The following is a 55,692-nucleotide window of genomic DNA, read 5'->3' on the forward strand; positions in this document are numbered from 1 at the left end:
CAAGTCCGCCGACGAAATCCTCGCCTCCGTCAAAAGGTTCTGCCAGAAAACACTGGCAGGAACTTCAGATTCAGGTGACTAGGATATCGTTGACATTGTCATCCTTGAGCAGCGTTTCCAGCGGGCCAAGGCCGCGCACCTCGTCATACAGCTCCTGGTTCAGGGTGGTGCGATCCTCGCGGTTCAGCACGATGCCCTTTTCCGACAGCACCTCGGCGGCGATGGCGGAAATCTCGGCCTTGAGGTCGGTTTCGGTGGCCGCCTCGATCGCGCTGAGGTTGAGGTTGTCCAGAAGCGAGCGGTGCAGGTCCAGCTTGATCTCGCCCAACCGCTCCTTGCGCTTGCGCTCCTTGTCCATCGGTGCGGTCTGGGCCGGGGCCGTCTGCGCGGCCTTGCGCATCGAGGCCGGGGCGGGCGTGGGCGCCGGAGCGGCGGGTTTCGCCGCAGCCGCAGCTTTGGGCTGCGGAGCCTGCGCGGTTTCCGGACGGGCGGAGGCCGGGCCGGGGGCGTTCGGTTTCTTGTAGCGCGAAAACATCGGTTACGTCCTTACATCCATCATGCCACGTCCCTGGCTTCGCTCTGGCCCAGTTCATGCAGGGTCTGAGCCAGTTTCGCGATTTCCTTGCGCAGCGGGTTTTTCGGCGCGCTCTGGCCCAAAGGCTGGCCATGGTCGGCCCCCTGTGTCACCTGTCGGCCGCCATCGGGCATCAGCAGTTCGATCGAAATGCCAAGACTTTCGGCCATGCGCTTGACGCGGGACTTGCCGTTCAGATCGGTGAACTTGGGTGAACGGTTCAACGCAAAGCGGATCTTGTCGAATGGCATGTCCTCGGATTGCAGCAGCCGCTTGAACCGCAGCGTGTTCTGCGCCGAACGCATGTCCAGCTCGATCATCGCAAAATAGACATGCGCCATGCTCAGCGCGGTTTCGGTCCACTGCACCAGGGTGTGCGGCATGTCGATCACGACATAGTCGAAGTGATGGCGCGCCAGGTTTACGATGCGGCGGATATCTTCCGAGGTGACCAGATCCAGCGGGATCATGTCCGCCGGCGAAGTCAGAACCTGCACCGCCTCCTCGAACGCCACCATAGCGGCCTGAAAGCTTTCGCCGTCCATGGATTCGGTATCGCTCAGCAGTTCGAACACCGCCTCGCGGCGCGGCAGGTCAAGATAGGTGGCTGCCGAGCCATATTGCAGGTCGAGGTCCAGCAGGCAGACCTTGGGCGCGGTTTCACCCTTTTTCGCGACCTGCGACAGCTCCCATGCAAGGTTGACGGCCATGGTGGTGGCCCCGCAGCCGCCCGCCAGGCCATGAATGGCCAGCACGACGCCCTCGCGCGAGGTTCCGTTGGACTTGCGCGGGCGTGGCGTGGTCTCGGCCTCGGCAGCGGGATAGGGGGCTGGGGCAGGGGCGCGCAGCCGGTCGATGGCGGCCTGAAGTTCGTTCTCGGGCAGAGGGTAGGGGACGAACTCGTCGGCACCGTTGCGCAAAAGCTGATGCAATGCGGCGGGGCTGACATCTTCGGCGATCAGGATCACCTTGATGTTGTTGACTTTTGCATGGGTGATGATCTCACCCAGCATCACGAGGTGTTCCTCGTCGTCCGCATCAACGGCAAGCGCCACGAATTCAAGGCTTTCGGCCTCGGGCTGGCCAAAGAAGGCAAGCGCTTCGGAAAAACCAAGGTCGCCCCAGGTCTCGCCCATCGCGTTTTCCATATCCTCGATCAGCAAGTCGAAGTTCTGCACATCCCGGCTGATCGTACACGCCAGGATCGGACTAGACTCTGGCAGAAGTTGTGCATTGCTCGTCATTCGCCTCAGGTCCTTTTCCGTCGGTTCCGCCCGGCCTGATCTGGTGTCAGGCCTTGTTCGCAACCCAAGCCCGAGTCGTCGGGCGTCTTGATCGGTGTTGCGAAGATGCTTGAGAAAATGGGCGATATTGCGGCTAAAAAACCGAATTTGTGCGTTATCGTGCAACGATGGAAAAGGGCGGACTGAATGGATCAGCCCGCCCGGGAAGTTTGGTCTTGGGTGTTTGTCGTCTTGTTATTCGGTGCCGAAACCCGAGCCTTCAAGACCTGACAAACCGGTCTCTGCCGTCGCACTTGCGACATACTCGCGATAGATCACTTCGGCATATTTGCCATCCATCACGGTCGGGTGACGGCCGACGAAGCCAGATACCTCGGTTACGGTGCGGCGGTTGCGGCGTTCGCGCCCTTGCGTGACGACGAGCGGCTGCGTTTCGCCAAAGCTGACCACCGCCTCAAGCCGCGCGCGGCCGATGCCCTGGGTCGTCAGGTAACTGACCACCGACTGCGCCCGGCGCAGGCCCAGTTGCTTGTTGTACGCGGCAGACCCGACGGCATCGGTGTGACCATAGACGCGGAACCGCACCTCGGGGAACTGACGTATCCAGTCTGCCTGGCGGCGTAGTGTGGCCCGTGCGTCTTCATCCAGTTGCGCCGAATTGAACGCGAATGTCACCATCGATGGCACCTCGCGCGAAAAACGGTTCGACAGATCAACGACATAGTTGCGTTCGCCGTTGTGCATCTGGATGTTGTTCATGGTCGAGTTGCCGAAGTCGGCCTGATTGTCCATGATCCCCGCTTCGCGCCAGAAACTGGATTGCGACATCTGCTGTTCGCTACACGCGGTCAGGGCCACAAGGCCGGTAAGTGCGAGGTATCTGTACATCTGCCTTGTCCCCGATCAGTCCATCACATAGCCGTAAGAGCCATTGAAATCCTGCCTGGCGACTTCGCCGGCAGCCCCGTTCAACTGCCGCCTCGGCGCGCCTTCGGGGTTCTGCACGCGACCGTAAAGGAACAGATCCCTTTCGGAGGGCGGCTTGACCCGATCGGTCGGCAGGCTCAGCGCCTCGCCGCGCGTCGGCGTGACCAGATGGGCGGTGACGATGATCACCATTTCCGACTGCGAACGCTGGTATTCGGCGCTGCGGAACAGCGCACCAAGGACCGGAATATCGCCAAGCCACGGCACCTGACCGTTCAGATCGCGGAAGTCATCCGTCAACAGCCCGGCAATGGCAAAGCTTTCGCCGTCGCGCAGCTCGACCGTGGTCGAGGTCTCGCGCCGCTTGAAGGCATCGATCCTGAATGCGTTCAGTTCGATCCCGTTGGTCGGGTCGATGGACGAAACCGCCGCCTCAAGCTCGAGATTGATCAGCTTGTCATCCAGAACCCGCGGAATGAAGTTCAGCTCGATCCCGAAGGGTTTGAACTGCACCGTCACGCGACCGTCGGATTGCGACACCGGGACGGGATACTCGCCGCCTGCCAGGAACTTGGCCTCCTGCCCGGAGAGGGCTGTAAGGTTCGGTTCGGCCAGGGTCCGGATCATGCCCTTGCTTTCCAGTGCTTCCAGCAGCACGCCGACCTCGACCGAGCCGGCGTTGAAGCCGAACAGCATCGCGCCGTTCTGTTCACTGGTAGCGGGAATCGACCCTGTCAGCGAATTCTGCTGTGCGGGCCTGTTGTTGTTCGTGTTCGTGCCGCCAGAAACACCCAGGTCGCCGCCAAAGGTGCTGCCGTTCAGCGCCAGCGAGGCGCTGAGCGATTTCGACACGTTACGCTCCATCTCGGCGAACCGGACCTTGAGCATCACCTGCTGCACGCCGCCGACGCTCATCAGGTTGGAGACGCGTTCGGGGGCATACCGCTCGGCCAGGTCCAGCGCGCGCTGCATCTTCGCGGCACTCGATACAGTGCCTGACAGCACGATGCCGTCATTGGCGGTGCGCACATCGATCTTTTCGCCGGGCATGATCTGCCGGATACGCTCCTTGAACTCGGACACATCGGCGGCCACGCGGACATCGACATTCGTGATCAGCTGACCGCTGGCATCCAGAATGGTCAGCGTCGTAAGTCCCGGTGACTTGCCCAGCATGTAGATCGTGCGATCACTGAGCGACGTGATGTCCGCGATCGCGGGATTCGCGATGTTGATCTGCGAGAAGGGTACTTCGCTTTCCACCACGATGGCGCGATTCATCGGCACGCTGAGGAGCGAAGTGGTTCCGCGTTTGACCACGCGGACCGACTCGGCGGTTGCGGGCGTGACGTATACCATCGGCGCAGTGGCCAACGCAAAGCCTGCCACAACGGCCTTTACTAGCTTATCGATTTTCATGTGACCTGCCTCTCGATCACGCCTCGTTTACATGGCCTTTTTGACCTTATTGCGCATGACCATGCATGACTTTCGTTTTTATTGCAAGAATCAAGCCGTTCCACTCAATGGTTCATGTGGATAACTGGCAACAGGCACAAAAATCGGGGCGACGTGCATTTCCTGCACACCGCCCCGTTACATTCTGCCCTGCGGTTCAATTCGTGCAGGGAATCGGCATCTCGTCCACTTCGGCACCACGGCGGGTGCGGATGGTGCAGATCTTTTCCTTCTGCTCTTCCTCGACCACAGGCGCAGCGACCAGCCCCAGCAACTCGCGCTGATCCATCTCGATGCGGCCCACACGGTGTCATCCTCGGTGCCGACAAGCGCAAGCGTCAGGTTGCCGGTTGCCTGGGCCAGTGCAAGGCTTGCCACCTGTTCGGGGCGCACGGACACCGTGACGGTGCGGGCGATCGCAGCACCGGATACCTCGCTGTTGGCGGATTGGTCGATGGCGATGACGTTCACGCTGCTTTCAATAAGCTTGGTCACTTCACCGCGATTCTCGGTGTCGCGGCTGTTGGCGCGGTCCACCCGACCTGTCCAGTAGACGTCCACCCGATGACCCGGCATCAGAAAGCCTGATACGCCGCTGGCGACATCCACCTCGATCGTGAAGGCCCGCATGCCGCGTTCCAGCCGCGAGGTGATGCCCGCATCCTGGCCCGGTTCTGTCACCTTGAGGGACATCACCGCCTCGTCCTTTTCCATGCCGCGCAGCACGACACGAAGCTTGTCGGTGTTGTCGGGGAACAGGTCTTCCTGTTTGGTGAATGCGCCCTCGGGGATCGCATCTTCGGGCCAACGGACCTCGCGGACATCCTCGGGCTTGAGCATTTCACCGTACTTGAGCTGACGCTCGGCAACATAGACCGGCACGGTGCGGACCAACTGTTCCTTCATCGCATTCGCCTCGGCCAGTTTGACCTGATAGCTGGCGATGTAATTGTTGGCCATGTAGACGGCAAAACCGGCCAGGGCGAGGCCGGCGACCAACACCAATCCAAAAACCACTCGCATGCTGCTACCTCATTTGGTTGGGCCAGACGCCGGGGCGTCGTGACAGGGTTTCGCGGACATCTGTGACGCTCGGGCGAACCGGAGCCTTTCAGGGGTGCCGCCAACGGCAACACGACATCCACACGTCTTTAATTGTCTGCCTCGGCGGCGATCTTGTCCCCGACACTGGCGGAAAACAGGATTGTCTGTTCCTTTGCGCCGACATAGGCGAGGACAGCCAGGGCGACGACACCGCTGGTCAGCACCAACCAATCCACGGTGACCGCGCCGCGGTCGTCCTGCCAGAACCGTTTAACAAGGCCAATCATACTACCCTCCATGGGATCCCGTTCACTGTTGCAAACCTGACTGCGTGGGTGCTCGCAGTTGGACCTTCCACTCAGGTTTTCTGACCATTGCCATAGGATTGGGGCAAGAATTTGGTCATCTTGCAGCATAGTCGAGAAACGGTCTGGCGCACCGGGTGCAAGGGAAAGCCTGCTTTGCCTGCGCGCGCTCAAGTCATCTCCGGGTTCGCGGCGCAATGGGCAGATCGGAACACCGGTGAACACTCTTTTGGGTATCAAGGTTAAAAATACCGGTGGATGCGAAAGGGACGCTTGCGTCTGCAAGCGGCCCNTCGACAGCTTCGATGTCTGCGGCGAGCGAAGTGGACAGGTTGGTGACGCCGGTGTCGATCAGGGCGAAGGCAGCGATGGCCAGGCCCACGACGGCTGCGGTCAGCACAACCCAGTCAACAGTCACGGCGCCGTTTTCGTCGTTGCGGAAGTTCTTGATAAAGTTCATCATTGTCGTCTCTCCAAAGGATGATAAATCTCAGGTTCGTAACCGAAGCTTTGACCTGTGTGGACCGTTCTCTCTGTTTGGTCCGTCGCCGCCTTGGTATGACGCTAATTAGCCAGTGAAATCAGGCACGACTTGGGCGCAAATCTGGCGAAACTGCAAAATCTGAAGTTTTCGTTAGTAAAAAGTGTAACCTTCTGTAATTTATAATAAAAATATTCCAAAAAATTCGGTGCTGGCTGCCAAACCCATCATCGCGTCGGCCCTTGATCTCGCAAACCGCGCAAGAAACTGGCTATTTTGACCGCGATTCGTTAAGAATCGTTGCAACGAGCAGAGAAAAAAACAGGTCCGAACCCATGCGGCGCATCTTGTCATACGCCCTGATCCTGCTGATGGCAGGAACATTGCCCGCGTTGGCCCAAGAGCCGCCGCCATTTCAGGATTTCACCTTCAAGAAGGTGACGCCGCCCAAAAAAGGCGAACGCCCCAAATTCCCGCAGATCGAACCGCAGCCCCGGCGCGCCGCCAGCCCGGCCCCCGAGGCGACCCCAACCACTCCACCGCAAAGCCGCTATGGCTGGTTCTGGGACAGCGTTTCACCAGGGATGGACGACATGGGGCCCGCGCGACTGGAAACCGTGCTGAACAAGCTGGCCAACCCGCCGCAAGGGCAGGGTGTGGCCGCGCCGCGATTGTCCGATATGCTGACCATTGCGCGCGATCAAAAGACCCCGCTGCTGCTGAACACGGTCGGCACCGGCGTGTCGCCCGCGCTGGTGCTGGCGGTGATCTCGATCGAATCGGGCGGACGCATCGCCGCCACCAGCAGCGCAGGGGCGCAGGGGCTGATGCAGTTGATCCCCGCCACCGCCGCAAGGTTCGGCGTTACCGACAGCATGGACCCGCATCAGAACATCAAGGGCGGCGTCGCATATCTGGACTGGCTGTTGAAAGAGTTCGAAGGCGACGCGATCCTGGCGCTGGCGGCCTATAACGCGGGCGAGAACGCGGTAAGGCGGCACAACGGCGTGCCCCCCTATGCCGAAACACGCGACTATGTGCCCAAGGTGCTGGCCGCCTTTGCCGTGGCGCGCGCGCTGTGCAAGACGCCGCCGGAATTGGTTTCAGACGGGTGCGTGTTCGAATTCGGTAGCTGATACAACTGAAAAGGCCCGCACAGAAATGGCGGGCCTTTCTCGTTTCCTTGCAAAGCGCAGATCAGGCGACAATCGCCGCCTGTGTTGCGGCCTTGAGCTCATCCTCGGTCACGCCGGGGGCGGTTTCAACGATGCGCAGCCCGCCGTCCACCACGTCCAGCACGCCCAGGTTCGTGATGATGCGGTCGACCACTGCCTTGCCGGTCAGCGGCAGGGTGCACTCCTCGAGCACCTTGGACTCACCCGCCTTGTTGGTGTGATCCATCACCACGATCACGCGCCCGACGCCCGCGACCAGGTCCATGGCCCCCCCCATGCCCTTGACCAGCTTGCCGGGAATCATCCAGTTGGCCAGATCGCCGTTTTCCGACACTTCCATCGCACCCAGGATGGCCATCGCGATCTTGCCACCCCGGATCATGCCAAAACTCGTGGCGCTATCGAAATAGACCGAGTGGGGCAGTTCGGTGATCGTCTGCTTGCCGGCGTTGATCAGGTCGGGGTCTTCATCGCCCTCATACGGAAACGGCCCCATGCCCAGCATGCCGTTTTCCGATTGCAGCGTCACCTCGACGCCGTCGGGGATGTAGTTGGACACCAGCGTCGGAATCCCGATGCCGAGGTTCACATACATCCCGTCTTCCAGTTCCTGCGCGGCGCGTGCCGCCATGTCGTTGCGATCCCAAGGCATATGCGTGTCCCTTTTGTTACCTGTGATCCGTGAAACCCACCGGCACATCGATCAGAACGACCGTCCCGGCAGCCCCGCGGGCCACGTTTATCGTCGCGTCCAGCCCGTTCAGAAGCTGGGTTATCAATTGCCCGCCCATCGTGGACTGGTTGGGCCAGTTGGCCGAGGCGGGAATGCCCACGCCATCGTCGGATACCATGATCCGCAGGCCGCCCGCGGCCAGTTTCGTCACCCGAAGCTCGACAAAGCCTTGCTGCATGCCGTCAAAGGCGTGGCGAAAGGCGTTCGACAGCACCTCGCAAGTCACCAACCCGATGCGGGTTGCGGATTCGAGGTTGACCTCGATCGGCTCGACCGACTGGTTGAACCGGATCCCGACGCGGCCCTCGTGAAACGAGATCGCGTTGGCGATGCGGCTCAGCAAGCTGCCCAGATCTATGAACCCGTCGTTCACGCGCCGGTCTGACAGGCGCATTTCCTCGTAGACCAGTTGCAGGCATTCCAGCCGCCGGGGCAGGGCCTCGACCTCGTGGGCCAGCCCCCGGGCATCCTTGCCTTGCAGTCGCTGCAGGCTGGACAGGATGATCGAAAGATCCTGTTCGACCCGCCCGCGCACCACGTCAAGATGCGCATCCTCGATCTGGTTGTCGGCGACACGATCGCCCGGCACCAGTTCCTTCTGGATGCCCAGGAAATAGATCGGCTTGCCGTCATCATTCAGGATCGGCGTTATCGTCAACTGGTTGCGGAACGAGGTACCATCGGCGCGGTAGTTCAGGATATCGACCGTGACGTCGCGCGCGTTCTCCATGGCGCTGCGCAGCCGGTCGACATCGCGCTTGTCGGTCCGCTCGCCCTGCAGGAACCGGCAGTTGCGCCCGATCACCGACGAGCGGTTATAGCCGGTCGTCCGTTCGAACGCGTCGTTGACATAGATGATGGGATTGTCGTCCATCGCCGGATTCGTGATCAGCATCGCGATGCTCAATCGGGAGAATCCGATCAGCACCTCGCTGTCGCCCAGAATCATGCTCATTTGTTCGTCATGCACGGCGGCACCCCCCGTCACGCTGCCGGGCGGGGGCGGGTCGTGCGCTGTTCGATGCGTTTCTCGTGCGTGCCCTGAATGATCCGGTGCACGTAGATGCCGGGCAGGTGGATCGAATCCGCGTCCAACTGGCCCGGCTCGACGATCTCTTCGACCTCGAGCACACAGATGCGGCCGCACATCGCGGCAGGCGGGTTGAAGTTGCGCGCGGTCTTGCGAAACACCGCGTTGCCGGTGGTGTCGGCCTTCCACGCCTTGACGATGGCCAGATCGGCAAAGATCGCACGTTCCAGGATGTAATCCTGACCGTCGAACTCTTTGACCTCCTTGCTCTCGGCGATCTGGGTGCCGACGCCGGTCTTGGTGTAGAAGCCGGGAATACCCGCACCGCCGGCGCGCATCCGCTCGGCCAGAGTGCCCTGCGGGTTGAACTCCAGCTCCAGCTCGCCCGACAGATACTGGCGCATGAACTCGGCGTTTTCACCGACATACGACGCCATCATCTTCTTGACCTGACGGCTTTCCAGCAGTTTGCCCAGCCCGAACCCGTCGACGCCGGCATTGTTCGATGCCACGGTCAGGTTCTGCACGCTGCTGTCCACGATCGCATCGATCAGCAGTTCGGGGATGCCGCACAGGCCGAATCCACCTGCCGCGATCAACATGCCGTCGCTCAGCACGCCATCCAGCGCTTCCGATGCAGAGTTGTAGACTTTTTTCATGGGTGTCCCCCTCAAACCGGTTTTCCTTGGTCTTGCCGGGTGAGGGGGGCAGAGTCAACGCATCCCAACGTAAGGGGTGCAAAAATGCGGAGTCGAAAACTCCGCTGAAATCAGAGTATCCGCACCTGCGTGCCGACCGGCGCGCGGCCGAACAGGTCTTCGATCAGGTGGTTGTACAGCCCGATGCAGCCATCCGACGAGCGCCGCCCGATCTTGCGCGTGTCATGGGTGCCGTGGATCAGATAGGCGGGCCAGGACAGGTACATTGCATGGGTGCCCAGCGGATTGTCGGGGCCGGGCGGCATGTATTGCACATCCATCCCGCGGTCGATCATGCTTTGGGTCGGGGTCCAGTCGGGGCCGACCTTCTTGCGCACGATCTCGGTATAGCCACGCTTGGTCAGCTCGTCGCTCATCGGGACCGAGGTGGGATAGACGCGGTAGTCGCTGCCGTCCTCGTTCCAGAAATGCAGCGCCCGCGAAGTCGTATCGGCCACGATCGCGCCCTTGCCAAGGGTGTCGAAATGGTCGCGCCAGTCCTGCGCCACAAAGCTGGAGGTGTTGCGCCGAACACCGGGCTGGCCCTGCCGCTCTTCGTCCAGTGTCTGCGCGCGCAGCAGCGCCGGGGTAAAGAGAGCGGCACCGCCTGCCAACAGCAGCGCGCGCCGATTGAAGAATGGTTTTGTCATGATCTCTGCCTGTTATGCGTGTTTACGCATGTGTCTGCTACAGGCCCTGAAAAGGCCAATCAAGCCTGCTCACACACGCGTGTACGTGTCAGGCCTTTTTGGCGGTCTTTGTCTCGGCGGGCTTTTTCGCGGGCGTTTTCCTGGCCGCCGGCTTTTTCTCTGCCGGTTTCTTGGTCGCGGCCTTCTTGGCGGGGGCTTTCTTGGCCGGAGCCTTCTTGGCTGTCTTTTCGGCGATCAGCGACAGAGCCACGTCCATCGTCACATCCTGTGCCTCGGTCTCCTTTGGCAGGGTCGCGTTTACCTTGCCCCATTTGACATAGGCGCCATACCGCCCGTCCATCACGTTGACCGGCCCGCCCTCGGTCGGGTGTTCGCCCAGTTCCTTGAGCGGCTTGGCACCCGCGCCACGCCCGCGCCCGCCCGGGTTGGCGCGCTTTTCGGCCAGCAGTTCGACCGCGCGGTTCATGCCCATTTCGAACACGTCTGCGGGGTCTTTCAGATTGGCATAGACCGGTTTCGCATCCTCCGGTCCCTGATGCATGACATAGGGGCCAAAGCGGCCAAAATTGGTCTTGATCGCGCCGCCCTCGGGATGATCGCCCACGATGCGCGGCAACGACAGCAGGGTCAGCGCCTTTTCCAGCGTCATCTCATCCGCCTGCCAGCCTTTGGGCAGGCTGGCGCGGTCGGGTTTCTTGTTCTCTTCGGTCACCTCGCCGCGCTGCACGTAAGGCCCGAACCGGCCCGAACGCAGCGAGATTTCGTTGCCCTGCTCATCCTCGCCCAGCACTCGGTCGCCCGCCTCGGCGGCATCGCCGCCGATGGGGCGGGTGTAGCGGCATTCGGGATAGCGCGAACAGCCGACGAATCCGCCCGAGCGCGAGGTTTTCAGATGCAGGCTGCCATCGCCGCACAGCGGACAGGCGCGCGGATCGGTGCCATCCTCGCGCGGCGGATAGAGCTGCGGCGCAAGCGCGGCATCCAGCACATCCAGCACCTCGGAAATCCGCAGATCCGAGGTTTCGGAAATCGCGGCGGAAAAGTCGCGCCAGAAGCGGCTCAGCAATTCCTTGTAATCCGCCTCGCCCGCGCTCACCTCGTCCAGTTCGTTCTCCAGCGCGGCGGTAAAGTCATACTCCACGTAGCGGCGGAAGAAGTTGGTCAGGAACACGGTCACGATCCGGCCCTTGTCCTCGGGGATCAGGCGGTTCTGTTCCTTGCGGACATATTCGCGGTCCTGGATCGTGGTGACGATGCTGGCATAGGTCGAAGGGCGACCGATGCCCAGTTCTTCCATCTTCTTGACCAGCGTCGCCTCGGTATAGCGCGGCGGCGGCTGGGTGAAATGCTGCTCGGGCGTGACGCTGCGCTTGGCCGTGGCGTCGCCCTCGGCGATCTGGGGCAGGCGCTTGTCGTCGTCATCCACGACCTCGTCGCGGCCTTCCTCGTAGACGCGCAGGAACCCGTCGAACAACACAACCTGACCGGTGGCGCGCAGGCCAACCTGGCCATCGGCGCTGGCGATCTCGACCGTGGTGCGCTCCATCCGGGCGGCCTCCATCTGGCAGGCGATGGTGCGCTTCCAGATCAGGTCATACATCCGGCGCTGATCGGTATCGGTCAGTTTCAGGGCGGGTGCATCCTTGGTCATGTCCGTGGGACGGATGCATTCATGCGCTTCCTGCGCGTTTTTCGCCTTGTTCTTGTACATGCGCGGGCTGTCGGGCACGTACTCGGGACCGTAGCGGTCCTTGATCGCGTCCCGGGTCGCGTGCACCGCCTCGGGCGACATGTCGATGCCGTCGGTCCGCATGTAGGTGATATGCCCGGCCTCATACAGGCGCTGCGCCGCGTTCATGCACTGCTTGGCACCCATGCCGAACTTGCGGCTGGCCTCTTGCTGCAGGGTCGATGTCATGAAGGGCGCGCTGGGGTTGCGGCTGGCCGGTTTCGCCTCGACCGAGGCCACGCGCAAATCGCGGCTGTTGATCGCCTGCACCGCCATTTCGGCCTGTGTTTCGTTGGCCAGGTCGTACTTGTCCACCTTCTTGCCGGCCAGCGTGGTCAGCCGCGCCTCGAATTCCTGACCGCGCGGCGTGGCCAGCAGCGCCTTGACCGACCAGTATTCGCGCGCCTTGAAGGCCTCGATCTCGATCTCGCGCTCGACGATCAGCCGCAGGCAGACAGATTGCACCCGCCCGGCCGATTTGGCGCCGGGCAGCTTGCGCCACAGCACCGGCGACAGGTTGAAGCCCACAAGGTAGTCCAGCGCGCGGCGGGCCAGATAGGCCTCGACCAGCGGCGCGTCGATGTCGCGCGGATTGGCCATCGCCTCGGTCACGGCGGCCTGAGTGATGGCGTTGAAGGTGACGCGGCTGACCGCGGTGTCCTTCTTGATGGCGCGACGCTTGGTCAATGCCTCTTTCAGGTGCCAGCTGATCGCCTCGCCCTCGCGGTCGGGGTCAGTGGCGAGGATCAGCGAATTGTCGGATTTCAGGGCTTCGGCGATCGCGCGGACGTGTTTGGCGCTGTCGGTGCCGACCTCCCATTTCATGTCGAAATCATGCTCGGTATCGACCGAACCATCCTTGGGCGGAAGGTCACGCACATGGCCATACGAGGCCAGAACCGTGTATCCCGTGCCCAGATATTTGTTGATTGTCTTGGCCTTGGCAGGGGATTCGACAACAACGACGGGCATCAGGATTCCTTTCGACTCGGCACAGGGCGTGTGGCGGCGGACCATGTGGCGTGTCGGTGTTGTTTGTCAATGCGCCGAATTTGGATGCCAGGCCCGGCGCGGGTTCCGGCCGGTGCGATTGCGGCCAACCGGGTCGCGCCAAATGATGCGCCGTCGGTGCGGTGTGGCAGGGCAGAGCAGTCCGGCAGGCGGGGTGGATCAGGTGGGCCGCCTAGTTGATCCGCGCCAGCAGCCCGCCGGGTTGGCGCACGATGCGGCCATCCAGTTCCAGATCGGTCAGCACCGGAGCCACGGCCTGTGCGGGGGCGCGCAGATCGCGGATCAGTTGATCCTCGGCCAGTGGCGACGGGCCCAGCCGTTCCAGGATCAGGCTGTGCAGGGCGGCGGTTTCGCGCAGGTCGCGCCTTTCGGGCGGGGGGGGCGGTATGTCGGCCAGCGCCAGTTCGGGCTGCGCGGGAGGCGACGCAGGCGCGGCTGCACGCGGCAGCGCCTCGGTCACATCCTCGGCGTTGCGGATCAGGGTGGCCCCGTCGCGGATCAGCATGTTGCAGCCAGCGGCGCGGGCGTCAAAGGGATGGCCGGGCACTGCCATCACCTCGCGCCCCTGATCCAGCGCATCGCGGGCGGTGATCAGGCTGCCGGATTTCGCCGCCGCCTCGACCACCACGACAGCGCGCGCAAGGCCCGAGATCAGGCGGTTGCGGCGCGGGAAATGGCGCGCCTGCGGCACCGTGCCGATGGGTTGTTCGGACAGGCGCAGACCCTTTTTGGCGATGTTTTCGGCCAGTTGCGTGTTTTCTGCCGGATAGACCACATCGACACCGCCCGCCATGATGGCGATGGTGCCAGTGTCCAGCGTGGCCAGATGGGCGGCGGTGTCGATGCCGCGCGCCAGACCCGAGACGATGACAAACCCCTGTTTGGCAAGGTCTATCGCCAGCGCGCGGGCCATCCGCGTGCCCAGGGACGATGCGTTGCGCGCGCCCACCATTGCGATGCGGTCGCGGGCCAGCAGGGTAGTGTCACCCGTCGCCCACAGGATCGGGGGTGCGTCGGGCAGATCAAGCAGGTCTGCGGGATACGCGGCCTCGCCCACGCAGATCATCTGCGCGCCCATGCTGCGTCCTCGGCGCAGTTCGGCCAATGCCACCTCGGGCGGGCAGGGCGTGTAATCGTCGATCCCCGCATCGCGGGCGATACCGGGCAGGGCGTCAAGCGCGCCCTGCACCGATCCGTGGGTCTGCATCAGCCGGTAGAAGGTCGTTGGACCGACCCGGCGTGAGCGCAAGAGGCGAAGCCACGACACCCGCTCATCTTCCGTGGTGGGTGGGAGTGGGGGGTGAGTGGAAGGATGAAACTCGTCTGGCATCGCGACCTCGCCGTCTTACAGAATCATGTCTAGCGCAGGGGTGGTTAATGGCGGGTAAACCGAACTCGGGCGCGTCCTTTGACATGCAGGGGCGGCATGGTAGCCATAAGGCATTGACACAGAAAAGGAGCCGTCATGACAGCAGCCAGACACCCCACCCGAATCCTGAGCGCGATCGCGGTCGCCGTCTGCGTTGCCTTGCCCGCGCAGCTGGCCGCGCAAGAGGTGATCGGCGAAATCCGCGTCACCCTGGATGGGGAGGACCGCGTGTGGCAGACCCTGCGCAGCACCGACCCTTCGGTCAGTTTCAACACGGGCGTCACCGAATACGGGCCGATGCGCGACATCACCATTCAGGGGTACCGCGAAGGCGGGTCCTACACGCGCGACGTTTTCGTGATCTCGCTGGCGCTGATGGGGGATGGCGGGATGGTGGACCAGACGGTGATGCACGTGCCCGAGCGCATGTCGCAAAGCTGGATGAACGCCGACGATGAAACGCTGGTCACGATCGAGCATATCGACGACGGTTCCATCCGCGGCACGCTGTCGGGGCGGATCTGCTTCAAGGACGGGATGATGACGCCGGTGGATACCGACGATTGCCTCCCGGTCGAAGGCACGTTCGAAACCAGCCTGCCTCAGGAAGAGTAGGGGCCAGGGCCTAGCCGCCCGAGCCGCCCACGGTCAGCCCGCCGATCATGACAGTGGGCTGGCCCACGCCAACCGGCACCCATTGCCCGGCCTTGCCGCAATTGCCCATGCCGGGGTCCAGCGCCATGTCGTTGCCAAGCGCGCGGATCTGTTGCAGCGCGGTCGCCCCGTCGCCGATCAGGGTCGCTCCCTTGACCGGGGCTCCGATCTTGCCGTTCTTCACGCGATACGCCTCGGTGCAGGAAAACACGAACTTGCCGTTGGTGATATCGACCTGCCCGCCGCCAAAGCCCACGGCATAGATCCCGTCCTTGAGGTCGGCCACGATGTCGCCGGGGCTGGCATCGCCGCCCAGCATGTAGGTGTTGGTCATGCGCGGCATCGGGATATGCGCATAGCTTTCGCGCCGCCCGTTTCCGGTGGGCTCGACCCCCATCAGTCGCGCGTTCTGACGATCCTGCATGAAGCCCACGAGGATGCCGTCCTCGATCAGCACGTTCCTGCGGCTGGGAGTGCCTTCGTCGTCAAAGGTGATGCTGCCGCGCCGGTCGGGGATGGTGCCATCGTCCAGAACGGTGACGCCGGGGGCGGCCACCCGCTGACCCAGCAGCCCGGCAAAGGCCGATGTGCCCTTGCGGTTGAAATCCCCCTCCAGCCCGTGGCCCACCGCCTCGTGCAGCAGGATGCCGGGCCAGCCGGGGCCAAGAACCACATCCATCACCCCGGCGGGTGCGGGGTCGGCGCGCAGGTTGACCAGCGCGATGCGCAGCGCCTCGGTCGCCTTGGCCTGCCAGTCGGCGGGGTCCAGCAGGCCGTCCAGCCCGACGCGCCCGCCACCCCCGGCGGTGCCGGATTCGCGGCGGTCCTGATCCTCGACGATGACGCTGACATTGACGCGGGTCATCGGGCGCACATCGCGCATGTGCTGGCCGTCGGGGCGCAGGATCTCGACCTCTTGAAGGGACGCGGCGATGGTGGCCGTCACCTGCACCACGCGGCTGTCCAACTCGCGGGCAAAGGCGTCGATGGCCCGCAGAGTGTCCAGTTTCACCGGAAACTCGACGCCCCCGATCGGGTCGGCATCGGTGTACAGGTGTCGATTGGTGGCTTGCGGCCCGGCGGCCAGCGTGCCGCCGCCATCGCCCACCGCCAGCCGGGCGGTGGCCACGGCACGGGTCAGCGCGGCCTCGGAGATTTCGGACGAATGGGCGTATCCTGCCACCTCGCCGCGCACGGCGCGCAGCCCGAACCCTTCGGAGGCGTCATAGCTGGCGGTCTTCACCCGGCCATCGTCGAACACCAACGCCTCGGAGCGGCGACGCTCCAGGAAAATCTCGCCATCATCGGCCCCGGCGGTGGCCTGCTGCAACTGATGCAGGGCGCGGTCGCGGTCCAGCAGGGTGTCAAAGGGGCGAAAATCGGACTGGGTGGGACTTTGGGCCATGGGCTGATGCCTTTCTCGTTCGTCGGGGCCGACCGACAAGGCCACCCCACTGCCGACATATATAATGTGTCGTACCCGGCTGCCACCACCGACGCCAGCGAGCAGCCAAGGCAGATCATATGCAATTTTGCTGTTTTGAGTGCTTGTGGGGCCTGCCCCAATTGATCTATGTCAAAAAAGCGTCTGTTTGCCGCAACTGAATATGTTGTCCGACGTGGCATATTGTGGTTTGTGGCGGCGAACCAGAAAAGGAATTCCGCAGTATACAATCGCCATGCGGGGGGCCACCGGGACCGAATTTTTGACGACGATCAACCGATCAGGGTGACACATGCGACTAATCTCTAGCCTTATGGCCGCGACAGCAGCCTTTTCCGCCGCACCGGCATTTGCGCAGGACGCACTTGAAGTAATCGGCAAGCCGACTCCGGGTGGCATGGGGTTTCAACCCGCCGCAACGGAACTGGCGCGCGACCTGCAGGGGCTGGATGGCCTGATTCTCGTGATCATCACAATGATCACCCTGCTGGTGACCGGTTTGCTGCTGTTCGTGATCTTCCGGTTCAACAAGCGGAGCAACCCAACCCCGGCCAGCTTTACCCACAACTCGCCGATCGAGGTGGCCTGGACCATCGGGCCGATCGTGATCCTGGTGTTCATCGGTGCGTTTTCGCTGCCGGTTCTGTTCAAGCAACAAGAGATCCCCGAGGGCGATATCTATATCAAGGTGACGGGCTACCAGTGGTACTGGGGCTACGAATACACCGATCACGAGTTCGGCTTCGAGAGCTTCATGTTGGCCAAGGATGACCTTGAAGAATACGGCTACAACCCGGATGAGTACCTGCTGGCGACCGACACCGCCGTGGTGGTGCCCGTTGGCAAGACCGTCGTGATGGACGTGACCGGCGCTGACGTGATCCACAGCTGGACGATCCCTGCCTTTGGCGTCAAGCAGGATGCCGTTCCGGGCCGCATCGCGCAGCTTTGGTTCAATGCCGACCGTGAAGGCGTCTATTTCGGTCAGTGTTCGGAACTGTGCGGCAAGGACCATGCCTATATGCCGATCACGGTCAAGGTCGTCAGCCAGGAGGCATATGACAACTGGCTGCAGGGGGCCATCGACGAATATGCAGGCAACCCTGCCTCGATCCAGGTGGCTTCGGCCGAGTAACGCAAGCCTTGCCCGGGGGCGTCCGCCAACGCGCCCGGGTCAGCCAGCCAACAGGACACACTGATGAGCGACGCGAGCATCACCACCACGCAAGAGCCCGAAGCGAGTTTCGGCGATTATGTTGCCCTGCTGAAACCGAGGGTGATGTCGCTGGTGGTGTTCACCGCCGTCGTTGGCCTGTTGGCAGCGCCTGTTGCCGTGCATCCGTTCATCGCCTTTTGCGCCATTCTGTTCATAGCGATTGGGGCGGGCGCGTCGGGCGCGCTGAACATGTGGTGGGATGCCGATATCGACCTTTTGATGAAGCGCACCGCGCGTCGTCCCGTGCCCGCAGGCAAGGTCACCGCCGACGAGGCGCTGGCCGTGGGGGTGGCCCTGTCCGGGCTGTCGGTGATGATGCTGCTGCTCGCGACCAATTGGGTGGCGGCGGCGATCCTGGCCTTCACCATCTTTTTCTATGCCGTGGTCTACACCATGTGGCTGAAACGGTGGACGCCGCAGAACATCGTGATCGGTGGTGCCGCCGGGGCGTTCCCGCCGATGATCGGCTGGGCCGTGGCCACTGGCGGTGTCAGCGTTGAATCGCTGCTGATGTTCGCGCTGATCTTCATCTGGACGCCGCCGCATTTCTGGGCGCTGGCCCTGTTCATGAACGCCGATTATGAAAATGCGGGCGTGCCGATGCTGACCGTCACACATGGCCGCCGCGTGACGCGCAACCATGTGTTCGGTTATACGCTGCTGCTGGCCGTGCTGGCGGTGGGCACGGCGTTCACCGCAATCGGCGGGCCGGTCTATCTGGCCGTGGCTCTGGTGCTGAACGCGCAGTTCGTGCTGGGGGCATGGCGCATCTGGCGCCGCGACGAAACGGTGGCCGAGGCCGACAAGTACAAGGTCGAGAAGAAATTCTTCCGCCTGTCGCTGCTGTATCTGTTCGCCCATTTCGGTGCGATCCTGGCCGAAGCGGCGCTGCGGCCCTGGGGCCTGGGAGGCTGGTAAGACCATGAGTTTTCGCGTCGAACATGAACTGCACGGCCGCCGCAAGGGGCGCAACATCGGGCTTGGACTGACACTGGCCGCGTTGATTGCCATCGTTTTCGGCATGACCATCGTCAAGGTCAGCACCAGCGAATTCGATCTGCCGCGCGCCCAGGTAGAGGAGAACTGACAATGGCAATGGATCCGAAAACCAAGACCCTTGCGCAGACCGTGGGCGTGGTGGTGCTGATGGGCGGGCTGGCCTGGGCCTCGGTGCCGTTTTATGACTGGTTCTGCCGGGTGACCGGCTTTGGCGGCGTTACCGATGTGGCCGAGGGCGGCTCGGACGTGATCCTGGACCAGACCATAACGGTGCGCTTTGACGCCTCGAAGCAGCGTGGCATGCCATGGGAGTTCAAGCCGATGCAGCGTCAGATGGAGCTGCGCATCGGCGAAACCGGGCTCGCCTTTTATGAGGCCTATAACCCCACGGATCGTCCCGTGGCAGGCAGCGCCAGCTATAACGTCGCCCCCTACGAGGCGGGTGGATTTTTCTACAAGATCGATTGCTTCTGCTTTGAACAGCAGGTTCTGCAACCCGGCGAGCGGGTCGAGATGCCGGTGACATTCTATGTCGATCCCGAGATCGTCACCGACCGCGATGCAAAGTTTGTCCACCGTATCACGCTGGGCTACACGTTTCATGAAATCGACCTGCCCGAAGAGCAAGCCGCTCTTGCAACGGGTCAGGACAGCACCGTCAACTAAGAAAAGCCGACGAGGGACCCAAGATGGCGCACGAAAAGAACCACGATTATCACATTCTGGCCCCGTCGCTGTGGCCTTTGCTGGCCTCGGTCGCGGCCTTTGCCATGCTGTACGGCGCGGTGCTGTGGATGCATGACAGCGGCCCGTGGCTGTTTCTGATCGGCTTTGTCGGGGTGCTTTATGTCATGTTCGGCTGGTGGGCCGATGTGGTGGCGGAAAGCCAGGTAGGCGATCACACCCCGGTGGTGCAGATCGGCCTGCGCTATGGCTTCATCCTGTTCATAATGTCCGAGGTGATGTTCTTTGCCGCCTGGTTCTGGAGCTTTTTCAAGCATGCGCTGTATCCCATGGGCCCGCAAAGTCCCGCGGTGGACGGCGTCTGGCCGCCCGCCGGGATCGAGACATTCGACCCCTGGCACCTGCCGCTAATCAACACGCTGATCCTGCTGTGCTCGGGCGCTGCGGCCACATGGGCCCACCATGCGCTGGTGCATGAAAACAACCGCAAGGACATGCGGTCCGGGCTGATCCTGGCGATTGCGCTGGGGGCGATCTTTACCGCGTTCCAGATCTACGAATACACCCATGCGTCCTTTGGCTTTGCGGGCAATATCTATGGCGCGAACTTCTTCATGGCCACGGGCTTTCACGGCTTTCACGTGGTGATCGGCACGATCTTCCTGCTGGTGTGCCTGATCCGCCTGCAGCGCGGGCATTTCACCCAGGAAAAGCACGTCGGGTTCGAAGCCGCCGCCTGGTACTGGCACTTTGTCGATGTGGTGTGGCTCTTCCTGTTCGCGGCGATCTATATCTGGGGCGCCTGAGCCACCGGCTTTGCGGTTGAAATCCCGCGCGTAAACCGACAGTAAAGCAGGGCGCGCCGATGTGGCGCGCCTTGTGCGTTTCGTCAAACCAGCCCGAAAGACCCGCGATGCTGCGATACATCGTTCCGCTGATTTTCGGACTGGCCGGCATCGCCGTGCTGGTCAGCCTCGGTACATGGCAGATGCAGCGGCTGGAATGGAAACGCGGCTTGCTGTCCGATATCGAGGCGCGGATTTCCGCGCCGGCCATTTCGCTGCCCGACGACCCCGACCCCCGGGCCGACCGCTACCTGCCGGTGCAGGCAACGGGGCAGGTGGATGATACTGCACCGCTGCGCGTGCTGGTCAGCCAGAAACAGATCGGCGCGGGCTATCGCCTGATTTCCGCGCTCGAGACGGATCAGGGCCGCGTGCTGCTGGATCGCGGGTTCATCCGCGTGGCCGATGCCATCCCGCCCACGCCGCAGGGCGCGGTGACGGTGACCGGCAACCTGCACTGGCCGGATGACCGCAACGACTCGACGCCCGACAATGACGTGGCGGGCAACACGTGGTTTGCCCGTGATCTGGACCAGATGGCGCAGGTCCTGGATACGCAGCCGCTGCTGGTGGTCGCGCGGCAGATCACCCCTCCCGAAACCGGGGTGACGCCCTTGCCCGTGGATACCGCCGGTATCCCGAACGACCATCTTGAATACGCGATGACGTGGTTTTCGCTGGCCGTGATCTGGGCCGTGATGACCGGATATTTCCTGTGGCGGACCCGCCGCCCCAACACACAGGCCAAGGCGCAATGAAATATGTATCCACCCGGGGGCAGGCCCCCGAACTGACGTTCGAGCAGGCGATGCTGACCGGTCTGGCCCGCGACGGGGGCCTGTATGTGCCGGCCGAGATCCCGGTGATGGGCCATGCCGACATCGCCGCGCTGGCCGGTCTGCCCTATGAAGAGGTGGCGTTCCGCATCATGCGGCCCTTCATCGGAGACACCTTCACCGATGAGGAGTTCCAAGGGATCATCGAACGCGCCTATGCGGGCTTTGGCCATGCCGCCCGAGCGCCCCTGGTGCAACTGGATCAGGGGCATTTCCTGCTCGAGCTGTTTCACGGGCCCACGCTGGCGTTCAAGGATTTCGCCATGCAGATGATCGGCCAGATGTTTCAGGCCGCCCTTGCCCGGTCGGGCAATCGCGTGACCATCGTGGGGGCCACCAGCGGCGATACCGGCTCGGCGGCGATCGAGGCCTTCAAGGGGCTGGAGGCGGTGGATGTGTTCATCCTCTACCCCCATGGCCGTGTCTCCGAGGTGCAGCGCCGGCAGATGACCACCCCGCCCGAGGCCAACGTGCATGCCCTGGCGATCGAGGGGCATTTCGATGACGCGCAGGCGCGGGTCAAGGACATGTTCAACGATTTCGAGTTTCGCGACGGCGTGCGGCTGGCCGGGGTCAATTCGATCAACTGGGCGCGGGTGCTGGCGCAAGTGGTCTATTATTTCACCTCGGCCGTGGCGCTTGGTTCACCGCATCGCAAGGTCAGCTTCACCGTGCCCACGGGCAATTTCGGGGATATCTTTGCGGGCTACATCGCCAAGCGCATGGGGCTGCCCATCGACCGGCTGGTGGTGGCGACAAACCTAAATGACATCCTGCACCGCTGCCTGACCAGTGCCGACTATACCCCCGATGGTGTGATCCCGTCGATCAGCCCGTCGATGGATATTCAGGTCAGCAGCAATTTCGAGCGTGCGCTGTTCGACGCCTATGGCCGCGACGGCGCGGCAGTGGCGCAGCTGATGGACGAGCTGAAAGCGGGTGGCTTTCGCGTCAGCCAGGGCGCGCAGCAGGCCCTGCGCGAACATTTCGACAGTGGCCGCTGCGACGAGGATCAGACCCGCGCCACCATCCGGCGTCTCCGCGCCACCACCGGCGAGCTGTTGTGCCCGCATTCGGCGGTGGGCGTGCATGTGGCCGAACAGCATCTGCACCGCGACGTGCCGATGGTCACGCTGGCCACCGCGCACCCGGCGAAATTCCCGGATGCCGTGGAAGCGGCCAGCGGCATTCATCCCCCCTTGCCCCCGCGCATGGCTGATCTGTATGACCGGCCTGAGCGGCTGACCCCCGTTCCCAACGACCTGCAAGCCATCGAAACCCTGATCCGCGAGCGTATTGCCCCTTGAGCGTCCAACTTCATACCCTGTCCAACGGATTTCGCATCGTCACCGAGCGGATGCCCGGCCTGCAATCGGCGACCATCGGCATCTGGGCCCTGACCGGCGCGCGCAACGAACGCCCCGAGCAGAACGGCATCGCGCATTTTCTGGAGCACATGGCCTTCAAGGGCACGTCGCGGCGCAGCGCGCTGGACATCGCCGAGGCGATCGAGGACGTGGGCGGCTATATCAACGCCTATACCAGCCGCGAAACCACCGCCTATTACGCGCGGGTGCTGGGCGCGGATGTGCCGCTGGCGATGGATGTGATCGGCGACATCGTGCGCCATTCTGTGTTCGAAGCGCGCGAGATCGAGGTCGAGCGCGGCGTGATCCTGCAGGAAATCGGGCAGGCGCTGGACACGCCCGATGACATCATCTTCGACTGGTTGCAGGAACGCGCCTATCCCGACCAGCCGCTGGGCCGCTCGATCCTTGGCCCGGCCGAGCGTGTGCGCGGCTTTGGCCGCGACGACCTGCACACCTTCGTGGCCGAGCATTATGGCCCGGGCAACATGGTGCTTTCGGCGGCGGGCGATGTGGATCACGCACAGATCGTGGCCATGGCCGAGGACATGTTCGGCGATCTGCCTGCCCGCGCCACGCCCGACGTGGTGCCCGCGCGGTTCGACGGCGGCGATCTGCGCGTCGACAAGGTGCTGGAACAGGCCCATGTCGCGCTGGCGTTCGAGGCGCCGGCGGTGACCGATCCGGGCATCTACACCGCGCAGATCCTGGGCAGCGCCCTGGGCGGCGGCATGTCGAGCCGGCTGTTTCAGGAAATCCGCGAAAAGCGCGGCCTGTGCTATACGATCTTCGCGCAGGCCGGGGCCTATTCCGACAGCGGGATGCTGACGATCTATGCCGGCACCTCGGCGGACGAGGTGGCGGGGCTGACAACGCTGACGCTGGACGAGATGAAGCGCGCCGCCGACACCCTGTCGGTGGCCGAACTGGACCGCGCCCGCGCGCAGATGAAGGCCGGGCTGCTGATCGGGCTGGAAAGCCCGTCTTCGCGCGCCGAACGCATGGCGCGGATGATCCAGATCCGCGGCCGCGTGCCCGATCTGGACGAGGTGGTGGCGCGCATCGACGCGGTCACGCTGCCCGACCTGCGCGAGATGGCGGCGCAGATGGCCACCACCGCGCCGATGGCCGTGGCAATGTACGGCCCCGTCTCGCAGGCCCCCGACTGGGACGCGCTGGTGGCGCGGCGGGCGGCCTGATGCTGTTTTCGCGCCGCAAGGTGCGGATCGAGACCGAGCGCATGAGCCTGCGTGCGCCGCAGCACGGCGACTTCCGCGAATGGACGTCGCTGCGCCGCGAAAGCACAGATTTCCTGGCCCCGTGGGAACCCACCTGGGCCGAGGATCACCTGACGCGCAAGGGATTTACCAACCGCGTCTACTGGGCGCAAAGGTCCATCGCCAACGGCACGGCGGTGCCGCTGTTCCTGTTCCGGCGCGACGATCATACCCTTCTGGGCGCGATCACGCTGGACAACATCCGCCGAGGTCCGGCGCAGGCGGGCACGCTGGGCTATTGGGTGGGCGAGGCGCATGCAAGGCAGGGCTTCATGCAAGAAGCGATTGCCGCCATGACGCATCACGCGTTTCATCACATGGGCCTGAGCCGGATCGAAGCCGCCTGCCTGCCGGAAAACGTCGCGTCGCGCGGGGTGCTGGAAAAATGCGGCTTCAAGTATGAAGGCGTCGCGCAAAGCTATCTTCAGATCAACGGGCGCTGGCGGACGCATGTTTTATACGCAGCCCTGCGCGCCGACCGGCGCGGGCGCACCGACGCGGGCTGAAATCGCGGACCTCACCGGACTGTGATCCTCGACCACGGTGGGAATCGCATTACCTTTGGTCAACAAAGGAGATGCGCCGATGATCCGATTTGCCCTTGCCTTTGCGGTTGCCCTGACCGCCACCAGTGTCACCGCGCAGGACCGGAGGATGAGCCATTGCATCGCCATCGCCGATGCCGCGCCGGGGATCGAATATCTGCACAAGGCCAGTTTTCGCGAGGATGTGCCCGATTTCGCCGCCCGCATCACCTATGTCACCCATGCGTCCTTTCTGATCCAGACGCCCGGGGGGCTGAGCGCGGTGACGGATTTCACCGGCTTTATCGGCAATGTCGATTTCATCCCCGACGTGGTGACGATGAACCACGCCCATTCCACCCATTGGACGCCCAACCCCGATCCGGCGATCCCCCATGTGCTGCGCGGCTGGGGCGAGGAGTTTGGCGCGGGCATCGAGCACCGGCTGGATCTGGGCGAGATGTATGTCCGCAACGTGCCCACCGACATTCGCAGCTATGGCGGGACCGAGACCAACGGAAACTCGATCTTCGTATTCGAGGTCGAGGGCCTGTGCATCGGGCATCTGGGCCACCTGCACCACGAACCCGACGAGGCGCAATATGCCGCCCTTGGCCGTCTTGATGTGGTGATGGCGGCGGTGGATGGCGGGATGACGATTGATCTGCCCTCGATGTTGCGGGTGCTGAACCGGCTGAAATCGTCGGTCGTGATCCCGATGCACTGGTTTGCCGACCGCTCCCTTCAGGCGTTCATCGAAGGGATGCGGGGCGAGTTCGACATCGTGGATGAAGGCGCGCATTCGGTCACCGTGTCACTGCGCGATCTGCCGTCCCGCCCCACGGTGGTTGTGCTGCGTCCCGATTACCTGCGCGAAGACATGGAGTGACGGGGAAAGTGCAGTGACAGGGGGCGGTGGGTTGGCACCCACCCTACGGCTTGATGGCGCGGGCGGCGGCGATGGCCGAGGACCAGGCCCATTGAAAGTTGTAGCCGCCCAGCCAGCCGGTCACGTCCACCGCTTCGCCGATGAAATACAGCCCCGGAACGTGCCTGCTGCCCATGGTTTTGGAACTCAGTGCGTTGGTGTCGATACCGCCCAGGGTGACCTCGGCTGTGCGATAGCCTTCGGTGGCGGTGGGTCGCAGCCGCCACTCTGACAGCGCGCCGGCGATCTGCGCCAGCCGCGTGTCGGGCTGATCGGCCAGATTGCCCGCCAGCCCCAGCGACGGGGCCAGATGATCGACCAGCCGGGCGGGCAGGTGTTGCGCCAGCACGGTGGTCAGGTTGCGGCGGCCATGGCTGGCGCGGGCGGCGCGCAGGCTGTCGTAAAGCACGCCCTTGGGATCGAGGATCAGCACGATCTCGTCCCCTTCGCGCCAGTAGGAACTGATTTGCAGGATCGCCGGGCCGGACAGGCCGCGATGGGTGAACAGCGCCGCCTCGTCAAAGCTGACGCCCCCCGCCTGCGCGCGCACCGGGCAGGCGGTGCCGCTGATCGGCTGGAACGGCGTGTCGGAAAAGGTAAACGGCACCAGTGCGGGGCGGGTTTCCGTCACCTCGTGGCCGAACTGCCGCGCGATGTCATAGGCGGCGCCCGTGGCCCCCATCTTGGGGATCGACTTGCCCCCCGTGGCCACCACCAGGTTGCGCGCGGTGACATGCACGCGCTCGCCTTGCCGGTCCAGCATCGCGGTGAACTGCTGCCCGTCGTGCGACAGCGCCGCCAGCGAGGTTTGCAGCCACAGATCGGCCTGCGCCGCCTCGTCCAGCAGCATCCGGATGATCTGGCGGGCGCTGTCGTCGCAGAACAACTGTCCCAGCGTCTTTTCGTGCCAGGCGATGCCGTGGCGATCCACGAGGTCGATGAAATCCCACTGCGTGTAGCGCGCCAGCGCGGATTTGGCGAAATGCGGGTTCTGGCCCAGAAAGGCGCCCGGCTCGGTGTGCAGGTTGGTGAAATTGCACCGCCCCCCGCCCGAGATGCGGATCTTCTCGCCCGGGGCCTTGGCGTGGTCGATGACCAGCGTGCCCGGCCCGGTGTGGGCGGCACACATGAGCCCGGCCGCGCCGGCCCCGAGAATGAGCGTGTTTACCTGCATGCAGGGGCCTTGCCCGAACGGTCATGCCCCGTCAAGCGGCGGCTACCCGTCACGCGGGCAGGGGAACCAATGCACAGCGGGGTCGTTGTTCAGGCATCACACCACATCGAAAACTTCGATTTTGATAACGAAGGAGGAAGAAATGACACTCAGGTCAAAACCCCGGGAGTTTGATTTCGCGGATGCCTATCCCACGCGCCTGAAGACAGGCGAAACCTTGTCGCCGCGCCGCGATCCGGTCCTGTGGCAGGCATGGTCCGAGGATGCGCCGATCGGCCGGGACGAGGCGGAGCAGTATGATGAAAAGGGCTACCTGATCCGCAAGAACCTGTTTTCAGATGACGAGCTGAAGCAGCTGGTCGAGACGTCCGACGCCTTGCGCCGCAGCGGAAACGGGATCGACGCCGAGGATCTGGTGGCCGAGCCCGACACCGACGCGGTGCGTACGATTTTCCGGCTGGACCGGCATTCGGACGTCTTTGCCCGGCTGGCGGAGGATGCGCGCCTTGCGGGTGTCGCGCAGTTTCTGCTGGGGGATGATGTCTATCTGCACCAGTCGCGCCTGAACTACAAACCGGGTTTCACCGGCAAGGAGTTCTACTGGCATTCCGATTTCGAGACCTGGCACGCCGAAGACGGGATGCCCCGGATGCGCGCGGTATCGGCCTCGGTCCTGTTGACCGACAATTCGAAACTGAACGGTCCGCTGATGCTGGTGCCGGGGTCGCACAGGACGTGGATCGCCTGTCAGGGCGCGACGCCGCAGGACAATCACAAAACCTCGCTCAAGCAGCAGAAGGTCGGCGTGCCCAGCGACGACACCATCGCACGGCTGGTGCGCGAAAACGGGTTGGACGTAGCCAGCGGGCCGACGGGTACCGTGATCTTCTTTGACTGCAATACGCTGCACGGCTCGAACGGCAATATCACGCCTGACCCGCGCTCGAACGCGTTTTTCGTGTTCAACGCGATGTCGAATGCCCTGCGCGCGCCTTATGCGGCGTCAAACCCGCGCCCGGCCTTTCTGGCCAATCGCGAACCCCCCAGGGCGATCCGCACGCGCCAAACATCGCTGACCGACGCCTGAGGCGGCCCCGGCCCATCCGGACGGGCTGCCCGATGGTGACGATCCCGGGCAAATGTCTGGATGGGCTGTGCGACTGGACGCTTCCCACCGGGGGGTGGACCTGCTAAACTCGGGCATCAGACCCCGCAAAGGGGCGACCATGAGGCAGCGAGCGGTGCACCCATGACAGAAATGGTTTACGGCGCGGTCCCTGTGCGGGATGGCGAACCGGTTCTTCCCAAATGGTGGAGAACGGTGGACAAATGGACGATGACCTGCATCCTGATCTTGTTCGGGATCGGGATGCTGCTGGGGCTTGCGGCTTCGCCGCCGCTGGCGGCGCGCAACGGGTTCGAGGCGTTTCATTACGTCCAGCGGCAGGCGTTCTTTGGCGGGCTGGCGCTGGTGGCGATGCTGATCACCTCGATGATGACGCCCACGGTGGTGCGGCGCCTCGCGGTGCTGGGATTTGTCGCCGCTTTCGTGGCGATGGCGCTGCTGCCGTTCTTTGGCACCGATTTCGGCAAGGGCGCGGTGCGCTGGTACTCGCTGGGGTTTGCCAGCTTGCAGCCGTCCGAGTTCCTGAAACCCGGTTTCGTGGTCGTGGCGGCCTGGATGATGGCGGCCAGTCAGGACATCAACGGTCCTCCGGGGCGGATGTGGTCCTTTGGCATGACGCTGGTGATCGTGGCGATGCTGGCAATGCAGCCCGATTTCGGTCAGGCGGCGCTGGTGCTGTTCGGCTGGGGCGTCATGTGGTTCGTGGCTGGAGCACCGATGCTGTTGCTGCTGGCAATGGCGGCGGGCGTGGTGCTGGTGGGCACGGTGGCCTATAACAATTCCGAGCATTTCGCGCGCCGCATCGACGGCTTCCTGTCGCCCGACGTGGACCCGACCACGCAGCTTGGCTATGCCACCAACGCGATCCGCGAGGGCGGGTTTTTCGGCGTCGGCGTGGGCGAGGGGCAGGTGAAATGGTCATTGCCCGACGCGCATACCGACTTCATCATCGCAGTGGCGGCCGAGGAGTACGGCCTGATCCTGGTGCTGGTGATCATCGCGCTGTATTGCGGCGTCGTCATCCGCTCGTTCCTGCGGCTGATGCATGAACGTGACCCGTTCATCCGGCTGGCGGGCTGCGGGCTGGCGGTGATGTTCGGCATGCAGGCGATGATCAACATTGCCGTGGCGGTGCGGCTGCTGCCGGCCAAGGGCATGACCCTGCCGTTCGTGAGCTATGGCGGATCGTCCCTGATCGCGGGCGGGATCGCGGTGGGCATGCTTCTGGCCTTTACCCGAACCCGTCCACAGGGCGAGATCGGCGATATCCTGCGCGCCGGGCGCGCACGCTGAGGCGGGCGGCATTGCGACGTGGGCCTGCGCGCGCTATGCGGCGCGGCAGGTTCGTAGACGGAGGTGGGACATGACGGAACGCCGACCATTGCTGGTGATTGCCGCCGGGGGCACCGGCGGGCACATGTTCCCGGCCCAGGCCCTGGCCGAGGCGATGCTGCGTCGCGGCTGGCGCGTCAGGCTGAGCACGGATGCGCGCGGCGCGCGCTATACCGGCGGCTTTCCCCATACGGTCGAGATCGTGCAGATCAGCAGCGCCACCTTTGCCCGCGGCGGGGCGCTGGCGAAACTGGCGGTGCCGTTCCGCATCGCGGGCGGCGTGCTTGCGGCCTGCGTGTCGATGCTGCGCGACCGTCCCGACGTGGTGGTGGGCTTTGGCGGCTATCCCAGCATCCCGGCGCTGGTGGCGGCCTGGGCGCTGCGGCGTCCGCGCATGATCCATGAACAGAACGGCGTGCTGGGGCGGGTGAACCGCCTTTTTGCGCGCCGGGTCGATGCGGTGGCCTGCGGCACCTGGCCCACAGACCTGCCTGAGGGGGTCGAGGGGCTGCACACCGGCAACCCGGTGCGTGCCGCCGTGCTGGAGCGCGCGCATGCGGGTTACATCCCGCCGGGCGATTATCCCATGTCGCTGCTGGTGATCGGCGGCAGCCAGGGCGCGCGCATCCTGTCGGACGTGGTGCCGCCCGCGATCGCCGCCCTGCCGATGGAGATGCTGCGCCATATCCGCGTCAGCCACCAGGCCCGCGACGAAGATGCCGAGAGGGTGGCGGCCTTTTACGCCGAGAACGGCATCGACGCGGATGTTCAGCCATTCTTCAAGGACGTGCCGCGCCGGATGACCGAGGCGCAGCTGGTTGTCAGCCGCTCGGGCGCATCCAGCGTGGCGGATATCAGCGTGATCGGGCGGCCAGCGATCCTGATCCCCTATGCCGCGGCGACAGGCGATCACCAGACCGCCAATGCGCGCGGTCTGAAAGAGGCGGGCGGGGCCATCGTGATCCCCGAGGCGCGGCTGACGGTCGAGGTGCTGACCGAGCAGCTGGACCTGGTGCTGGGCCAGCCCGAGGGTGCGGCCCAGATGGCCCGCGCGGCGCAGTCGGTGGGCAAGCCCGAGGCGACAGAGGAACTGGTTGCGCTGGTCGAACGGCTGGCGGGCTATCAGGCCTGATGCGGGGGAAGGTGGGTTGGCACCCACCCTACACTGCGAACGGCACGACGGAACGGACAGGCCCCGCGCAGCCGGGGTGCAAAAACAAGGACGAAGGCAGATGAGCGCAGCAGCGGCAACCAAACTTCCCACCGATGTGGGGCCGATCCATTTCGTGGGCATCGGCGGCATCGGCATGTCGGGCATCGCCGAGGTGCTGCTGAACCACGGCTATTCGGTGCAGGGCAGCGACCTGAAATCCAGCAAGATCACCGAAAGGCTTGAGGGTTTGGGCGCGCGCATCCATGTCGGTCAGCGCGCCGAGAACCTTGAGGGCGCCGAGGTCGTGGTGATCAGCTCGGCGATCAAGCCGGGCAATCCGGAATTGGACGGCGCGCGGCTGCGCGGTCTGCCGGTGGTGCGCCGGGCCGAGATGCTGGCGGAACTGATGCGCCTGAAATCCAACATTGCGGTGGCGGGCACCCATGGCAAGACCACCACGACCACGCTGGTGGCCGAACTGCTGGTGGCGGGGGGGATCGACCCTACCGTCGTCAATGGCGGGATCATCCACGCCTATGGCTCCAACGCGCGGATGGGGCAGGGCGAATGGATGGTGGTCGAGGCAGACGAGAGCGACGGCACCTTCAACCGCCTGCCCGCGACCATCGCCATCGTCACCAACATCGACCCCGAGCATATGGAGCATTGGGGTGATTTCGATGCACTGCGGCAGGGCTTTTACGATTTCGTGTCGAACATCCCCTTCTACGGTCTGGCTGTGTGCTGCACCGATCATGCTGAGGTACAGGCGCTTGTCGGGCGTATCACCGACCGGCGGGTCATGACCTATGGCTTCAACGCGCAGGCCGATGTGCGCGCGGTGGGCCTGACCTACAAGGCGGGGGTGGCGCATTTCGACATCGCGCTTCAGGCCGAGGGCGCACGGATCGACGGCTGCACCCTGCCGATGCCGGGCGATCACAACGTCAGCAATGCGCTGGCCGCCGTCGCCGTGGCGCGGCACCTGGGCATGAAGCTGGACGAGATCCGCGCCGCGCTGGCCGCCTTTGGCGGGGTCAACCGGCGCTTCACCCGCGTGGGCGAGGTGGAGGGCGTGACCATCATCGACGATTACGGCCATCACCCGGTCGAGATCGCCGCCGTGCTGCGCGCGGCCCGGCAGGCGACCGAAGGCCGTGTGATCGCGGTTCACCAGCCGCACCGCTACAGCCGCCTGTCGAGCCTGTTCGACGATTTCTGCGCCTGCTTCAACGAGGCCGACGTGGTGGCCATCGCCGATGTTTTTGCCGCCGGTGAAGACCCCATCGCGGGGGCCAGCCGCGACGATCTGGTGGCCGGGCTGATCCGCCACGGCCACCGCCACGCCCGCGCCATCCGCGACGAGGATGACCTGGAGCGCCTCGTGCGCGAACAGGCCGGACCGGGGGATATGGTGGTCTGTCTGGGCGCGGGCACGATCAGCGCCTGGGCCAACGGCCTGCCCGCCCGCCTGATGGCCAAGGCGGGGTAGGGCCGGTGCTGCGGTCCGTGGTCATGGGGTGGTGCAGTGAAACGCCACTCTTCGGCGGTGGGTTGGCACCCACCCTACGGATGGGCGGTGCGCGATGACGTGGGGCTGGGCGATCGTAGGCATTGTCGTGCTGATGGCGCTGTTTGCCGTCACGCGCCTGTTTCGGCGGTTGGTCTGGGCCTTTGCGCTTGCGGCGGCGGCGCTGCTGGCGTTGCATTATCAGGCCGATCCGCAGGCGGCGGGCAGCGCTCTGGCAGCGCTTGGTGGCGGCGTGATCCTGGCCGGACCGGTGCGCGGGTTGATCCTGCGTGTGTTTTTGTAAGGGGGCGCCTGGTGGATCAACCTGACTGCATGAGTTCACCACCGATCGGGAGAGGGGCATGAGCCCGGTCCTGATCGCGTGCATCCTTTGGGTGCTGGCCGGTGTCGGGGTGGCGATGCTGCCGGTGCGGCGGCAGTACACGCCCGGTGCGCTGTTGCTGCTGTCGGGTCTGGGGCTGATCGTCTGGCTGGGGCTGACCCATGGCGTGCTGGCCGGTCTGGCGGCGCTGGCGGCCTTCGTGTCGATGATGCGCAACCCGATCCGCTATCTGTGGCGGCGTGCGCGTGGCCAAAGGCCGGAGTTGCCGGGATGAGCGTGCCGCTGATCCTGTGCTGTCTCTGGCTGGTGGCGGCGAATGTCGCGGCGATGATCCCCTCGCGTGACAATCACTGGGCGCGGGCCTATGCCTTGATTGTGCTGGGCATCCCCTTGCTGGGCTGGGTGACATGGGCGCATGGCCCCTGGATCGGCCTGCTGGTGATGCTTGCAGGGATGAGCGTGCTGCGCTGGCCGGTGATCTATCTGGCGCGATGGGTGCGCGGGCGGATCGGCGGATGACGGGCGGGGTGGGTTGGCACCCACCCTACCTCTGCCCTTTCGTCGGGCGGGGCGCTGAATTGCCACGGCGCTGAACAAAGCGGAGAAGAACGATGCAGATGCCGCAGGTGCGGGGCAGGCTGACCCCCGACAGACCCTTGAACGATCTGACTTGGCTGCGCGTGGGCGGGCCTGCGGACTGGTTTTTCCAACCCGCCGACCTGGCCGATTTGCAGGCGTTTCTGGCAGCGATTGATCCCTCGGTGCCGGTGTTTCCGATGGGTGTGGGCAGCAACCTTATCGTGCGCGACGGCGGCATCCGCGCGGTGGTGATCCGTCTGGGGCGAGGCTTCAACGGGGTCGAGATCGACGGCAACCGCGTCACCGCAGGCGTGGCCGCGCTGGATGCGCAGGTGGCCAAGCGTGCTGGCGCGGCGGGGCTGGACCTGACCTTTCTGCGGACCATTCCGGGCAGCATCGGCGGGGCAGTTCGGATGAATGCGGGGTGCTATGGCACCTATGTGGCGGATGTGTTCGTCAGCGCGCGCGCCGTCACCCGGGCGGGCGAGGTCGTGACCCTGACCGCCGATGACCTGAATTTCCGCTATCGCCAGACCGACCTGCCCGAGGGCTGGGTGCTGGTTGACGCCACCTTCGAGGCCGCAAAGGGCGACCCGGAGGCGCTGGATGCGCGCATGGCGGATCAGGTGGCGCGCCGTGACGCGACCCAGCCGACACGCGATCGCAGCGCGGGCAGCACGTTCCGCAATCCGGCGGGGTTTTCAAGCACGGGGCGCGATGACGACACCCACGAGCTGAAGGCGTGGAAGGTCATCGATGACGCGGGCCTGCGCGGCGCGCGGCGCGGGGGCGCGCAGATGAGCGAGAAACACTCGAACTTCATGATCAACACCGGCGATGCGACGGCGGATGACCTCGAATCACTGGGCGAGGACGTGCGGAAAAGGGTTTACGATTCAAGCGGTATCACGCTAGAGTGGGAAATCATGAGGGTTGGTGACGCAGCCCCGACAGGCAGTATTTGACAAAATATCCGTAAGGGCCGGAAAACGGCCCGGGAAAAAGGCAAAATCGGTGGCGAAGTCGAGCAGGACAAGCCCCAAGGTTGCGGTGTTGATGGGTGGCCCCTCGTCCGAGCGCGAGGTGTCGTTGTCGACCGGGCGCGCGTGCGCCGCCGCGCTGCGGGATGCGGGATATCAGGTGGTCGAGGTCGATGCAGGCCATGACCTGCCCGCCCGGCTGACCGACATTCAGCCAGACGTGGTGTTCAACGCCCTGCATGGTCGCTGGGGCGAGGATGGCTGCGTGCAGGGCATTCTGGAATGGCTGCACATCCCCTATACCCATTCGGGCGTTCTGGCCTCGGCGCTTGCGATGGACAAGGAGCGGACCAAGGCCACGTTCCGCGCCGCCGGTCTGCCAGTGGTGGACAGCGTTCTGGCCGCCCGCGATGCGGTGCGCGGCGCGCACATGATGGCCCCGCCCTATGTGGTCAAGCCCAACAACGAAGGATCGAGCGTCGGCATCTACATCGTGCGCGAGGGTGACAGCTCGCCCGCGCTGGCCGACACGATGCCCGCCACGGTGATGGTCGAAACCTATGCGCCGGGGCGCGAGCTGACCACCACGGTGATGGGCGACCGGGCCCTGGGTGTGACCGACATCATCACCGATGGCTGGTATGACTACGACGCGAAGTACAAGCCCGGCGGATCGCGCCACGTGGTGCCTGCCGATTTGCCGCAGGACATAGCGGATGCCTGTCTGGACTACGCCCTGCGCGCCCATCATGCGTTGGGCTGCCGGGGCGTCAGTCGCACGGATTTCCGCTGGGACGAGGCGCGTGGCCTTGACGGCCTGATCCTGCTGGAGGTCAACACCCAGCCCGGCATGACCGCCACCTCGCTTTCGCCCGAGCAGGCGCAGGCGGTGGGGATTTCCTTTGCCGAGTTCTGCGCCTGGATGGTGGAGGATGCCTCATGCGATCGCTGATCCGCCGCAAGGCCCCGGATGGCCCCGAACGGCCCGATCCCGCGCCCTCGCGGCTGCGCTATCGGATGCAGCGTCTGATGCTGACGCCGACCTTCCGGTTTTTCCTGCGCGCGGGCGTGCCTCTGGTGCTGGCCGTGGGGGTCGGCGCGGGATACCTGGCAGACGAGGGCCGGCGCGACGCGCTGAACCAGTCGATCGCCGATGTCCGCACCCAGATCCAGACCCGGCCCGAATTCATGGTCAACGTGATGGCGGTGGACGGGGCGAGCGCGGGCGTGGACGAGGATATCCGCGAAATCCTGCCACTGGACCTGCCGATGTCGTCCTTTGATCTGGATCTTGCGCTGATCCTGCAGACGGTGCGCGAATTGTCGGCCGTCAAGGACGCTGCCGTGCGCATCCGCACCGGCGGGGTGTTGCAGATCGAGGTGGTCGAGCGTGTGCCCGTGGTGCTGTGGCGCACGCCCGGCGGGCTGGAACTGGTGGATGAAAGCGGTGTCATCGTCAGGCCTGCCGCATCACGCGCGGATCATCCGGACCTGCCGGTGATCGCGGGGGCAGGGGCCACCGAGCATGTGGCGCAGGCGCTGCGGCTGATCCGGGCGGCGGGGCCGTTGCAGCCGCGCCTGCGCGGGTTGGTGCGCATCGGTGAGCGACGCTGGGACGTGGTTCTGGATCGCGATCAGCGCATCCTGCTGCCCGAAGAACAGCCGGTGCAGGCGCTGGAGCGGGTGATCGCGCTGGATCATGTGCAAGAGATGCTGGACCGCGATCTGGCGGCGGTGGACATGCGCTTGACCGGGCGCCCGACGCTGCGAATGCAGGCAAGTGCGGTAGAACAATGGTGGCGTGTGCAAAAGGCGAGTTTGGGAGAATAAGAACAAATGATCGAGCTCTATGAAACCCAAAGGGCGATGCGCCACATGCGCAAGGCGGCGATGCAGCGCGGCGTGGTGGCCATTCTGGACGTGGGCAGTTCCAAGATCGCGTGCCTTGTGCTGCGCTTCGACGGCGCCGAACGGCTGGAGGCCGAGGGCATCGGTCCGATGGCGGGGCAGGCCGGGTTCCGCGTGATCGGCGCGGCCACGACCCGCTCGCGCGGCGTGCGCTTTGGCGAGATCAACGCCATGCAGGAAACCGAACGTGCGATCCGCACGGCGTTGCAGGCGGCACAGAAGATGGCGAACATCCGCGTCGATCATGTGATCGCGTGTTTTTCAGGGGCCGAGCCGCGCAGCTATGGTGTGGCGGGCGAGATGGAGTTGCAGGGCCACGTTGTCACCGAGCAGGATGTCAGCCGCGTGCTGAGCGCCTGCGACGTGCCCGATTTCGGTCCGGGCCGCGAGGTGCTGCATGCCCAGCCGGTGAATTTCGCGCTGGATCACCGCTCGGGGCTGGGCGATCCGCGCGGGCAGATGGGCCAGCGGCTGGCCTGCGACATGCACATGCTGACGGTCGAGGATACGGCGATCCAGAATCTGGCGCATTGCGTCAAGCGCTGCGATCTGGAATTGGCGGGCATTGCCAGCTCGGCCTACGTGTCGGGGATTTCCGCGCTGGTCGAGGACGAGCAGGAACTGGGTGCGGCCTGCATCGACATGGGCGGCGGGGCCACGGGCGTGTCGATCTTCATGAAAAAGCACATGATCTATGCCGATACGGTGCGCATGGGCGGCGATCACGTGACCAGCGATATCTCCATGGGGCTGTCGGTGCCGATGCCGGTGGCCGAACGGATCAAGACATTCTACGGCGGCGTTGTGGCCACCGGGCGCGACGATGCCGAGATGATCGAGATCCACGGCGAGACCGGCGACTGGGAGCACGACCGCCGCGCGGTCAGCCGCGCCGAGCTGATCGGCATCATGCGCCCCCGGGTCGAGGAAATCCTGGAAGAGGTCCGCGCGCGGCTGGATGCGGCGGGGTTCGAGCACCTGCAAAGCCAGCAGATCGTGCTGACCGGCGGGGCCAGCCAGATCCCCGGGCTGGACGGGCTGGCCAGCCGCATCCTGGGCCAGCAGGTGCGGCTGGGCCGTCCGCTGCGGGTGCATGGCCTGCCGCAGGCCGCCACCGGCCCGGCCTTTGCCAGCGCCGTGGGGCTGTGCCTGTTCGCCGCCAACCCGCAGGATGAATGGTGGGATTTCGATCTGCCGGTCGACCGGTACCCGGCCCGCAGCCTGCGTCGTGCGGTCAAGTGGTTCAAGGACAACTGGTAACGATTGGCAGGTGACGCAGGGCGCGCCCTGTGTTAACTTATCCACAGACCATCCGCAGAGGTGGCACGAGGCATACGGAAGGTCGGGCAGACCATCCACAACTCAACCGGGCCGGGTTTTCACGCAGAGTGATTCTGTGAGCAGATGATCTGTGTTGTGTGTGAACCGGGTTCGACCCGCCAAATCTGGGGATTTCGGCAAAATCCCGCGTGTTTGGGGCAGTTTTGGACTAGATTTTGTAGCAATTTCGCGTTTTTTTCGTGACGATCCAAAGGCCAAGCGGTAAGACTGGTGGAAAATATGCAGAAAAATGCCCGGTCAGGCGGGCCTAAAGCACAGGCGGACAAAGCATGACATTGAATCTCTCGGTGCCCGGACATGACGAGCTGAAACCCCGTATCACCGTTTTCGGTGTCGGTGGCGCAGGCGGGAATGCGGTCAACAACATGATCGAAAAGCAGCTTACGGGCTGCGAATTCGTGGTGGCCAATACGGATGCCCAGGCGTTGCAGCAATCGCGCGCGGAATGCCGCATCCAGATGGGCGTGAAGGTGACCGAGGGGTTGGGTGCCGGGGCCAAGGCCACGATCGGCGCAGCTGCCGCCGAGGAAAGCATCGAACAGATCGTCGATCAGCTGGCCGGCGCGCATATGTGTTTCATCACCGCAGGCATGGGCGGTGGCACCGGGACCGGGGCCGCGCCGATCATCGCGCAGGCCGCGCGGGAATTGGGCGTTCTGACCGTCGGCGTGGTGACCAAACCCTTCCAGTTCGAAGGGGCCAAGCGCATGAAGCAGGCCGAGGACGGTGTCGAGGCGCTGCAAAAGGTCGTTGATACGCTGATCATCATCCCCAACCAGAACCTGTTCCGGCTGGCGAATGAAAAGACCACCTTTACCGAAGCCTTCAGCCTGGCAGACGATGTGCTGTATCAGGGCGTCAAGGGTGTGACCGACCTGATGGTGCGCCCGGGCCTGATCAACCTCGATTTCGCCGACGTCCGCGCCGTCATGGACGAGATGGGCAAGGCGATGATGGGAACCGGCGAGGCCGAGGGCGAAGATCGCGCAATCCAGGCGGCGGAGAAGGCCATAGCGAACCCGCTGCTGGACGAAATCAGCCTGCGTGGCGCCAAGGGCGTCCTGATCAACATCACCGGCGGGCATGACCTGACCCTGTTCGAACTGGACGAGGCGGCAAACCGCATCCGCGAAGAGGTTGACCCCGATGCCAACATCATCGTGGGCAGCACGCTGGACACCGACCTTGGCGGCGCGATGCGTGTGTCTGTCGTGGCGACGGGTATCGACGCCACCGACAAGAGCATGGAAATGCCCGTGCCGCGTCGGTCGATGGCTGCCCCGCTGAAGCCCACCGTCTCTGCAGAAGAGTATGCGTCCGAACCCGCGCAGCAGCCTCAGGTGGCCGCCCGGGCGCAGGAGCCCAGCCTGTTCGAGGACCTGGACGCGCAGCGCGCCGCCGCCGAAGAGCAGATGGAAGACATCTTCGAAGAGCAGGCCCCGGCCCGCACCGCGCAGAACGACCTGCCGCCGCCCGCCTATGTCGCGCCGCAGCAGCCCGAGTTCCAGCCCCGCACGATGGACGAATACGAGGACGAGGCTGAAACCTTTGTCGCGCCCCGCGCACCCGCCCCCGGCACCCCTTCGCCCGAGGCGATGGCCCGTCTGCAGGCAGCCGTAGGCCGCGCACCCGGTGCACGTGGCCAGGCCCCCCAGCAAGCCGCGCCGCAGCCGCAGCATCAGCCCCAGGCCCAGCAGCGCGCCTCCGCGGCAGATGCGGAGAAGTCGCGCTTTGGCATCAACTCGCTGATCAACCGGATGACCGGACATGGCGAAGGGCAGGCGGCACCGCAGCCGCAGCGCCAGCAGCCGCAGGTGCGGTCGCAGGCCGTCAGCCCGCAGCCGCGCGACGAGACCGACCCCGATCAGGAGCGGATCGAAATTCCGGCCTTCCTGCGTCGTCAAGCGAACTGATACAGGTCACGAATTCGTGTCAAAGGCCGCCCCTGTGGCGGCCTTTTTCGTTTTGAAATCAATGCCCTGCCCGAAATGTAACAGTTTCTTGGCAAAAGCCTGCCGACCCCCGGGGCACATGTTTCAGACCGTTACAAAGATTGAGTTGAGTGGTGGGGTGTCACCAAATAGTTAAGGATCAGCGAAGAGGGGGATGTCTTTGCTGGATCGAGGTTAAAGTGCAGACAACAATAAAAAATCCAATGGCTTTCACAGGCGTGGGCCTTCATTCGGGCCGTCCGGCGCGGATGATCCTGCGTCCGGCCCCCGTGGGGCATGGCATCGTGTTTTGCCGCAGCGACGTGGCCACCGGCAACGCGCTGATCCCGGCGCGCTGGGACCTCGTGCACCAGTCGCCCCTGTGCACCCTGCTGGAAAACAGCGAAGGCGTGACCGTCTCGACGGTCGAGCATATCATGGCGGCCCTTGCCGGGTGCGGCATCCACAACGTGCTGATCGAGATTGACGGACCCGAAGTGCCGATCATGGACGGCAGCGCATCGCATTTCGTGGCCAAGATCCTTGGTCGTGGCCTGATGAAACAGGACGCCCCGGTGCGTGCCATCGAAGTGCTGGAGACAGTGCAGGTGACCCGCGGCGATGCCTGGGCACGGCTGGATCCGGGGTCGGCCCTGACCATCGACTTTCAGATCGACTTTGCCGACCGCGCCATTGGCCACCAGCACAAGGTGCTGAACATGTCCAACGGCAGCTTCGTGCGCGAACTGTGCGACAGCCGCACCTTCTGCCGTCAGGCCGATGTGGATGCGATGCGCGCGCAGGGTCTGGCGCTGGGAGGCACGCTGGAAAACGCGGTCGTGGTCGACGGCGATGCGGTGCTGACGCCCGGAGGTCTGCGCCACCGCGACGAGGCGGTGCGCCACAAGATGCTGGACGCCCTGGGCGATTTGTCGCTGGCCGGTGCGCCGCTTTTCGCAGGCTACACCGGGTATCGCGCAGGCCATGCCCTGACCAATGACCTGCTGCGCGCGCTGTTTGCCCGCCCGCAGGCGTGGCGCTGGGTGACCTGCGATGCCGCGATGGCCGCGCGCCTGCCCGGCGCGGGTGTGCATCTGGGCGAGATGCGTCGCGTTGCATGATGCCACGGGCCCGTGTCGCGAGAATTTGTGCCAAAGGCGTTTTGCACCGAATTTTTCTGTGCTAGGACCATCCTCGACAGCCGGTTGCGACCGGCCGGAAAGGTCCCTGGAAGGAAGAGATCGAGCATGACAGGCGGCACAGCGTCACGACGGATGACAGGGGTTGTTCTTGCCTTGGCCCTGTTGGCCGGATGCAGCAATGCCAACAGGGTGGCCACGGGCGACCTGCCTCTGGACACCTTCACCCCGCAGCAGATTTTCGAACGTGGCGAGTTCGAGATGGAGCGCAACCGCGAGGATCGCGCGGCGTTCTATTTCTCCGAGATCGAGCGGCTGCACCCCTATTCCGAATGGGCCAAACGCGCCTTGATCATGCAGGCCTTTGCCTATCACCGCGATCAGGATTACGAAAACAGCCGCTCGGCGGCGCAGCGGTACATCGATTTCTATCCTGCGGACGAGGATGCGGCCTATGCCCAGTATCTGCTGGCGCTGTCCTATTACGACCAGATCGACGATGTCGGTCGCGACCAGGGCCTGACCTTTCAGGCGTTGCAATCGCTGCGCACCGTCATCGAAACCTATCCCGACAGCGAATATGCGCGCTCGGCGGTTCTGAAATTCGACCTGGCCTTCGACCATCTGGCCGCCAAGGAGATGGAGATCGGGCGCTACTACCTCAAGCGCGATCACTACACGGCGGCGATCAACCGGTTCCGCGTGGTGGTCGAGGATTTCCAGACCACCAGCCACACGCCCGAGGCGCTGCACCGTCTCGTCGAGGCCTACCTGTCACTGGGCCTGACCAACGAGGCGCAGACCGCCGGGGCGATCCTTGGCTTCAACTATCGTGGCACGGACTGGTACGAGGACAGCTTCAAACTGCTGACGGGCCGGGGGCTGGAACTTGAGGCGGCGGGCGACAACTGGTTGTCCCAGATTTACCGCCAGATGTTGCAGGGCAAGTGGCTGTAACGCATGGTGGGGTGACACCCCACCCTACGGGGTGTGGCTATGCTGCGGGCGCTTGAAATCCGCGATATCCTGATCATCGACCGGCTCGAACTGGTGTTCCGGCCGGGTCTGAACGTGCTGACCGGCGAAACCGGGGCGGGCAAGTCTATCCTGCTGGATTCGCTCGGGTTCGTGCTGGGCTGGCGAGGCAGGGCCGAGCTGGTGCGCCAGGGCGCCGAGCAGGGCGAGGTCGTGGCCGAGTTCGATCTTGGCCCCGACCATCCGGCGCGGGCCGTGCTGGACGACGCCGGGATACCCGCCGAGGACGGCCTGATCCTGCGCCGTGTCAACACCCGTGACGGGCGCAAGACAGCCTGGGTCAACGACCGCCGCGCCTCGGGTGAGGTGCTGCGGCGGTTGTCGGAAACGCTGGTCGAACTGCACGGGCAACACGACGATCGCGGGTTGCTGGACCCGCGCGGCCATCGCGCATTGCTGGATGAGTATGGCGAGACAGCCGCGCTGCTGGCGAATACGCGGGCCGCATGGCGTGCCCTGCGCGAGGCGCGCAAGGCACAGGAACAGGCCCGCGCCGCGCTGGACGAGGTGCGTGCCGAAGAGGAATTCCTGCGCCATGCGGTGGCCGAGCTGGACAAGCTGGCCCCCGAACCGGGTGAAGAGCAGGAGCTGGACCGCCGCCGCCGCATGATGCAGGCCGCCGCCCGCATCCGCGAGGATATCGCCCGCGCCCATTTGGCCCTTGGCAATGACGGGGCCGAGGGGGCGATGGGCGACGCGCTGCGCTGGATCGAAGGCGTGGCCGAACAGGCAGAGGGCGCGCTGGATGCCCCCATCGACGCCGTGGGTCGGGCGCTGGGTGAGGTCAGTGACGCGATGGCGGGGCTGGAAACCGCGCTGGATCAACTGGATTTCAACCCCTACGAGTTGGAAGAGGCCGAGGAGCGGCTGTTCGCCATTCGCGGCCTTGCGCGCAAGCACAGCGTTCTGCCCGACGATCTGGCCGAATTCGCCGACGGGCTGCGCGTGCGTCTGACAGCGCTGGATCAGGGTGATGCCGATCTGGCCGATCTGGCCCGCGCCGTGACGCAGGCCGAGGCCGCGTATGACGCCGCCGCCCAGGCGCTGACCGATGCGCGCGCGGCCGCCGCCGCCCGGCTGGATCGCGCCGTGACGACCGAGCTTGCCCCGCTCAAGATGGACCGCGCGGTGTTCACCACGCAGATCAGCGCCGCCGATCCCGGCCCCGACGGGCGCGACACCGTCGCCTTTACCGTGGCCACGAACCCCGGTGCCCCCGCCGGGCCGCTGGGCAAGATCGCCTCGGGCGGCGAGCTGAGCCGCTTCATGCTGGCGCTCAAGGTCTGCCTGTCGGGCGCAGAGAGTGGCCGCACGATGATCTTTGACGAGATCGACCGCGGCGTGGGCGGGGCCACGGCGGATGCGGTGGGCCGGCGGCTGGCGGCCCTGGCGCAGGGCGGGCAGGTTCTGGTGGTCACGCATTCGCCGCAGGTGGCCGCGCTGGGCGCGCATCACTGGCGGGTCGAAAAGCGGGTGGTGGACGACATCACCCTGTCCACCGTCGTGCCGCTGGAACAGGCCGCGCGGGTAGACGAGATCGCGCGCATGGTCTCGGGCGACACGGTCACGGACGAAGCGCGCGCCGCGGCCCGCGCCCTGCTGGCGGGGTAGGGCGGCGAAAAATCCTTGGATCAAGGATTTTTGGGCGTTCTTTCTGAAAGAACGCCCGGATCACATTGCCCGGTCCAGCTTCGTGCTCAGGTGGATCAGCGACTCGGAGCTGCGCACGCCCTTGGCCTCGCCGATGCGATCCAGAGTTTCATCAAGGATCTCGGTGCTTTCGGCGGCGATCTGCACGATCAGGTCGAACCGCCCGCTGGTGGTGTGCACGCGCTCGACCTGTGGCAGGGATTTCAGCCGCGCCAGCACGGCGGGCCCCGATCGCGGCTCGATCTGCAACAGGGCGGTGGCGCGCAGGTGGGCAGGCGCGCTGTGGCCCAGTTGCACGCGGTAGCCCTTGATCGTGCCCTGCGCCTCCATCCGGTCCAGCCTTGCCTGCACGGTGGTGCGCGCCAGACCCAGACGCTTGGCCAAGGCCGTCACCGGCAGGCGGGCGTTTTCAGCCAGCAGCGACAGGATGGCGCGGTCGATTTCGTCAATCTGTATCATGAGATGGCAGTATGCCGAAAACGAGAGTCATTTCCATCGAAATGACGCGCGATTCTGACGCTGGCCTGCGGCATGATGGTCAAAACACCAAAACCGAGGCGCGCATGCAGGACCTGACCCCCACCCGTGATCCCGTGACATGGCTGACCCGTCATCAGCCCGATGAGCCGGTGATGTTCTTTTCCCCCGCCACGCTGCGCGATACGGCGGCGCGGTTCCTGCGCGGGTTCCCCGGTCTGGTGACCTATGCGGTCAAGGCCAATCCGCGCGCGGAGGTGCTGGACACCCTGTGTGCGGCGGGGCTGGGGGCGTTCGATGTCGCCTCACCCGCCGAAATGGCGGCGGTGCGCGCGGCCTGCCCGGGCGCGGTTCTGCATTACAACAACCCCGTGCGCAGCCGGTCCGAGGTGGCGCAGGCGCGTGCGCTTGGCGTGGCATCATGGTCGGTGGACAGCATGGCCGAACTGGACAAGCTGACCGGCCTCGGCGATGTGGAAATCTCGGTTCGACTGGCGCTGCCGGTAGGCGGCGCGGCCTATGATTTCGGCGAGAAGTTCGGGGCCGATCCCGATATGGCCGCCGCGCTGCTGACGCGCGTGGTGCAGATGGGTGCGCGGCCCGCGATGACATTCCACCCCGGCACGCAATGCGCTGCCCCCGAGGCCTGGGCGCGTTACATCGCGGTCTGCGCCGAGATCGCACAGGCGGCGGGCGTGCGCCTGGCGCGGCTGAATGTCGGTGGCGGCTTTGCCGCGCACCGGGCCGGGCCTGCCCCGGACCTTGAGGCGATCTTCACCCGGATCGCGCAGGAAACCGCGCGCTGTTTCGGGCCGGAGGCGCCTGCGCTGGTGTGCGAGCCGGGCCGGGCGATGGTCAACGACAGCTACAGCCTTGGCACCCGCGTCAAGGCCCTGCGCGGCGACAAGGCGTTGTTTCTGAACGATGGCATCTATGGCGCGCTGGCCGAGTGGCGCGACATCGCGCCCGGCGACCGGGTGCAGGTCATCGCCCCCGATGGCACCTTGCGCACAGGCACCCCGCAGCCGCGCGTCGTCTATGGACCGACCTGCGACAGCATCGACCGCCTGCCCGATCCGCTGGCCCTGCCCACGGACACGGCCGAGGGCGATTTCGTGCTGTTTTCCGGCATGGGCGCCTATTCGCTGGCGCTGGCCACGCGCTTCAACGGCTATGGCCCGTCGCAGGTGGTGACGGTTGGCTGATCTCAGTCCTTGAGCGTCTCGAACATCTGCTTGTTCAGGCAGAATTTCGGCACGTCGCCCTGCGCGCCGTCGCGCAGATGGCTTTGACATTCGCCGACGTGGCTGCATTGCGTGCACAGCATCACAGCCCCGCGCAGGCCCGAGGCGCTGAGCCGGCCCGAAACGATACTGTCGCACATGTCGACACCGGCCTTGTCGGCCATGGCGTTCATCAGATCGGTATGCAGTTCCATCTTGGCAAACATCGGTCTAGTCCTTTCACGGGATTGGTTGACCCTGTTCATTAAACAGGCAGGCGTGCCCGCGCGCCTTGATTTGCATCAAGCCGGGTCTGGACAGTCGGGCGTGGCAAGCTACTGTCGCCCCGAATGCCAGCGCGAGGGGACAAGATGGACAAGTTCGGGAAAAGTCAGCCGGTCAAGCGGGTCGAGGATGTGCGGTTTCTGACCGGGCAGGGGCGGTATGTGGATGACATCGCGCCCGAGGGGGCGCTGTTCGGTTTTGTGCTGCGCAGCTCGGTCGCGCATGGCGTGATCACCGATCTGGACGTGTCCGAGGCGCGCGCGGCCGATGGCGTGGCGCTGGTGCTGACGGCCGATGATCTGGCGCAGGACGGGCTGACCGAAGGCATGTCCGCCACCGTGGTCGACAACCGCGACGGCACCAAGGGGGCCGCCCCGCGCCGACCGATCCTGGCCGAGAGCAAGGTGCGCTTTGTCGGGGAACCCGTGGCGATGATCTTTGCCGAGACCCTGACAGCGGCGCGCGACGCGGCGGAACTGATCGTGCTGGATATCGACGACCTGCCCGCCAAGCTGGACCTGGCCCCGGGCGGCGCGGCGCTGCATGACGAGGCGGCGGACAACCGCGCCTTTGACTGGGGCATGGGCGACGCCGATGCCTGCACCGCCGCGTTGGACAGTGCCGCGCATGTGGTGCGCATGCAGGTCGAGGACAACCGCATCATCGTCAACTCGATGGAGCCGCGCGGCTGTTTCGCCGAATGGGACGGCACGCGCCTGCACCTGTCGGTGAACGGGCAGGGCGTCTGGGGCACCAAGGGGCAACTGGTGCGCGTGTTCGGGCTGGACGAGGCCAATGTGCGCGTCACCAATCCCGATGTCGGTGGCGGCTTTGGCATGAAGACGATGACCTACCCCGAGTATTTCCTGTGCGCCCATGCCGCCATGAAACTGGGCCGTCCGGTGCGCTGGATGTCCGAACGCACCGAGGCCATGCTGAGCGACAACGCCGGCCGCGATCTGGTGCATGACGTGGCGCTGGGGTTCGACGAGAACCTGAAACTCACCGCCTATCACGTCGAAACCCGCTGCAACCTGGGGGCTTACAACAGCCAGTTCGGCCAGCCGATCCAGACCCTGCTGTTCAGCCGGGTGCTGACCGGGCCTTATGACGTGCAGGCGACCTGGCTGCATGTCGAGGGCTATTACACCAACACCACACAGGTCGACGCCTATCGCGGCGCGGGCCGCCCCGAGGCGATCTATGTGCTGGAACGCGCGATGGACATGGCCGCGCGCGAACTGGGCGTTGATGGCTGGGATCTGCGGCGGCGCAGCTTTATCCCCGTCGATCGCTTTCCCTACGACACCGCCACCGGCGAAACCTATGACGTGGGCGATTTCAACCGCGTGCTGGATCATGCCGCCCGCACCGCCGATCTGGGGGGCTTCGCCGCCCGTCGCACAGCGTCCGAGGCAAAGGGCAAGCTGCGCGGCATGGGGCTGTGCTACTATATCGAAAGCATTCTGGGCGACCCTTCGGAGGGCGCGAAGGTGGAATTCAACGAGGATGGCACCGTGTTCATCTATGTCGGGACGCAATCGAACGGGCAGGGGCATGAAACCGTCTATGCCCGGTTCCTGAGCGATCAGACCGGCATCCCGGCGGACCGGATTTTCGTCATTCAGGGCGACAGCGACCTGATCGAAAAGGGTGGCGGCACCGGCGGCTCGCGCTCGGTCACGGTGCAGAACAACGCGACGCTGGCGACGGTGGATGCGATGGTGGCGGCCTTCACCCCCTATCTGGCGGAAAAGATGGAGGTGGCCGAAGGTGATGTGACCTTCGACGATGAAACCTTTCGCGCGCCGGGGTCCAACCTGACCCCCACGATGATCGAGGCCGCCGAGATGGCCCGGGCCGATGGCCGCGACGATCTGCTGGTGCATCAGGCGCGCGCGACCCTGCCGGGCCGGTCCTTTCCCAACGGGGCCCATGTGGCCGAGGTCGAGGTTGACCCCGAGACCGGGGTGGTGACGCTGGACCGGTATTCGGTGGTGGATGACTTCGGCAACCTGATCAACCCGATGCTGGCCGAGGGGCAGGTGCATGGCGGCGTGGCGCAGGGCGTGGGACAGGCGCTGACCGAAAGCGTGGCCTATGACGCCGATGGCCAGCTGCTCACGGCAACGTTCATGGACTATGCCATGCCACGGGCGGATGATCTTCCCATGATCGTGTTCGAGACCGAGCCCGTGCCCTCGACCGCCAACATCATGGGCATGAAGGGCTGCGGCGAGGCGGGCACCGTGGGCGCGATGGCCGCCACGGCCAATGCGGTGTTCGATGCGTTGTGGGCGCGCGGGGTGCGCCGCGCGGATATGCCCTTTACCCCGCACCGCGTGTGGAAAATGCTGAACGATGCGATGGAGACGGCTGCATAACAGGGTTCTCGGCTGGCTCTGGCCCGCCACTGCGCCCACCCATGCCGCGCCGATGCGGCGCGATGGCGGGCTGATCCACGTGATCATTCTGGATGGCACCATGTCCTCGCTGGAACCGGGCTGCGAAAGCAACGCCGGGCTGGCCTGGCGGGTGATGTCCGGCATCGGTGCGCCGGTCAGCGTGTATTACGAACCGGGGTTGCAATGGGCCGACTGGCGCAGCACCACCGACGTGATGATCGGGCGCGGGATCAACCGCCAGATCCGTCGCGCCTATGGCTATCTGGCCAGCCGCTATCGCCCCGGCGACCGCATCTTTCTGATGGGCTATTCGCGCGGGGCCTATGCGGTGCGCAGCCTTGCAGGGATGATCGACCGCATTGGCCTGTTGCGCGCAGAATGCGCCACCGAACGCAACGTTACCACCGCTTACCGGCATTACCAGGGCGCACCGGGCAGCGGTGTGGCGGCGGCATTTGCCCGTGCCCATTGCCATGACAGGGTCGAGATCGAGATGGTGGGCGTCTGGGACACGGTCAAGGCGCTGGGTCTGCGCCTTCCGGTCCGGTGGCAGTGGACCGAAGACTCGCACGCCTTTCACAATCACCGGCTGGGACCATCGGTCAGACACGGGTTTCACGCGCTGGCGCTGCATGAAACCCGCGCGATCTACACGCCCGTTCTGTGGGAAAGCACCGATGACGCATCGACCCGGATCGAGCAGGTCTGGTTTCGCGGTACCCATGGCGATGTGGGCGGGCAACTGGGCGGGTTCGAACCCGCGCGCCCGCTGGCCAACATCCCGCTGGTGTGGATGCTGGACCGGGCCGAGGCCTGCGGCCTGCCGCTGCCCGAGGGCTGGGCCGCGCAGTTCCCCTGCGATCCGGGCGCGCCTACGGTGGGCACATGGCGCGGGCTGGGCAAGCTGTTCGTGCTGCGCGGGCCGCGCGTCGTGGGTGCGGATCGCAGCGAGCGCGTGCATGAAACCGTGGATCGGGCCGGTCTGTCCGCCCCGCTGATGGACCCGGTGCAGCCCTAGCGGGCGTCTCAGCCGGCTTTCATGATGATGCAGGTGGTCGAGCCTGTGGCATAAAGCTTGTCATCCTCGACGCCCCGGATCTCGCCATTGGCGATGCCGGTGGACCGGCCCGCGTGCTGGCACCAGCCGGTCGCGCGCACCTGCTGGCCCAGACGGATCGGGCGCAGGATATTCACCTTGTATTCCAGCGTGGTATAGAAATGCCCCTGCGGCACGCGGGTCATCACCGCGCAGGCCATGCAGCTGTCCAGCAGCGTGCCGTACCAGCCGCCATGCACCGTGCCCATCGGGTTGGTATACTGGAACTGGGGCACGCCCTCGAACGCGGCCATGCCTTCGTCCACCGCCGTGATCCAGTAGTTCAGCGCCTGCGCGATGGGCGGGCCGGGCAGGCGGCCGTCCAGCACCATCTGCATGGTTTCCAGACCCGACCGGCTGGCGGTTTCGGCAAGTGTGGGCAGATCTTCGGGCGATGTGGCATAGCGGCGGCTGGTCATGGCGTCCCCTTTTTGCCCGTCACGTTACGCGCAGGCAAAAGAGGGACAAGCGTTACGCCACGTTTTCCAGCCGCTGCTTGGGCGTGACCCCCAGCGCATGACAGACATCGCGGGTCAGCTCGGGGCGGTTGAGCGTGTAGAAATGCATCCGCTTCACCCCGCCCTCGATCAACTCGCTGGACAGTTCGGTACAAAGCGCCGTGGCCAGCAGATCGGCCCGGTCGTCGCGGATCGCCTTGTCAAAGGCATCATCCAGCCAAGCAGGCACCGAGGTGCCACATTTCAGGGCAAAGCGGCGCGCGCCCTTCCAGTTCTCGATCGGAAAGATGCCCGGCGTGATCCTGTCACCGTCGATCCCGGCCTTCTGGCAGGCGTCGCGAAAGCGGAAAAACGTCTCGGCCTCGAAAAAGAACTGCGTCAGCGCCTCGGTCGCACCGGCATCCAGCTTGCGCTTGAGCCACTCGACATCCGCCGCCTCGTCGGGCGATTCGGGGTGTTTCTCGGGATAGGCTCCGACGCGGATGTTGAACTTGCCGGTCTCGGCCAGCGCCTCGATCAGCTCGATCGAGTTGGAAAACCCGTCGGCATGGGGCTGGAACCCGGTTGTTCCCTTGGGCGGGTCGCCACGCAGGGCCACGATATCGGTCACACCGGCCTCGGCAAAGCCTTCGGCAATCTCCAGCGTCTCGGCGCGGCTGGCGTTCACGCAGGTCAGGTGCGCCGCCACGTTCAGCCCGCTGGTCTTGTGCAGGGTTGCCACGGCATCGCGGGTCAGGTCGCGCGTGGTGCCGCCCGCGCCATAGGTCACCGATACGAAACGCGGCTCCAGCGGGGCCAGCACGTTGATCGTGTCCCACAGGCGGAACGACGCTTCCAGGTTCTGGGGCGGGAAGAATTCGAACGAAACTTCGGGCGTACGCATGGCGGATGTCCTTTTTGTTTCACGACTTGTCGCAAATCGCCCGTTGTGAGACAACTTCATAATATCGAACATCAACATGAGGCATACGATAGGTGCATATCGAATTCCGTCATCTGCGCACGATCAAGGCGATCCACGAGGCCGGCGGGCTGGCCCGCGCGGCAGATCAGTTGAACATAACCCAATCCGCCCTTTCACACCAGATAAAGGGGATCGAGGATCAGGCGGGGGTGGAATTGTTCGTGCGGCGGTCGAAACCATTGAAGCTGTCGGCGGCAGGTCTGCGGCTGTTGCGCGCGGCCAATCGCATCCTGCCCGAGGTCGAGGCGCTGCAGGCCGAATTCTCGGGCCTGCGCGACGGCAACGCGGGCCGGATGCATATCGCCATCGAATGTCACGCCTGTTTCGAATGGCTGTTTCCGGTGCTGGAGACATTTCGCAAGACCTGGGGCGATGTGGATGTCGATATCCGCCCCGGTCTGGCGTTTGACGCGCTGCCCGCGCTTATGAAGGAAGAGGTCGATCTGGTGGTGTCCTCGGACCCCGAGGATCTGCCCGGTGTGACCTTCATGCCGCTGTTTGATTACAGCCCGGTGTTCGTCGCCTCTGGAGTGCATCCGCTGGCGCAGAAAGAGTTCATCGAGGCCGAGGATTTTCGCGGCGAGACCCTGATCACCTATCCGGTAGAGCGGTCGCGGCTGGATATCTTCAGCCAGCTTCTGACGCCCGCCAAGGTCGAACCGGCGGCGATCCGGCAGGCGGAACTGACGGCGGTAATCCTGCTGCTGGTGGCGTCCAATCGCGGCGTGGCGGTCCTGCCCGACTGGGTGGTGCGCGAGGTCAAGTATTCCTCGGATTACGTGACCCGGCCTTTGACAGCCACCGGGCTGACACGCAGGCTTTATGCCGCCGTGCGGACCGAGGATCTGGAGAAACCCTATGTATCGGGGCTGATCCACATGGCCGGAGAAGAGGCGCGCAGACTTCAGGCGGCGTGACACAGGCAAGGCGCGGCCTGGCCGTTGACCGGCAAATGCCCTGTCCGCTTGTTGCGGACAGGGCTTGTGGTCTGGATCAGGCGACCAGCTTGTTGGTCATCTCGACCAGGCGGGTGGCCTGATGGGCGACCGCTGCGCGGCCCTTGTCTTCCAATCCGCCGGCATTGGTCGAAAAGCCGTAAGGGTTGCCGCCGGCCTCGGCCACGGACGGGTCGGTAAAGCCGGGGGCCACGATGACGGTGCCCCAGTGCATCGCGGTGATATAAAGCGACAACAGCGTGGTTTCCTGCCCGCCATTGGCGTTCTGCGCGCTGGTCGCGGCGGTAAAGGTCTTGTTGGCCAGCTTGCCCTGGAACCACAGCCCGCCCAGCGTGTCGATGAACGCCCGCATCTGGCTGGCGACACCGCCAAAGCGGGTGGGCGAGATGAAGAAATAGCCGTCGGCCCATTCCATGTCGTCCGCGCTGACCTCGGCAATGTCCTGCATCTTGTCGAGTTGCTCTTTCCACGCATCCTGCCCGGCGATGACCTCGGCGGGGGCGGTTTCGGCAACGCGGCGCAGGCGCACGTCGGCGCCCGCGGCCTTTGCGGCCTCGGCTGCGGCAAGGGCCACCTGATGGTTGGTGCCATAGGTGGAATAGAAAACGATGGCGATCTTGGCTTGGGTCATTTCGGTCTCTCCTGAGAACTGGGGCAAATCTGGTCGGCCTGTCCACGCAAGGCAGTCACGCCGTCGCACCCGATATAGACACAGTTGCCGCCGCCGTCCTGTGCGCGGCAACGCAGGCCCTGTGCGCTTTTCCGCAAGCCGCGTGGCGCGCACGTTCTGCCCTTGGCAACCCGGCCCTCAGCGCGTATACGCGCGCCCTGACTAACAGGAGCCGGACCATGCAAGGCAGCGCAAATCTCAACGTGATGATCAAGGCCGCGCGCAAGGCGGGCCGGTCGCTGACCAAGGATTTCCGCGAGGTCGAGAACCTGCAGGTGTCGATGAAAGGGGCGGGCGATTTCGTGTCCCGCGCCGACATCGCCGCCGAGGACATCCTGAAAGAGGAACTGATGGGCGCCCGCCCCACCTATGGCTGGCTGGGCGAAGAGGGCGGCGAGACACCCGGACAGGACCCGACGCGCCGCTGGATCGTCGATCCGCTGGACGGCACAACCAACTTTCTGCACGGGCTGCCGCATTGGGCGATTTCCGTGGCACTGGAACACAAGGGCCAGATCGTGGCCGGTGTGGTCTATGACGCCGCCAAGGACGAGATGTTCTATGCCGAAAAAGGGCAGGGCGCGTGGCTGAATGACCGCAAACGCCTTCGGGTGTCGGGCCGTACCAAGATGATCGAAAGCATTTTCGCGACCGGCGTGCCCTTTGCCGCCAAGCGCACCCTGCCTGCCACCTTGCAGGATCTGGCCCGGCTGATGCCGGAATGCGCAGGCGTGCGGCGCTTTGGCTCGGCCGCACTGGATCTCGCCTATGTCGCGGCTGGCCGCTACGAGGGGTATTGGGAGCGTGAACTGAACATCTGGGACATCGCCGCCGGCACCCTGCTGGTGACCGAGGCCGGTGGCATGATCGACGGGTTGCGCGACGGGCAGAGCGCGCTTGACGGCAACCTGATCGCCGCCAATGGCGAGATTTTCAATCCGTTCGCAAAGATCATCCGCAACGGCTGAGGCTGGCAGGCGCTAGCGCCGCCGCCCGACCTTCGGCACATTGCTGCGTTGCAGGGGGTATTTCGCCTCGGGGTGGTCGGGATGCCCGTCGGTGCGGGCCCAGAATGCAGGCCCGCCCAGCCGGAAAAACAGCGGCAGCGTCAGCACCATCCCCACGATGAACCCGCCCGCATGGGCCCAATAGGCGACGCCACCGCCGCTCGTATCCGTCCCCACCCCGTTGAACAGTTGCAGCGCGAACCACAGGCCCAGCATGATCCAGGCCGGGATCGGGATGATGCGGATGAACACCACGATGATGAACAGCACATCCACCTTTGCGCGCGGAAACAGCAGCAGATAGCCCCCCATCACCCCAGCGATCGCGCCCGACGCGCCGACCATCGGCACCGGCGAATACGGCGCCGCTGCGATCTGCGCCACCGCCGCCCCGATGCCCGAGGCCAGATAGAACAGCACGAACCCACCGTGGCCCATCTCGTCTTCCAGGTTGTCGCCGAAGATCCACAAAAACAGCATGTTGCCGATGATGTGCATCCAGCCGCCGTGCAGGAACATCGACGTGATGATGGTATGGGGCTTGTTGCCGGCCATCACCTCGACCGGGCGCAACGCCCAGGTGTCGAACAGCGCCATCGTTGCAACCGGATCAAGCATGACCGACTGATAGCTCAGGAACACCACGATATTCGTCGCCATCAGCGCATAGGTGACAAACGGCGTGCGGGTCGACGGGTTGTGATCGCGGATCGGAAACATGGGGCAGACGATTGGGGCAATCGTGGGCAGGGTCAAGCGCGACCTTGACCGCGCGCGCAAATGCGCCACCCTAATGCCCATGAAACACATCGCGATCCTGCTGTGTCTTGCCACGCCCGCGCTGGCCGAGTGTCCGGCCCCGCCCGATCATGACGTGGCAATCGCCCGGCTGATCGAGCAGCTGCGCGCCGCCCCGGATCAGGCCAGCGCCGAACCGCTGAACGCGCGGCTGTGGGAGCTGTGGACCGACGCGCCCGATGCCGCCGCCCAGGAGGTGCTCGAGGCCGGGATGCGGCGCCGCGCGAATTACGATTTCACCGGCGCGCTGGCGCAGTTCGACCGGCTGGTCGATTACTGCCCCGACTATGCCGAAGGCTACAACCAGCGCGCCTTTGTCAATTTCCTGCGGCAGGACTATGCCGCCGTGCTGACCGATCTGGATGCCGCGCTGGAGCTGTCGCCGACCCATGTCGGTGCCCTGTCGGGCAAGGCGATGACCCTGATGGGCATGGGCCGCACCGACGAAGGGCAGGATGTGCTGCGTCAGGCACTGGGGCTGAACCCCTGGCTGGCCGAACGCGCCATGCTGATCCCGCGCCCGGGCGAAAAGCTGTAACCCTGCGGGGGCTTGTTGCGCCCGCGCCTGCGCGCTAACACACGGAACCGGCTGGCGCATGCGGGCGTGGCGGAATGGTAGACGCATGGGACTTAAAATCCCTGGGGCGCAAGCCCATGCCGGTTCGAGTCCGGCCGCCCGTACCAGCCGGTTGCCCTGATCTGAGTCCCCCGCGCATCACTTGCGCAGATGCGGTCGCCCCTGTCTGGACGCGCTGCGGCGGGCGCTGTAGCGTCCGTGCAAACAATCGCCGGGCCAGCAGGCAAAGGGGCAATCATGACAGACGAGCAGGAAAACAAAGAGCAGCGCCGCGCGCGCTGGAAAATGCAGCGGCGGCTGAAGAATGCCCGCTCCGAAGGCATGATGCAGGGCATCGTGTCGATGCTGCAACCGGGCGATGTGGTGCTCGATTGCGGGGCCAACGTCGGGGCCGTGTGTGAACCGCTGGCGCAATCCGGCGCCACCGTGCATGCGTTCGAGCCTGATCCTTACGCCTTTTCCCAACTGTCCGCGCGGGTGGGCCAGTTCGACAATGTCACCCTGCACAATGCGGCGGTGGGCAGCCACGCGGGCACGGTCAAGCTGCAACGCGCAACCGGGTTCGATGACGACCCGGCCAGAAACTCGGTGAAATCCACCATCATCGAAGGCGGGCGGTCTACCGACGGCGGCGAAACGGTCGATGTCGAGATGATCGACTTCCCGGCCTTCGTGCGCGCCCTTCTGGCAGAGCACGGCAAGATCGCGTTCCTGAAAATGGACATCGAAGGGGCCGAGCTGGACCTGATGGAAACCATGTTCGCCGCCGACATGTTCGAGGATATCCGGCTGACCGTGGTGGAAACCCACGAAAAGAAATTCAAGGAACTGCGCCCGCGCTACGCCAAGCTGCGCGAGGATGTCGGCGCGAAATACCCGATCACCAAGATCAATCTGGACTGGATCTGATCGGGCTCGGGGTGGGCGAATTCGCCCACCCCCGTGACTGCGTCGCGTGTCAGTCCCAGCAGTTGACCAGAACGGTCATCCGGCCCGCCTTGGTGGTCAGTTGCTCGGGCGGCAGTTCCGTGATCGCCGCGGTGGTGGTGATGTCGATGCCCAGTCGGTCCAGCAGATTGACCAGGCTTGTCCCCTTGGCGGCGAAATTCACATCCTCCGGCAGCGACCGCCCGTTTTCAGGGCGCGGCAGCAGCATGCCCAGCACGGCGCCGCCTGCATCCACCACCGGGCCGCCCGCATCGCCGGGCAGGGTGGTCAGCGCCAGACGGCTGACGCCCTCCTCGCCCTGCAAACCGCGCAATTCGGCCAGCTTGCCAAAGGTCACGGTGGGTGCGCCCAGCATCCCGCCATAGGAATAGCCCGCCACCGCCACATCCGATTTCAGGCGCGGGATGCCCGACTGGAACCGGGCCACCTCGATCGGGGCCAGCCCGCCGCGTGGCAGCAGCACCGCGACACCCAGATCGGCCTCGTCGGTCAGGATGTCCGCCTCGGTGCCGTCCTCCATCGTGATGCGGCCGCAGCCCTGCACCGCCTGCGACGTGGTCAGCACCGTGCCCTGACGGTCGATGTAGAATCCCGAGCGCGACAGGCGCGGGCGCCGTATGTCCAGCCCGGCCACCAGATCGATGCTTTGCTCTTCGCTGATCTGGTCGGGTTCCAGCGTGCCGGTCAGGCGGGTCAGGCTTTTCTGCATCTCGCCCAGCAGGCGGGTGCGGCGTTCCTCGTCACCCGCAGGCCAGATCAGGGTAAAGCCCTTGATCTCGCCCCGCTCCAGCCGTGCCTCGGTGTGGCTGACGAAATCCGAGCCCTGACCGATCAGCACGAAACTGTCGCCGTCGCGGTTGCGCGGACCTTCGGGTGGTACGATTTCAAGCGTCTGCATGATGTCATACAGGCCATAAAGCGAGCTTTGATCGCCGCGCTGGCTGATCAGCAGCACCTTGGCCGGCAGATCGCCGGTGGCCGCGTAATGCGCAAAGGGGTATTCGTATTTGTCGAACTCGACCACCTCGGTCGGCATGGCGATCCCGATGCCCGCGGCATCGTCGCGCACGGTCTGCAGGCCCAGACCGTCCAGCACGGAATTATATTGCGCAATCAGCGCCGTGCGCTGCAGCGTTGTCAGAACGCCGGTCACCTCATAGCCATTCTCGCGCTGCCACTGGGCCATCGAGTTGCGGGTGCCCGGGCCAAAGGCCCCGTCGATCGCCGCCCCGTAGAACCCGGCCCATTTCAGGGCGATCTGCAGGGCCTCGCGTTCGCTGCGCGTCAGTTGCGCCTCGGAGGCGCGCGCCTCGCGCGGGGTTTCGTCCGCCGGTTCAATTTCGGGCAGGGTGTCGGGGGGCGCAAGCTCGGTCTGCGTCACCGAGTCGGGCGTCGTGGTCTGCGGCGCGCTGTTGCCCGTGCCCA

53 protein-coding genes, 1 tRNA gene and 2 pseudogenes (1 of these 56 only partly in view) are annotated in these 55,692 nt (G+C 64.8%); 35 read left to right on the top strand and 21 right to left on the bottom strand.

Annotated features, from left to right (window positions below; translation table 11 throughout):
- Positions 1–76: 76 nt before the first annotated feature.
- From ACFTOW_RS05430 to ACFTOW_RS05455, 6 genes and pseudogenes are all read right to left on the bottom strand, one after another.
- Positions 77–535 (bottom strand): annotated as a pseudogene (locus tag ACFTOW_RS05430) (CpaF family protein); the annotation flags it as partial.
- A 20-nt stretch (positions 536–555) separates the two neighbouring features.
- Positions 556–1,818 carry an AAA family ATPase gene (locus ACFTOW_RS05435; RefSeq protein WP_379913861.1) on the bottom strand — a complete coding sequence of 421 codons (1,263 nt, stop codon included), beginning with the start codon at positions 1,816–1,818 and terminating at the stop codon, positions 556–558.
- 234 nt (positions 1,819–2,052) lie between these two features.
- Positions 2,053–2,706, bottom strand: coding sequence for an OmpA family protein (locus tag ACFTOW_RS05440; protein WP_379913863.1), 654 nt, complete (start codon positions 2,704–2,706; stop codon positions 2,053–2,055).
- A 15-nt stretch (positions 2,707–2,721) separates the two neighbouring features.
- Positions 2,722–4,164 (bottom strand): type II and III secretion system protein family protein, encoded by a 1,443-nt coding sequence (locus ACFTOW_RS05445; protein ID WP_379913865.1) that lies wholly within the window; start codon positions 4,162–4,164, stop codon positions 2,722–2,724.
- Positions 4,165–4,360: 196 nt separating this feature from the next.
- Positions 4,361–5,226 (bottom strand): annotated as a pseudogene (gene cpaB, locus ACFTOW_RS05450) (Flp pilus assembly protein CpaB).
- A gap of 128 nt (positions 5,227–5,354) precedes the next feature.
- On the bottom strand, positions 5,355–5,534 hold the full coding sequence (locus tag ACFTOW_RS05455) for a hypothetical protein (protein WP_379913867.1): 180 nt from the start codon (positions 5,532–5,534) through the stop codon (positions 5,355–5,357).
- Between the two features lie 834 nt (positions 5,535–6,368).
- On the opposite strand from ACFTOW_RS05455, the gene ACFTOW_RS05460 reads away from it, so the two are divergent.
- Positions 6,369–7,169: a lytic transglycosylase domain-containing protein gene (locus ACFTOW_RS05460; protein ID WP_379913869.1), complete on the top strand. Its 801-nt coding sequence runs from the start codon at positions 6,369–6,371 to the stop codon at positions 7,167–7,169.
- Between the two features lie 61 nt (positions 7,170–7,230).
- Here ACFTOW_RS05460 and ACFTOW_RS05465 read toward each other — a convergent pair whose 3' ends face one another.
- The 6 genes from ACFTOW_RS05465 to dprA form a co-directional block, all read right to left on the bottom strand.
- Complete coding sequence (locus tag ACFTOW_RS05465; RefSeq protein ID WP_379913871.1) at positions 7,231–7,860, bottom strand: CoA transferase subunit B; 630 nt, start codon at positions 7,858–7,860, stop codon at positions 7,231–7,233.
- 16 nt (positions 7,861–7,876) lie between these two features.
- Positions 7,877–8,896: a PAS domain-containing protein gene (locus ACFTOW_RS05470; RefSeq protein WP_379913873.1), complete on the bottom strand. Its 1,020-nt coding sequence runs from the start codon at positions 8,894–8,896 to the stop codon at positions 7,877–7,879.
- Positions 8,897–8,925: 29 nt separating this feature from the next.
- Positions 8,926–9,630 (bottom strand): CoA transferase subunit A, encoded by a 705-nt coding sequence (locus tag ACFTOW_RS05475; RefSeq protein ID WP_379913875.1) that lies wholly within the window; start codon positions 9,628–9,630, stop codon positions 8,926–8,928.
- A gap of 110 nt (positions 9,631–9,740) precedes the next feature.
- Entirely contained in the window at positions 9,741–10,319 is a 579-nt protein-coding gene (locus tag ACFTOW_RS05480) for a L,D-transpeptidase (protein WP_379913877.1), read from the bottom strand.
- Between the two features lie 88 nt (positions 10,320–10,407).
- Complete coding sequence (gene topA, locus ACFTOW_RS05485; RefSeq protein WP_379913879.1) at positions 10,408–13,020, bottom strand: type I DNA topoisomerase; 2,613 nt, start codon at positions 13,018–13,020, stop codon at positions 10,408–10,410.
- Between the two features lie 211 nt (positions 13,021–13,231).
- The gene (dprA, locus tag ACFTOW_RS05490) at positions 13,232–14,389 is read right to left on the bottom strand and encodes a DNA-processing protein DprA (protein WP_379913881.1); all 1,158 of its coding nucleotides are present in this window, start codon (positions 14,387–14,389) and stop codon (positions 13,232–13,234) included.
- A gap of 135 nt (positions 14,390–14,524) precedes the next feature.
- Between dprA and ACFTOW_RS05495 the strand changes: the two genes are divergently transcribed.
- Positions 14,525–15,043, top strand: a complete 519-nt coding sequence (locus ACFTOW_RS05495; protein WP_379913884.1) for a hypothetical protein — start codon at positions 14,525–14,527, stop codon at positions 15,041–15,043.
- A 10-nt stretch (positions 15,044–15,053) separates the two neighbouring features.
- Here the strand turns inward: ACFTOW_RS05495 and tldD are convergent, their stop codons facing one another.
- Entirely contained in the window at positions 15,054–16,487 is a 1,434-nt protein-coding gene (tldD, locus tag ACFTOW_RS05500; protein WP_379913886.1) for a metalloprotease TldD, read from the bottom strand.
- A 331-nt stretch (positions 16,488–16,818) separates the two neighbouring features.
- Here tldD and coxB point away from each other — a divergent pair, with 331 nt between their 5' ends.
- From coxB to ACFTOW_RS05550, 10 genes are all read left to right on the top strand, one after another.
- Positions 16,819–17,661, top strand: coding sequence for a cytochrome c oxidase subunit II (coxB, locus tag ACFTOW_RS05505; RefSeq protein ID WP_379913888.1), 843 nt, complete (start codon positions 16,819–16,821; stop codon positions 17,659–17,661).
- A 63-nt stretch (positions 17,662–17,724) separates the two neighbouring features.
- Positions 17,725–18,660, top strand: coding sequence for a heme o synthase (gene cyoE / locus ACFTOW_RS05510; RefSeq protein ID WP_379913890.1), 936 nt, complete (start codon positions 17,725–17,727; stop codon positions 18,658–18,660).
- Between the two features lie 4 nt (positions 18,661–18,664).
- Positions 18,665–18,829, top strand: a complete 165-nt coding sequence (locus ACFTOW_RS05515; protein ID WP_379913892.1) for a hypothetical protein — start codon at positions 18,665–18,667, stop codon at positions 18,827–18,829.
- Between the two features lie 2 nt (positions 18,830–18,831).
- Complete coding sequence (locus tag ACFTOW_RS05520) at positions 18,832–19,407, top strand: cytochrome c oxidase assembly protein (protein ID WP_379913894.1); 576 nt, start codon at positions 18,832–18,834, stop codon at positions 19,405–19,407.
- A gap of 23 nt (positions 19,408–19,430) precedes the next feature.
- Entirely contained in the window at positions 19,431–20,231 is an 801-nt protein-coding gene (locus tag ACFTOW_RS05525; RefSeq protein ID WP_379913896.1) for a cytochrome c oxidase subunit 3, read from the top strand.
- Positions 20,232–20,338: 107 nt separating this feature from the next.
- Entirely contained in the window at positions 20,339–21,028 is a 690-nt protein-coding gene (locus ACFTOW_RS05530; RefSeq protein ID WP_379913898.1) for an SURF1 family protein, read from the top strand.
- The gene (gene thrC, locus ACFTOW_RS05535; RefSeq protein WP_379913900.1) at positions 21,025–22,413 is read left to right on the top strand and encodes a threonine synthase; all 1,389 of its coding nucleotides are present in this window, start codon (positions 21,025–21,027) and stop codon (positions 22,411–22,413) included. The genes ACFTOW_RS05530 and thrC overlap by 4 nt, the downstream gene beginning before the upstream one ends.
- Entirely contained in the window at positions 22,410–23,672 is a 1,263-nt protein-coding gene (locus ACFTOW_RS05540; protein ID WP_379913902.1) for a M16 family metallopeptidase, read from the top strand. Before thrC ends, ACFTOW_RS05540 begins: the two co-directional genes overlap by 4 nt.
- Positions 23,672–24,256: a GNAT family N-acetyltransferase gene (locus ACFTOW_RS05545; protein ID WP_379913904.1), complete on the top strand. Its 585-nt coding sequence runs from the start codon at positions 23,672–23,674 to the stop codon at positions 24,254–24,256. Before ACFTOW_RS05540 ends, ACFTOW_RS05545 begins: the two co-directional genes overlap by 1 nt.
- 79 nt (positions 24,257–24,335) lie before the next feature.
- Complete coding sequence (locus ACFTOW_RS05550; protein WP_379913906.1) at positions 24,336–25,163, top strand: MBL fold metallo-hydrolase; 828 nt, start codon at positions 24,336–24,338, stop codon at positions 25,161–25,163.
- 43 nt (positions 25,164–25,206) lie between these two features.
- On the opposite strand, the gene ACFTOW_RS05555 is transcribed toward ACFTOW_RS05550, so the two are convergent.
- Positions 25,207–26,376 (bottom strand): BaiN/RdsA family NAD(P)/FAD-dependent oxidoreductase, encoded by a 1,170-nt coding sequence (locus ACFTOW_RS05555; RefSeq protein ID WP_379913908.1) that lies wholly within the window; start codon positions 26,374–26,376, stop codon positions 25,207–25,209.
- Between the two features lie 142 nt (positions 26,377–26,518).
- On the opposite strand from ACFTOW_RS05555, the gene thpD reads away from it, so the two are divergent.
- The 15 genes from thpD to recN all read left to right on the top strand — a co-directional run bounded on the left by thpD (position 26,519) and on the right by recN (position 42,364).
- Positions 26,519–27,463, top strand: coding sequence for an ectoine hydroxylase (gene thpD / locus ACFTOW_RS05560; RefSeq protein WP_379913911.1), 945 nt, complete (start codon positions 26,519–26,521; stop codon positions 27,461–27,463).
- Between the two features lie 162 nt (positions 27,464–27,625).
- Positions 27,626–28,795: a putative lipid II flippase FtsW gene (gene ftsW / locus ACFTOW_RS05565; RefSeq protein WP_379913913.1), complete on the top strand. Its 1,170-nt coding sequence runs from the start codon at positions 27,626–27,628 to the stop codon at positions 28,793–28,795.
- Positions 28,796–28,865: 70 nt separating this feature from the next.
- Positions 28,866–29,966 (top strand): undecaprenyldiphospho-muramoylpentapeptide beta-N-acetylglucosaminyltransferase, encoded by a 1,101-nt coding sequence (gene murG / locus ACFTOW_RS05570; protein ID WP_379913915.1) that lies wholly within the window; start codon positions 28,866–28,868, stop codon positions 29,964–29,966.
- Between the two features lie 100 nt (positions 29,967–30,066).
- On the top strand, positions 30,067–31,479 hold the full coding sequence (gene murC / locus ACFTOW_RS05575; protein WP_379913917.1) for a UDP-N-acetylmuramate--L-alanine ligase: 1,413 nt from the start codon (positions 30,067–30,069) through the stop codon (positions 31,477–31,479).
- 94 nt (positions 31,480–31,573) lie between these two features.
- Positions 31,574–31,801 (top strand): hypothetical protein, encoded by a 228-nt coding sequence (locus ACFTOW_RS05580; RefSeq protein ID WP_379913919.1) that lies wholly within the window; start codon positions 31,574–31,576, stop codon positions 31,799–31,801.
- A gap of 58 nt (positions 31,802–31,859) precedes the next feature.
- Positions 31,860–32,114, top strand: a complete 255-nt coding sequence (locus tag ACFTOW_RS05585; RefSeq protein WP_379913922.1) for a DUF2484 family protein — start codon at positions 31,860–31,862, stop codon at positions 32,112–32,114.
- Positions 32,111–32,359, top strand: a complete 249-nt coding sequence (locus ACFTOW_RS05590) for a DUF2484 family protein (protein ID WP_379913924.1) — start codon at positions 32,111–32,113, stop codon at positions 32,357–32,359. Before ACFTOW_RS05585 ends, ACFTOW_RS05590 begins: the two co-directional genes overlap by 4 nt.
- A 92-nt stretch (positions 32,360–32,451) precedes the next feature.
- Positions 32,452–33,384 carry a UDP-N-acetylmuramate dehydrogenase gene (gene murB, locus ACFTOW_RS05595; RefSeq protein WP_379913926.1) on the top strand — a complete coding sequence of 311 codons (933 nt, stop codon included), beginning with the start codon at positions 32,452–32,454 and terminating at the stop codon, positions 33,382–33,384.
- 91 nt (positions 33,385–33,475) lie between these two features.
- On the top strand, positions 33,476–34,351 hold the full coding sequence (locus ACFTOW_RS05600) for a D-alanine--D-alanine ligase (RefSeq protein WP_379913928.1): 876 nt from the start codon (positions 33,476–33,478) through the stop codon (positions 34,349–34,351).
- On the top strand, positions 34,339–35,229 hold the full coding sequence (locus tag ACFTOW_RS05605) for a cell division protein FtsQ/DivIB (protein WP_379913930.1): 891 nt from the start codon (positions 34,339–34,341) through the stop codon (positions 35,227–35,229). Before ACFTOW_RS05600 ends, ACFTOW_RS05605 begins: the two co-directional genes overlap by 13 nt.
- Before the next feature lie 6 nt (positions 35,230–35,235).
- Complete coding sequence (gene ftsA / locus ACFTOW_RS05610; RefSeq protein ID WP_379913932.1) at positions 35,236–36,567, top strand: cell division protein FtsA; 1,332 nt, start codon at positions 35,236–35,238, stop codon at positions 36,565–36,567.
- Positions 36,568–36,917: 350 nt separating this feature from the next.
- Positions 36,918–38,561, top strand: a complete 1,644-nt coding sequence (gene ftsZ, locus ACFTOW_RS05615; protein WP_379913934.1) for a cell division protein FtsZ — start codon at positions 36,918–36,920, stop codon at positions 38,559–38,561.
- Between the two features lie 218 nt (positions 38,562–38,779).
- Positions 38,780–39,700 carry a UDP-3-O-acyl-N-acetylglucosamine deacetylase gene (gene lpxC / locus ACFTOW_RS05620; protein WP_379913936.1) on the top strand — a complete coding sequence of 307 codons (921 nt, stop codon included), beginning with the start codon at positions 38,780–38,782 and terminating at the stop codon, positions 39,698–39,700.
- Positions 39,701–39,826: 126 nt separating this feature from the next.
- Positions 39,827–40,675: an outer membrane protein assembly factor BamD gene (locus ACFTOW_RS05625; RefSeq protein ID WP_379913938.1), complete on the top strand. Its 849-nt coding sequence runs from the start codon at positions 39,827–39,829 to the stop codon at positions 40,673–40,675.
- Positions 40,676–40,714: 39 nt separating this feature from the next.
- On the top strand, positions 40,715–42,364 hold the full coding sequence (gene recN / locus ACFTOW_RS05630) for a DNA repair protein RecN (RefSeq protein WP_379913940.1): 1,650 nt from the start codon (positions 40,715–40,717) through the stop codon (positions 42,362–42,364).
- A gap of 60 nt (positions 42,365–42,424) precedes the next feature.
- Here the strand turns inward: recN and ACFTOW_RS05635 are convergent, their stop codons facing one another.
- Positions 42,425–42,859 (bottom strand): Lrp/AsnC family transcriptional regulator, encoded by a 435-nt coding sequence (locus ACFTOW_RS05635; protein WP_379914069.1) that lies wholly within the window; start codon positions 42,857–42,859, stop codon positions 42,425–42,427.
- 107 nt (positions 42,860–42,966) lie between these two features.
- Between ACFTOW_RS05635 and ACFTOW_RS05640 the strand changes: the two genes are divergently transcribed.
- Complete coding sequence (locus tag ACFTOW_RS05640; RefSeq protein WP_379914071.1) at positions 42,967–44,085, top strand: type III PLP-dependent enzyme; 1,119 nt, start codon at positions 42,967–42,969, stop codon at positions 44,083–44,085.
- Positions 44,086–44,087: 2 nt separating this feature from the next.
- Here ACFTOW_RS05640 and ACFTOW_RS05645 read toward each other — a convergent pair whose 3' ends face one another.
- Positions 44,088–44,330, bottom strand: coding sequence for a DUF6455 family protein (locus tag ACFTOW_RS05645; protein ID WP_379913942.1), 243 nt, complete (start codon positions 44,328–44,330; stop codon positions 44,088–44,090).
- A gap of 144 nt (positions 44,331–44,474) precedes the next feature.
- On the opposite strand from ACFTOW_RS05645, the gene ACFTOW_RS05650 reads away from it, so the two are divergent.
- Both ACFTOW_RS05650 and ACFTOW_RS05655 read left to right on the top strand, forming a co-directional pair.
- The gene (locus ACFTOW_RS05650; RefSeq protein WP_379913944.1) at positions 44,475–46,772 is read left to right on the top strand and encodes a xanthine dehydrogenase family protein molybdopterin-binding subunit; all 2,298 of its coding nucleotides are present in this window, start codon (positions 44,475–44,477) and stop codon (positions 46,770–46,772) included.
- The gene (locus ACFTOW_RS05655) at positions 46,750–47,811 is read left to right on the top strand and encodes a DUF2235 domain-containing protein (RefSeq protein WP_379913946.1); all 1,062 of its coding nucleotides are present in this window, start codon (positions 46,750–46,752) and stop codon (positions 47,809–47,811) included. Before ACFTOW_RS05650 ends, ACFTOW_RS05655 begins: the two co-directional genes overlap by 23 nt.
- Positions 47,812–47,819: 8 nt before the next feature.
- Here ACFTOW_RS05655 and ACFTOW_RS05660 read toward each other — a convergent pair whose 3' ends face one another.
- Together ACFTOW_RS05660 and metF are read right to left on the bottom strand one after the other, a co-directional pair.
- Positions 47,820–48,308, bottom strand: a complete 489-nt coding sequence (locus tag ACFTOW_RS05660; RefSeq protein ID WP_379913948.1) for a PaaI family thioesterase — start codon at positions 48,306–48,308, stop codon at positions 47,820–47,822.
- A 52-nt stretch (positions 48,309–48,360) separates the two neighbouring features.
- Positions 48,361–49,230 (bottom strand): methylenetetrahydrofolate reductase [NAD(P)H], encoded by an 870-nt coding sequence (gene metF, locus ACFTOW_RS05665; RefSeq protein WP_379913950.1) that lies wholly within the window; start codon positions 49,228–49,230, stop codon positions 48,361–48,363.
- Positions 49,231–49,322: 92 nt separating this feature from the next.
- Here metF and ACFTOW_RS05670 point away from each other — a divergent pair, with 92 nt between their 5' ends.
- Entirely contained in the window at positions 49,323–50,228 is a 906-nt protein-coding gene (locus tag ACFTOW_RS05670) for a LysR family transcriptional regulator (protein WP_379913952.1), read from the top strand.
- Between the two features lie 76 nt (positions 50,229–50,304).
- Here ACFTOW_RS05670 and ACFTOW_RS05675 read toward each other — a convergent pair whose 3' ends face one another.
- Positions 50,305–50,898, bottom strand: coding sequence for an NAD(P)H-dependent oxidoreductase (locus ACFTOW_RS05675; RefSeq protein WP_379913954.1), 594 nt, complete (start codon positions 50,896–50,898; stop codon positions 50,305–50,307).
- 218 nt (positions 50,899–51,116) lie between these two features.
- On the opposite strand from ACFTOW_RS05675, the gene ACFTOW_RS05680 reads away from it, so the two are divergent.
- Positions 51,117–51,905, top strand: coding sequence for an inositol monophosphatase family protein (locus ACFTOW_RS05680; RefSeq protein ID WP_379913956.1), 789 nt, complete (start codon positions 51,117–51,119; stop codon positions 51,903–51,905).
- Between the two features lie 12 nt (positions 51,906–51,917).
- Here the strand turns inward: ACFTOW_RS05680 and ACFTOW_RS05685 are convergent, their stop codons facing one another.
- Positions 51,918–52,664: a rhomboid family intramembrane serine protease gene (locus ACFTOW_RS05685; protein WP_379913958.1), complete on the bottom strand. Its 747-nt coding sequence runs from the start codon at positions 52,662–52,664 to the stop codon at positions 51,918–51,920.
- Positions 52,665–52,743: 79 nt separating this feature from the next.
- Between ACFTOW_RS05685 and ACFTOW_RS05690 the strand changes: the two genes are divergently transcribed.
- The 3 genes from ACFTOW_RS05690 to ACFTOW_RS05700 all read left to right on the top strand — a co-directional run bounded on the left by ACFTOW_RS05690 (position 52,744) and on the right by ACFTOW_RS05700 (position 54,228).
- Positions 52,744–53,280, top strand: coding sequence for a tetratricopeptide repeat protein (locus ACFTOW_RS05690; RefSeq protein ID WP_379913960.1), 537 nt, complete (start codon positions 52,744–52,746; stop codon positions 53,278–53,280).
- 60 nt (positions 53,281–53,340) lie between these two features.
- Positions 53,341–53,426, top strand: a tRNA-Leu gene (locus tag ACFTOW_RS05695).
- A gap of 130 nt (positions 53,427–53,556) precedes the next feature.
- Entirely contained in the window at positions 53,557–54,228 is a 672-nt protein-coding gene (locus ACFTOW_RS05700) for an FkbM family methyltransferase (protein WP_379913962.1), read from the top strand.
- A 49-nt stretch (positions 54,229–54,277) separates the two neighbouring features.
- Here the strand turns inward: ACFTOW_RS05700 and ACFTOW_RS05705 are convergent, their stop codons facing one another.
- On the bottom strand, positions 54,278–55,692 hold the 3' portion of the coding sequence (locus ACFTOW_RS05705; protein ID WP_379913964.1) for a serine protease. 316 nt of this gene lie beyond the right edge of the window; only the last 1,415 of its 1,731 coding nucleotides appear in the window; its start codon lies off the right edge, out of view — the gene reads right to left on this strand; the stop codon is at positions 54,278–54,280.

The sequence above is a fragment of the Lacimonas salitolerans genome, assembly GCF_042677865.1.
Taxonomy (GTDB): Bacteria; Pseudomonadota; Alphaproteobacteria; order Rhodobacterales; family Rhodobacteraceae; genus Lutimaribacter; species Lutimaribacter salitolerans.

Coding starts and splice junctions, on each gene's coding strand:
- ACFTOW_RS05435 (WP_379913861.1), bottom strand. CDS start 1,818: ATGACGAGCAATGCACAACTTCTGCCAGAGTCTAGTCCGATCCTGGCG.
- ACFTOW_RS05440 (WP_379913863.1), bottom strand. CDS start 2,706: ATGTACAGATACCTCGCACTTACCGGCCTTGTGGCCCTGACCGCGTGT.
- ACFTOW_RS05445 (WP_379913865.1), bottom strand. CDS start 4,164: ATGAAAATCGATAAGCTAGTAAAGGCCGTTGTGGCAGGCTTTGCGTTG.
- ACFTOW_RS05455 (WP_379913867.1), bottom strand. CDS start 5,534: ATGATTGGCCTTGTTAAACGGTTCTGGCAGGACGACCGCGGCGCGGTC.
- ACFTOW_RS05460 (WP_379913869.1), top strand. CDS start 6,369: ATGCGGCGCATCTTGTCATACGCCCTGATCCTGCTGATGGCAGGAACA.
- ACFTOW_RS05465 (WP_379913871.1), bottom strand. CDS start 7,860: ATGCCTTGGGATCGCAACGACATGGCGGCACGCGCCGCGCAGGAACTG.
- ACFTOW_RS05470 (WP_379913873.1), bottom strand. CDS start 8,896: ATGAGCATGATTCTGGGCGACAGCGAGGTGCTGATCGGATTCTCCCGA.
- ACFTOW_RS05475 (WP_379913875.1), bottom strand. CDS start 9,630: ATGAAAAAAGTCTACAACTCTGCATCGGAAGCGCTGGATGGCGTGCTG.
- ACFTOW_RS05480 (WP_379913877.1), bottom strand. CDS start 10,319: ATGACAAAACCATTCTTCAATCGGCGCGCGCTGCTGTTGGCAGGCGGT.
- topA (WP_379913879.1), bottom strand. CDS start 13,020: ATGCCCGTCGTTGTTGTCGAATCCCCTGCCAAGGCCAAGACAATCAAC.
- dprA (WP_379913881.1), bottom strand. CDS start 14,389: ATGCCAGACGAGTTTCATCCTTCCACTCACCCCCCACTCCCACCCACC.
- ACFTOW_RS05495 (WP_379913884.1), top strand. CDS start 14,525: ATGACAGCAGCCAGACACCCCACCCGAATCCTGAGCGCGATCGCGGTC.
- tldD (WP_379913886.1), bottom strand. CDS start 16,487: ATGGCCCAAAGTCCCACCCAGTCCGATTTTCGCCCCTTTGACACCCTG.
- coxB (WP_379913888.1), top strand. CDS start 16,819: ATGCGACTAATCTCTAGCCTTATGGCCGCGACAGCAGCCTTTTCCGCC.
- cyoE (WP_379913890.1), top strand. CDS start 17,725: ATGAGCGACGCGAGCATCACCACCACGCAAGAGCCCGAAGCGAGTTTC.
- ACFTOW_RS05515 (WP_379913892.1), top strand. CDS start 18,665: ATGAGTTTTCGCGTCGAACATGAACTGCACGGCCGCCGCAAGGGGCGC.
- ACFTOW_RS05520 (WP_379913894.1), top strand. CDS start 18,832: ATGGCAATGGATCCGAAAACCAAGACCCTTGCGCAGACCGTGGGCGTG.
- ACFTOW_RS05525 (WP_379913896.1), top strand. CDS start 19,431: ATGGCGCACGAAAAGAACCACGATTATCACATTCTGGCCCCGTCGCTG.
- ACFTOW_RS05530 (WP_379913898.1), top strand. CDS start 20,339: ATGCTGCGATACATCGTTCCGCTGATTTTCGGACTGGCCGGCATCGCC.
- thrC (WP_379913900.1), top strand. CDS start 21,025: ATGAAATATGTATCCACCCGGGGGCAGGCCCCCGAACTGACGTTCGAG.
- ACFTOW_RS05545 (WP_379913904.1), top strand. CDS start 23,672: ATGCTGTTTTCGCGCCGCAAGGTGCGGATCGAGACCGAGCGCATGAGC.
- ACFTOW_RS05550 (WP_379913906.1), top strand. CDS start 24,336: ATGATCCGATTTGCCCTTGCCTTTGCGGTTGCCCTGACCGCCACCAGT.
- ACFTOW_RS05555 (WP_379913908.1), bottom strand. CDS start 26,376: ATGCAGGTAAACACGCTCATTCTCGGGGCCGGCGCGGCCGGGCTCATG.
- thpD (WP_379913911.1), top strand. CDS start 26,519: ATGACACTCAGGTCAAAACCCCGGGAGTTTGATTTCGCGGATGCCTAT.
- ftsW (WP_379913913.1), top strand. CDS start 27,626: ATGACAGAAATGGTTTACGGCGCGGTCCCTGTGCGGGATGGCGAACCG.
- murG (WP_379913915.1), top strand. CDS start 28,866: ATGACGGAACGCCGACCATTGCTGGTGATTGCCGCCGGGGGCACCGGC.
- murC (WP_379913917.1), top strand. CDS start 30,067: ATGAGCGCAGCAGCGGCAACCAAACTTCCCACCGATGTGGGGCCGATC.
- ACFTOW_RS05580 (WP_379913919.1), top strand. CDS start 31,574: ATGACGTGGGGCTGGGCGATCGTAGGCATTGTCGTGCTGATGGCGCTG.
- ACFTOW_RS05585 (WP_379913922.1), top strand. CDS start 31,860: ATGAGCCCGGTCCTGATCGCGTGCATCCTTTGGGTGCTGGCCGGTGTC.
- ACFTOW_RS05590 (WP_379913924.1), top strand. CDS start 32,111: ATGAGCGTGCCGCTGATCCTGTGCTGTCTCTGGCTGGTGGCGGCGAAT.
- murB (WP_379913926.1), top strand. CDS start 32,452: ATGCAGATGCCGCAGGTGCGGGGCAGGCTGACCCCCGACAGACCCTTG.
- ACFTOW_RS05600 (WP_379913928.1), top strand. CDS start 33,476: ATGGGTGGCCCCTCGTCCGAGCGCGAGGTGTCGTTGTCGACCGGGCGC.
- ACFTOW_RS05605 (WP_379913930.1), top strand. CDS start 34,339: ATGCGATCGCTGATCCGCCGCAAGGCCCCGGATGGCCCCGAACGGCCC.
- ftsA (WP_379913932.1), top strand. CDS start 35,236: ATGATCGAGCTCTATGAAACCCAAAGGGCGATGCGCCACATGCGCAAG.
- ftsZ (WP_379913934.1), top strand. CDS start 36,918: ATGACATTGAATCTCTCGGTGCCCGGACATGACGAGCTGAAACCCCGT.
- ACFTOW_RS05625 (WP_379913938.1), top strand. CDS start 39,827: ATGACAGGCGGCACAGCGTCACGACGGATGACAGGGGTTGTTCTTGCC.
- recN (WP_379913940.1), top strand. CDS start 40,715: ATGCTGCGGGCGCTTGAAATCCGCGATATCCTGATCATCGACCGGCTC.
- ACFTOW_RS05640 (WP_379914071.1), top strand. CDS start 42,967: ATGCAGGACCTGACCCCCACCCGTGATCCCGTGACATGGCTGACCCGT.
- ACFTOW_RS05645 (WP_379913942.1), bottom strand. CDS start 44,330: ATGTTTGCCAAGATGGAACTGCATACCGATCTGATGAACGCCATGGCC.
- ACFTOW_RS05650 (WP_379913944.1), top strand. CDS start 44,475: ATGGACAAGTTCGGGAAAAGTCAGCCGGTCAAGCGGGTCGAGGATGTG.
- ACFTOW_RS05655 (WP_379913946.1), top strand. CDS start 46,750: ATGCGATGGAGACGGCTGCATAACAGGGTTCTCGGCTGGCTCTGGCCC.
- ACFTOW_RS05660 (WP_379913948.1), bottom strand. CDS start 48,308: ATGACCAGCCGCCGCTATGCCACATCGCCCGAAGATCTGCCCACACTT.
- metF (WP_379913950.1), bottom strand. CDS start 49,230: ATGCGTACGCCCGAAGTTTCGTTCGAATTCTTCCCGCCCCAGAACCTG.
- ACFTOW_RS05675 (WP_379913954.1), bottom strand. CDS start 50,898: ATGACCCAAGCCAAGATCGCCATCGTTTTCTATTCCACCTATGGCACC.
- ACFTOW_RS05680 (WP_379913956.1), top strand. CDS start 51,117: ATGCAAGGCAGCGCAAATCTCAACGTGATGATCAAGGCCGCGCGCAAG.
- ACFTOW_RS05685 (WP_379913958.1), bottom strand. CDS start 52,664: ATGTTTCCGATCCGCGATCACAACCCGTCGACCCGCACGCCGTTTGTC.
- ACFTOW_RS05690 (WP_379913960.1), top strand. CDS start 52,744: ATGAAACACATCGCGATCCTGCTGTGTCTTGCCACGCCCGCGCTGGCC.
- ACFTOW_RS05700 (WP_379913962.1), top strand. CDS start 53,557: ATGACAGACGAGCAGGAAAACAAAGAGCAGCGCCGCGCGCGCTGGAAA.